At 64.2% G+C, this 56244-nt stretch carries 54 protein-coding genes, 1 tRNA gene and 1 riboswitch (2 of these 56 cut by a window edge); of the genes, 32 read left to right on the top strand and 23 right to left on the bottom strand.

Annotated elements, in window-relative coordinates; all coding sequences use genetic code 11:
• The 3 genes in view from sauS to ACQ3C8_RS03595 are tightly spaced (at most 57 nt apart) and all read right to left on the bottom strand, a layout consistent with a single transcriptional unit that may run on beyond the window.
• Positions 1-153 carry the 5' portion of an acylating sulfoacetaldehyde dehydrogenase gene (gene sauS / locus ACQ3C8_RS03605; protein ID WP_009521936.1) on the bottom strand. Its footprint begins 1302 nt before the window's first position, so the window shows 153 of its 1455 coding nt (coding positions 1-153); the start codon lies at positions 151-153; the stop codon falls past the left edge of the window.
• Positions 154-191: 38 nt separating this feature from the next.
• Entirely contained in the window at positions 192-1196 is a 1005-nt protein-coding gene (locus tag ACQ3C8_RS03600; RefSeq protein WP_428852494.1) for a Bug family tripartite tricarboxylate transporter substrate binding protein, read from the bottom strand.
• A 57-nt stretch (positions 1197-1253) separates the two neighbouring features.
• Positions 1254-2048, bottom strand: a complete 795-nt coding sequence (locus ACQ3C8_RS03595) for an IclR family transcriptional regulator (protein ID WP_428852493.1) — start codon at positions 2046-2048, stop codon at positions 1254-1256.
• 465 nt (positions 2049-2513) lie between these two features.
• Here ACQ3C8_RS03595 and ACQ3C8_RS03590 point away from each other — a divergent pair, with 465 nt between their 5' ends.
• Positions 2514-3299, top strand: coding sequence for an IclR family transcriptional regulator (locus ACQ3C8_RS03590; RefSeq protein ID WP_428853023.1), 786 nt, complete (start codon positions 2514-2516; stop codon positions 3297-3299).
• A 41-nt stretch (positions 3300-3340) separates the two neighbouring features.
• Positions 3341-4276 (top strand): bifunctional enoyl-CoA hydratase/phosphate acetyltransferase, encoded by a 936-nt coding sequence (locus ACQ3C8_RS03585; RefSeq protein ID WP_428852492.1) that lies wholly within the window; start codon positions 3341-3343, stop codon positions 4274-4276.
• Positions 4277-4327: 51 nt separating this feature from the next.
• Here the strand turns inward: ACQ3C8_RS03585 and ACQ3C8_RS03580 are convergent, their stop codons facing one another.
• The 6 genes from ACQ3C8_RS03580 to ACQ3C8_RS03555 all read right to left on the bottom strand — a co-directional run bounded on the left by ACQ3C8_RS03580 (position 4328) and on the right by ACQ3C8_RS03555 (position 10079).
• Positions 4328-5110, bottom strand: coding sequence for a sulfite exporter TauE/SafE family protein (locus tag ACQ3C8_RS03580; RefSeq protein ID WP_138750446.1), 783 nt, complete (start codon positions 5108-5110; stop codon positions 4328-4330).
• On the bottom strand, positions 5107-5973 hold the full coding sequence (locus ACQ3C8_RS03575) for an ABC transporter permease subunit (RefSeq protein ID WP_138750445.1): 867 nt from the start codon (positions 5971-5973) through the stop codon (positions 5107-5109). Before ACQ3C8_RS03575 ends, ACQ3C8_RS03580 begins: the two co-directional genes overlap by 4 nt.
• The gene (locus ACQ3C8_RS03570) at positions 5970-6755 is read right to left on the bottom strand and encodes an ATP-binding cassette domain-containing protein (RefSeq protein ID WP_009521929.1); all 786 of its coding nucleotides are present in this window, start codon (positions 6753-6755) and stop codon (positions 5970-5972) included. Before ACQ3C8_RS03570 ends, ACQ3C8_RS03575 begins: the two co-directional genes overlap by 4 nt.
• A gap of 124 nt (positions 6756-6879) precedes the next feature.
• Complete coding sequence (tauA, locus tag ACQ3C8_RS03565; RefSeq protein WP_009521928.1) at positions 6880-7872, bottom strand: taurine ABC transporter substrate-binding protein; 993 nt, start codon at positions 7870-7872, stop codon at positions 6880-6882.
• Between the two features lie 409 nt (positions 7873-8281).
• The gene (locus tag ACQ3C8_RS03560; protein ID WP_009521927.1) at positions 8282-9646 is read right to left on the bottom strand and encodes an NAD(P)/FAD-dependent oxidoreductase; all 1365 of its coding nucleotides are present in this window, start codon (positions 9644-9646) and stop codon (positions 8282-8284) included.
• 34 nt (positions 9647-9680) lie between these two features.
• Complete coding sequence (locus ACQ3C8_RS03555) at positions 9681-10079, bottom strand: nuclear transport factor 2 family protein (protein ID WP_009521926.1); 399 nt, start codon at positions 10077-10079, stop codon at positions 9681-9683.
• A 159-nt stretch (positions 10080-10238) separates the two neighbouring features.
• On the opposite strand from ACQ3C8_RS03555, the gene ACQ3C8_RS03550 reads away from it, so the two are divergent.
• Positions 10239-11771: a PLP-dependent aminotransferase family protein gene (locus tag ACQ3C8_RS03550; protein ID WP_428852491.1), complete on the top strand. Its 1533-nt coding sequence runs from the start codon at positions 10239-10241 to the stop codon at positions 11769-11771.
• A gap of 38 nt (positions 11772-11809) precedes the next feature.
• Here the strand turns inward: ACQ3C8_RS03550 and ACQ3C8_RS03545 are convergent, their stop codons facing one another.
• A complete protein-coding gene (locus ACQ3C8_RS03545; RefSeq protein WP_428852490.1) occupies positions 11810-12805 on the bottom strand; it encodes an NAD(P)-dependent oxidoreductase in 996 nt (331 codons plus the stop codon).
• Positions 12806-12875: 70 nt separating this feature from the next.
• Between ACQ3C8_RS03545 and ACQ3C8_RS03540 the strand changes: the two genes are divergently transcribed.
• Positions 12876-13388, top strand: coding sequence for a hypothetical protein (locus tag ACQ3C8_RS03540; RefSeq protein WP_009521923.1), 513 nt, complete (start codon positions 12876-12878; stop codon positions 13386-13388).
• A gap of 41 nt (positions 13389-13429) precedes the next feature.
• On the opposite strand, the gene ACQ3C8_RS03535 is transcribed toward ACQ3C8_RS03540, so the two are convergent.
• Together ACQ3C8_RS03535 and ACQ3C8_RS03530 are read right to left on the bottom strand one after the other, a co-directional pair.
• Positions 13430-14830, bottom strand: coding sequence for a sensor histidine kinase (locus tag ACQ3C8_RS03535; protein WP_428852489.1), 1401 nt, complete (start codon positions 14828-14830; stop codon positions 13430-13432).
• Complete coding sequence (locus ACQ3C8_RS03530) at positions 14823-15500, bottom strand: response regulator (protein ID WP_428852488.1); 678 nt, start codon at positions 15498-15500, stop codon at positions 14823-14825. The genes ACQ3C8_RS03535 and ACQ3C8_RS03530 overlap by 8 nt, the downstream gene beginning before the upstream one ends.
• A gap of 166 nt (positions 15501-15666) precedes the next feature.
• On the opposite strand from ACQ3C8_RS03530, the gene ACQ3C8_RS03525 reads away from it, so the two are divergent.
• From ACQ3C8_RS03525 to ACQ3C8_RS03515, 3 genes are read left to right on the top strand one after another with little or no spacing between them, the layout of a single operon-like run.
• Positions 15667-16833, top strand: coding sequence for an efflux RND transporter periplasmic adaptor subunit (locus ACQ3C8_RS03525; protein WP_428852487.1), 1167 nt, complete (start codon positions 15667-15669; stop codon positions 16831-16833).
• Between the two features lie 7 nt (positions 16834-16840).
• Positions 16841-20008 (top strand): efflux RND transporter permease subunit, encoded by a 3168-nt coding sequence (locus tag ACQ3C8_RS03520; protein WP_428852486.1) that lies wholly within the window; start codon positions 16841-16843, stop codon positions 20006-20008.
• Positions 20009-20054: 46 nt separating this feature from the next.
• The gene (locus ACQ3C8_RS03515; RefSeq protein WP_428852485.1) at positions 20055-21650 is read left to right on the top strand and encodes an efflux transporter outer membrane subunit; all 1596 of its coding nucleotides are present in this window, start codon (positions 20055-20057) and stop codon (positions 21648-21650) included.
• Between the two features lie 31 nt (positions 21651-21681).
• Here ACQ3C8_RS03515 and ACQ3C8_RS03510 read toward each other — a convergent pair whose 3' ends face one another.
• On the bottom strand, positions 21682-23358 hold the full coding sequence (locus ACQ3C8_RS03510; RefSeq protein WP_428852484.1) for a class I adenylate-forming enzyme family protein: 1677 nt from the start codon (positions 23356-23358) through the stop codon (positions 21682-21684).
• Positions 23359-23786: 428 nt separating this feature from the next.
• Between ACQ3C8_RS03510 and ACQ3C8_RS03505 the strand changes: the two genes are divergently transcribed.
• The 5 genes from ACQ3C8_RS03505 to ACQ3C8_RS03485 all read left to right on the top strand — a co-directional run bounded on the left by ACQ3C8_RS03505 (position 23787) and on the right by ACQ3C8_RS03485 (position 29185).
• Positions 23787-23954, top strand: a complete 168-nt coding sequence (locus tag ACQ3C8_RS03505; RefSeq protein WP_009521916.1) for a hypothetical protein — start codon at positions 23787-23789, stop codon at positions 23952-23954.
• Between the two features lie 138 nt (positions 23955-24092).
• Positions 24093-24959 carry a hypothetical protein gene (locus ACQ3C8_RS03500; RefSeq protein WP_428852483.1) on the top strand — a complete coding sequence of 289 codons (867 nt, stop codon included), beginning with the start codon at positions 24093-24095 and terminating at the stop codon, positions 24957-24959.
• Positions 24956-26833 carry an ATP-binding cassette domain-containing protein gene (locus ACQ3C8_RS03495; RefSeq protein WP_428852482.1) on the top strand — a complete coding sequence of 626 codons (1878 nt, stop codon included), beginning with the start codon at positions 24956-24958 and terminating at the stop codon, positions 26831-26833. Before ACQ3C8_RS03500 ends, ACQ3C8_RS03495 begins: the two co-directional genes overlap by 4 nt.
• Position 26834: 1 nt before the next feature.
• Positions 26835-27956 (top strand): radical SAM protein, encoded by a 1122-nt coding sequence (locus ACQ3C8_RS03490; RefSeq protein ID WP_428852481.1) that lies wholly within the window; start codon positions 26835-26837, stop codon positions 27954-27956.
• Positions 27953-29185: a radical SAM protein gene (locus tag ACQ3C8_RS03485; protein WP_428852480.1), complete on the top strand. Its 1233-nt coding sequence runs from the start codon at positions 27953-27955 to the stop codon at positions 29183-29185. The genes ACQ3C8_RS03490 and ACQ3C8_RS03485 overlap by 4 nt, the downstream gene beginning before the upstream one ends.
• 42 nt (positions 29186-29227) lie before the next feature.
• Here ACQ3C8_RS03485 and ACQ3C8_RS03480 read toward each other — a convergent pair.
• From ACQ3C8_RS03480 to ybgC, 10 genes are all read right to left on the bottom strand, one after another.
• A tRNA-Lys gene (locus ACQ3C8_RS03480) sits at positions 29228-29303 on the bottom strand.
• A gap of 63 nt (positions 29304-29366) precedes the next feature.
• Positions 29367-30482, bottom strand: a complete 1116-nt coding sequence (locus ACQ3C8_RS03475) for a YeeE/YedE family protein (RefSeq protein ID WP_428852479.1) — start codon at positions 30480-30482, stop codon at positions 29367-29369.
• Positions 30479-31189: a 7-cyano-7-deazaguanine synthase QueC gene (gene queC / locus ACQ3C8_RS03470; protein ID WP_428852478.1), complete on the bottom strand. Its 711-nt coding sequence runs from the start codon at positions 31187-31189 to the stop codon at positions 30479-30481. Before queC ends, ACQ3C8_RS03475 begins: the two co-directional genes overlap by 4 nt.
• A 201-nt stretch (positions 31190-31390) precedes the next feature.
• Entirely contained in the window at positions 31391-32149 is a 759-nt protein-coding gene (ybgF, locus tag ACQ3C8_RS03465) for a tol-pal system protein YbgF (RefSeq protein WP_428852477.1), read from the bottom strand.
• Between the two features lie 20 nt (positions 32150-32169).
• On the bottom strand, positions 32170-32688 hold the full coding sequence (pal, locus tag ACQ3C8_RS03460; RefSeq protein WP_009521908.1) for a peptidoglycan-associated lipoprotein Pal: 519 nt from the start codon (positions 32686-32688) through the stop codon (positions 32170-32172).
• Positions 32689-32716: 28 nt separating this feature from the next.
• On the bottom strand, positions 32717-34006 hold the full coding sequence (gene tolB, locus ACQ3C8_RS03455; protein ID WP_428853022.1) for a Tol-Pal system beta propeller repeat protein TolB: 1290 nt from the start codon (positions 34004-34006) through the stop codon (positions 32717-32719).
• Between the two features lie 45 nt (positions 34007-34051).
• Positions 34052-35059, bottom strand: coding sequence for a cell envelope integrity protein TolA (tolA, locus tag ACQ3C8_RS03450; protein ID WP_050981028.1), 1008 nt, complete (start codon positions 35057-35059; stop codon positions 34052-34054).
• A 158-nt stretch (positions 35060-35217) separates the two neighbouring features.
• The gene (tolR, locus tag ACQ3C8_RS03445; protein WP_009521905.1) at positions 35218-35646 is read right to left on the bottom strand and encodes a protein TolR; all 429 of its coding nucleotides are present in this window, start codon (positions 35644-35646) and stop codon (positions 35218-35220) included.
• Between the two features lie 11 nt (positions 35647-35657).
• Positions 35658-36347, bottom strand: a complete 690-nt coding sequence (tolQ, locus tag ACQ3C8_RS03440; RefSeq protein WP_428852476.1) for a protein TolQ — start codon at positions 36345-36347, stop codon at positions 35658-35660.
• Positions 36344-36748, bottom strand: a complete 405-nt coding sequence (gene ybgC / locus ACQ3C8_RS03435) for a tol-pal system-associated acyl-CoA thioesterase (RefSeq protein WP_428852475.1) — start codon at positions 36746-36748, stop codon at positions 36344-36346. The genes tolQ and ybgC overlap by 4 nt, the downstream gene beginning before the upstream one ends.
• Before the next feature lie 134 nt (positions 36749-36882).
• Positions 36883-36985, top strand: a riboswitch (ZMP/ZTP riboswitch).
• A 116-nt stretch (positions 36986-37101) separates the two neighbouring features.
• Here ybgC and glyA point away from each other — a divergent pair.
• The 20 genes from glyA to nusB all read left to right on the top strand — a co-directional run.
• Positions 37102-38349 carry a serine hydroxymethyltransferase gene (glyA, locus tag ACQ3C8_RS03430; protein WP_009521902.1) on the top strand — a complete coding sequence of 416 codons (1248 nt, stop codon included), beginning with the start codon at positions 37102-37104 and terminating at the stop codon, positions 38347-38349.
• 175 nt (positions 38350-38524) lie between these two features.
• On the top strand, positions 38525-38992 hold the full coding sequence (gene nrdR, locus ACQ3C8_RS03425) for a transcriptional regulator NrdR (protein WP_428852474.1): 468 nt from the start codon (positions 38525-38527) through the stop codon (positions 38990-38992).
• 147 nt (positions 38993-39139) lie between these two features.
• A complete protein-coding gene (gene pilV, locus ACQ3C8_RS03420) occupies positions 39140-39733 on the top strand; it encodes a type IV pilus modification protein PilV (protein ID WP_009521900.1) in 594 nt (197 codons plus the stop codon).
• Positions 39730-40686, top strand: coding sequence for a PilW family protein (locus tag ACQ3C8_RS03415; protein ID WP_428852473.1), 957 nt, complete (start codon positions 39730-39732; stop codon positions 40684-40686). The genes pilV and ACQ3C8_RS03415 overlap by 4 nt, the downstream gene beginning before the upstream one ends.
• Positions 40683-41264, top strand: coding sequence for a pilus assembly PilX family protein (locus tag ACQ3C8_RS03410; protein ID WP_428852472.1), 582 nt, complete (start codon positions 40683-40685; stop codon positions 41262-41264). Before ACQ3C8_RS03415 ends, ACQ3C8_RS03410 begins: the two co-directional genes overlap by 4 nt.
• Before the next feature lie 28 nt (positions 41265-41292).
• A complete protein-coding gene (locus ACQ3C8_RS03405; RefSeq protein ID WP_428852471.1) occupies positions 41293-45078 on the top strand; it encodes a pilus assembly protein in 3786 nt (1261 codons plus the stop codon).
• On the top strand, positions 45075-45506 hold the full coding sequence (locus tag ACQ3C8_RS03400) for a type IV pilin protein (protein ID WP_009521896.1): 432 nt from the start codon (positions 45075-45077) through the stop codon (positions 45504-45506). Before ACQ3C8_RS03405 ends, ACQ3C8_RS03400 begins: the two co-directional genes overlap by 4 nt.
• A 13-nt stretch (positions 45507-45519) precedes the next feature.
• Positions 45520-46056 (top strand): GspH/FimT family pseudopilin, encoded by a 537-nt coding sequence (locus tag ACQ3C8_RS03395; RefSeq protein ID WP_428852470.1) that lies wholly within the window; start codon positions 45520-45522, stop codon positions 46054-46056.
• A gap of 211 nt (positions 46057-46267) precedes the next feature.
• Entirely contained in the window at positions 46268-46582 is a 315-nt protein-coding gene (locus tag ACQ3C8_RS03390) for a hypothetical protein (protein WP_428852469.1), read from the top strand.
• 80 nt (positions 46583-46662) lie between these two features.
• Positions 46663-47547: a PilW family protein gene (locus tag ACQ3C8_RS03385; protein WP_428852468.1), complete on the top strand. Its 885-nt coding sequence runs from the start codon at positions 46663-46665 to the stop codon at positions 47545-47547.
• A 23-nt stretch (positions 47548-47570) separates the two neighbouring features.
• Complete coding sequence (locus ACQ3C8_RS03380; protein WP_428852467.1) at positions 47571-48140, top strand: pilus assembly PilX family protein; 570 nt, start codon at positions 47571-47573, stop codon at positions 48138-48140.
• Positions 48141-48259: 119 nt separating this feature from the next.
• The gene (locus ACQ3C8_RS03375; RefSeq protein WP_428852466.1) at positions 48260-50179 is read left to right on the top strand and encodes a pilus assembly protein; all 1920 of its coding nucleotides are present in this window, start codon (positions 48260-48262) and stop codon (positions 50177-50179) included.
• Positions 50180-50228: 49 nt separating this feature from the next.
• Positions 50229-50696 carry a type IV pilin protein gene (locus ACQ3C8_RS03370; RefSeq protein WP_428852465.1) on the top strand — a complete coding sequence of 156 codons (468 nt, stop codon included), beginning with the start codon at positions 50229-50231 and terminating at the stop codon, positions 50694-50696.
• Positions 50687-51214: a GspH/FimT family pseudopilin gene (locus tag ACQ3C8_RS03365; RefSeq protein ID WP_428852464.1), complete on the top strand. Its 528-nt coding sequence runs from the start codon at positions 50687-50689 to the stop codon at positions 51212-51214. Before ACQ3C8_RS03370 ends, ACQ3C8_RS03365 begins: the two co-directional genes overlap by 10 nt.
• Positions 51215-51255: 41 nt before the next feature.
• Positions 51256-52398: a bifunctional diaminohydroxyphosphoribosylaminopyrimidine deaminase/5-amino-6-(5-phosphoribosylamino)uracil reductase RibD gene (ribD, locus tag ACQ3C8_RS03360; protein ID WP_428852463.1), complete on the top strand. Its 1143-nt coding sequence runs from the start codon at positions 51256-51258 to the stop codon at positions 52396-52398.
• Between the two features lie 8 nt (positions 52399-52406).
• The gene (locus tag ACQ3C8_RS03355; RefSeq protein WP_428852462.1) at positions 52407-53024 is read left to right on the top strand and encodes a riboflavin synthase; all 618 of its coding nucleotides are present in this window, start codon (positions 52407-52409) and stop codon (positions 53022-53024) included.
• A gap of 232 nt (positions 53025-53256) precedes the next feature.
• The gene (locus ACQ3C8_RS03350) at positions 53257-54405 is read left to right on the top strand and encodes a diguanylate cyclase domain-containing protein (RefSeq protein WP_428852461.1); all 1149 of its coding nucleotides are present in this window, start codon (positions 53257-53259) and stop codon (positions 54403-54405) included.
• 125 nt (positions 54406-54530) lie between these two features.
• Complete coding sequence (ribBA, locus tag ACQ3C8_RS03345; protein ID WP_428852460.1) at positions 54531-55667, top strand: bifunctional 3,4-dihydroxy-2-butanone-4-phosphate synthase/GTP cyclohydrolase II; 1137 nt, start codon at positions 54531-54533, stop codon at positions 55665-55667.
• A 36-nt stretch (positions 55668-55703) separates the two neighbouring features.
• Complete coding sequence (gene ribH, locus ACQ3C8_RS03340) at positions 55704-56213, top strand: 6,7-dimethyl-8-ribityllumazine synthase (protein WP_009521884.1); 510 nt, start codon at positions 55704-55706, stop codon at positions 56211-56213.
• Positions 56200-56244, top strand: partial view of a transcription antitermination factor NusB gene (gene nusB / locus ACQ3C8_RS03335; RefSeq protein WP_428852459.1) — the 5' portion only. The gene runs 456 nt beyond the window's last position; 45 of the gene's 501 nt are visible here — the first part of the coding sequence; the start codon lies at positions 56200-56202; its stop codon lies beyond the right edge, outside the window. The genes ribH and nusB overlap by 14 nt, the downstream gene beginning before the upstream one ends.

Here is a 56244-nt window from a genome sequence, read left to right as displayed (position 1 = left end):
GGCCCAGCCGATGGCCAGCGTCAGTTCGTCGATGCGCTCCTGCGAGAAGCCCTCGATAGCTCGCTGCGCGCGGCGTGCGCGCTCGATCAGGCCTGCCACGGCCTCCATGGCGTCCGGATCGGTGGACAGCGGCAGATGGGGGGTCGATGCCATAGAATCTCCGTTAATGCTTGGTTACTGAATCAATCTTCTTATTCGGTCGTGATCTTCGCGTCGTTGACCAGCTTGGCCCACTTCGGCAGTTCGCGCTTCACCACCGCGCCAAGACCGGCGGAATCGCTACCCACGGCTTCCGCGCCCTGGGCCAGCAGCTTTTCCTTGATGTCAGGCTGCTTCACGACTTCGGCAATGGCTTTCTGCAGGCGCTCGACCACGGGCTTGGGCGTATTGGCCGGCACGAACATGGCATACCACGAGTCCACTTCGAAATCGGCAATGCCCGACTCCTGAACCGTCGGTACGTCCGGGAACAGCGCGCTGCGCTTCACGGTCGACACGGCCAACGCCTTCAGCTTGCCCTGCTTGACGAATTGTGCGGCAGCCGGAATCGACACCCACAGCAGCGGCACCTGGTTGCCCAGCACATCGCTCACAGCCGGGCCACCGCCCTTGTACGGCACATGCGTCATCTGCGTGCCGGTCTTGAGCTTGAACATCTCGCCCGCGATATGGCCAGGCGAACCGTTGCCCACGGAAGCATACGACAGGCTGTCCGGCTTGGCCTTGGCCATGGCGATCAGTTCCTTGACGTTATTGGCCGGCAGGCTCGGATGCGCCACCAGGATCTGCGGCAGCGAAGCCACCATCGACACCGGGTCGAAATCCTTCTCGGTGTTGAAACGCAGCTTCTTATAGATGGCCGGGTTGATCGTGTGGGACGACAGGGTAAACAGCACCGTGTAGCCATCCGGCTGCGCCTTGGCGGCCAGTTCGGTGCCGATGACACCAGCGGCGCCGCCGCGGTTTTCGATGATGATCGGTTGGCCCAGCTGCGCACGCAGCTTGTCTTGCACGATACGCGCGATCACGTCGGTACCGCCGCCGGGCGGATACGGCACGATCAGCGTGACCGGTTTGTCAGGATACTGCGCGAAGGCCGGCGTAGCCGCCCCCAGCGTCACTGCCAGCGTCAATGCGATGCCGCGGACCACTACCGAAAATCGGGACTTGCGTGATACTTGAACGTCGGGTTGCATGGCTTGTCTCCTTGGAGGTTTCCCCTCCTTATGGTTTCGTGCTACAGCGGGATCCGTTCACCGGGTGCCCGCAGCCACCTCTCCTGTTACCCCGGGCTCGTGGCCCAGGGCAGCGGAAGTCGCGGCCGCTGCACGACAGAGTGCCGCGGCCAGCGTCGGCACGCGGCGGCTGATAAAGCGAATACTCGGTACGCTCATGCCAAGCGCCGCGACAAGGCGGCCCTGGCTGTCGAAGATCGGTGCACCCAGACCGCACACGCCAAGGCGCCACTCTTCATGGTTAAAGGCGTAGCCACGGGTGCGCGTCTCGCGCAGGTCGGTCACCAGGCTCTCATAATCCTGATGGCTTTTCGGGGTGTAGGCCGTTAGCACAGGCAGCTCGCGACGCAACCACGTTTCGCCAGCCTCGCCCGCCGGACATTGCCAGGCCAGCAGCGCCTTGCCTGTGGCCACGCATTGCGCCGCGGCGCGGCCACCGACCTTGGAATAGGCCGCGACCGGCTGCGGGCTGTCGAACTTGTCGAGATAGATGACTTCCGCGCCTTCACGCACCACCAGGTGAATCGTTTCCTGCGATTCCTGCGCCAGTGCAGCCAGTACCGGCTGGGCGATGCGCTTCACATCGAGGCCGCCCACCACCTGCGCGCCCAGTCCGAACAACTTGAGCGTCGGGCCGTAGCTGGCATCCGGAAACTGCCGGGCATAACCCAGCGCCACCAGCGTCTGCAACGTGCGGTGCGCATTGCTGCGCGCCAGGCCCATGGCCCGCGCCACGTCGGAGACCCCGCAGGGCGTGCCCTGGGCCACCAGGTATTCCATGACCGCCATGCCTTTGGCGAGTGTTTTGTCCATTTGTTCTAAATAATAGAATGCATTTCTGATATTTAGAATACATGATCAGAACAGCGATGGATAGCGCTATTTGCAGAATGCCGTAAAAGTGAAATGAAGCGTTCCGCATTGCTCAGAGCAAAGCAATTTAAATGGATTTTGAGTCACTTTTTTATATGGCTTTTATCGAAACGGCGTGTCCCAAATCTGGATCCACCTTAGATGCTCAGGAACATATGTAATTTTTCGGTACATAACGTTTTATTTTTTGATATTCTTCTAGTCATTCCTCGTCATATGTCGGCCTTACGCCATCGCCTGCGACAACCAGGCGCTGATGGCAGCCCGCGAAAGAGCGGGGGCGAGGGTAGGCAACCCGGCAAGGCGTACAATCAGGGCGTCTCGTTTTCTGGAACGGAGGATCGATTGAAATCCACCACAGCGGCAGCGAAGTCCACGGCTGGACGCGGCACACCCGCCATCGTCGTGCCCGATATCACGCCCGCGTTCGACACATCTGCCGAGCGCGGCGATACGCCGACCCTGCGCGCGTTCGCGCTGCTCGAATTCCTGGTCCGCGCCGACCGGCCGCTGACCCTGGCGGAAATCATGCAGGGTTTCGACGCACCGAAGGCCTCCTTGCACCGCATGCTGGCCGCGCTGGAAAACGGCGGCCTCGTCATCCGCGAGCCTGGTCCGCGCAACGCCTACACGGTCGGGCCACGTCTCGCGCGCCTGGGTCTGGACATCGTGACCCACTCCGGCCCGCGCCAATTGCGGCGCGCCATCCTGGCGAGCCTGGTGGCCGATATCGGTGAAACCGTCAACCTGACCATGCTCAATGAAACCGAGGTTCTGTACCTCGACCGCATGGAAGCGCCGTGGCCGCTGCGCCTCGACCTCAAGCCAGGCTCGCGTGTGCCCTTGCACTGCTCGGCGAGCGGCAAGCTGCTGCTGTCGCAACTGCCGCCGGAGCGCCGCAGCCAGCTGGTGCGCCAGCTGAAGCTCGAGCGCTTCACGCCGAACACCATCACCAATGTCGAAATGCTGGAAGCCGAGCTGGATCGCTGCGCGGACAAGGAACTCGGCATCGACAACGAAGAATTCGTCGCCGGTATCGCCTGCGTGGCGGTGCCGGTGCGCGACACCAACGGCAAGATGGTTGCCGCCATCGCCATTCATGCGCCTACGGCACGTTCGCCGCTGTCGCGCTCTCTCGAATTCGTGCCGCGCGCCCTGCAGGCTGCGGCCGAGCTGACGCAAACGTTCTAGCCGAGGACGCCGCACGGGCGTGTACGGTATTTGGAGGAAACATGGCAGCAAGTCCCGCCGCTCACGGCACCCAGCATCCGGCGCTCGATGCGCTGATCCAGCGCGCCGCCGCGCGCGCCGACAAACCCGTCATCGCCGTGGTCTACCCGTGCGAAGCGCAGGCGCTGTCGGCCTGCCAGGACATCGTCAAGGCGAACATCGCCACGCTGGCACTGGTTGGCCCGGCGACGCGCATCCGTGAGCTGGGCGCGTCCCTCAAGCTCGATCTCGGTAGCATGACGCTGGTCGATACGCCAGACGACCCCAAGGCCGCAGCACAGCGCGCTGCCGAAATGGTGCGCGACGGTTCTGCCACGGTCCTGATGAAGGGCAGCCTGCACACCGATGAGCTGATGGCCGTGCTGGTGTCACGCGATGCCGGTCTGCGTACCTCGCGCCGCATCTCGCACGTGTTCTACTTCAGCCTGCCGCGCTACGACAAGCCGCTGATGCTGGCCGACTGCGTGGTGAACATCGCACCCGACCTGCCGACCAAGCGCGACATCGTGCAGAACGCCATCGATCTGGCGCATGCGCTGTCGATCAGCGCACCGAAGGTAGGCATCCTCTCCGCCACGGAATCGGTCAATCCGGCGATCCCCGGTACGCTCGACGCCGCCGCGCTGTGCAAGATGGCCGACCGCGGCCAGCTGACCGGCGGCATCATCGATGGCCCGCTGGCCTTCGACAACGCCATCTCGGCCGAAGCCGCGCGCATCAAGGGTATCGCCTCGCCCGTGGCCGGCCAGCCGGACATCCTGATTGCTCCCAACCTGGAAACCGGCAACACGCTCTACAAATCGTTCGTGTATCTCGGCGGCGCGGAATGCGCCGGCCTGGTGCTGGGTGCGCGCGTGCCGGTGGTGCTTACCAGCCGCGCGGATTCGGCCTATGCCCGCCTGGCCTCGGCCGCGCTCGGCGTGCTCGCGGCCCGCTGAACATTGGCAACCGCCCGGCAGCCGGGATGAACCGGGTGCCGGGGTGCCCGGTTAGTTCACCAGCCAGGTCCGCAACAGACCGGCCAATGCCAGCGTGAACAGCAGAATGGAAATACGCTGGCGGAATGCCTGCTGTCCCACGTCGCGCGACATGTCGCGATGGTACAGCCGGTGACCGAGGCGAATGCCCACCACCATGGCCGGCGCCAGCGCGCACGCCAGTGCAAACGTCTGCCAGTGCACGATACCACCGGCGTATGACAATCCCAGCGCCCAGATATCCATGACGAACAGCAGTGCGATCATCGTCGCGCGCAGTTGCGCGGCAGCCACGCCCGTCAGCAGGAACATCGCCGCGACGGCGAGACCGCCGACGGCGGCGATGCCGCTCATCACGCCGGAAACACCGCCCGTGGTCCAGCGCAAGGAGCCGCCCACCGGCCGACCCGAGTCGGGACGCGAGTAGCCTGTCAGCAGGATCGTGCTGAGTACCAGCAGCGACAGCGCCACCATCAACCGCAGCGTGTCCTCGTTGAACCGGGTGAGCATCCATACCCCGAGCGGGGTGGTGATGATGTTGGCAATCGCGAGCGGTGTAAGCCAGCTCCAGTCGATGTGCCGGCGAATGGCCGGCAGCAACGACAGGCTTGCCGCGATTTCCATCAGATACATGACTGGCACGATCTGCGCCGGGGATATCACGATGGCGAGCGTGCCGACCACCATCGCGGAAAACCCGAATCCTGCGTATCCCCGTACCACACCTGCAACAACCACTGCTGCTGCCGCCAGCGCCAGCATTGCTGGCGACAGCCCAAACCAACCTTCTATCACATCCTTCCTTTCCAAGGTACCAGCCAGGTTTCGGCGCGACGCATCAGCATGTCGAAACCATAGGCAATCAAGCCGATCAGGATGATACCCATGATCACCACGTCGGTCCGCAAGAAATTGGATGCGTTCAATACCATCTGTCCCAGGCCGGCGGTTGCCGCGACCATCTCGGCGGCCACCAGGGTGGTCCAGCCAAAACCGATGGCGATGCGCATGCCGGTGAGGATTTCCGGGAGCGCAGCCGGCAACACGACATGGCGGATCACCTGCCAGCGCGAGGCGCCCATCGAATACACGGCGTTGATCTGCTCGATGGCCACCGACTTCACGCCGGCCTGCGCCGACATGGCAAGCGGTGCGAAACAGGCCAGGAAAATCAGAATGATCTTGGAGGTCTCGTCGATGCCGAACCAGATCACGATCAGCGGCAGGTAGGCCAGCGGCGGCAGCGGACGATAGAACTCGATGGGCGGATCGAAGATGCCGCGCGCAATGCGCGACACGCCCATCAGCACGCCGATCGGTACCGCGGTGACCACGGCCAGCGCGAAGGCGCCGAACACGCGGACCATACTCTGGCGGAAATGCTCGAGCAGCGGCAAGCCGCCTTGCAGGTCACCGTTCCATGCGTCGATGAACGCCGTATAGATTGCCTTGGGACTCGGCAGGAACAACGGCGGCACCCACTGGAACGTGGTGGCGACCCACCACAGCACCAGCAGCGAGATAACGGTTACGGTCGCGATGGCAGTGCTCGAGCCTTCGCCCGGCAGCCGGTACCCGGATACAGCCTTCATCGGCTTGCTCTTGGCCTTAGCCGTCGGCAGCGCCGCGGATTTCACACTGGTAGCAGCCATTTTCATTCCTCTGCCGTGGTGTTGTGGATGAGATCGACGATTTCTTCGCGGTAGCGGATGAATTCGGGATCGGATTTCACCAGACGTGCGTCGCCGCATTCGAGAAACCGGCGCGCGAATGGCAGTTCATAGGTATGAGCGATGCGGCCCGGCGACGGACTCATGACGATCAGGCGGGTTGCCAGGAACAGCGCCTCTTCCACACTATGCGTGATGAAGAACGCGATCTTCTGCTCGCGCGCCCACAGCTTCAGGATCAGCGCCTGGATCGACTCGCGCGTCAGCGCGTCGAGCGCGCCGAGCGGTTCGTCCATCAGCATCACCGCCGGATCATTGGCCAGCGCGCGGGCGATGCCAACACGCTGCTGCATGCCGCCCGACAGCTGGTACACCGGCTTGGCGGCGACCTTCTCGAGCCCAACCTGGCCCAGTTTTTCACGGGCAATGTCGTAGCGCTCCTTCTTGCCCATGCCGCGCAGCTGCAAACCCAGCGCGACATTGTCGATAACGTTCAGCCACGGCATCAGCGCGTGCTTCTGGAACACCACGCCGCGTTCGGCACCGGGACCGATCACCGGCTTGCCATTGAGGCGGATCTCGCCCTCGGAGGCTTGCATGAAGCCCGCGATGCACGACAGCAGTGTCGTCTTGCCACAGCCGGAGGCGCCCAGGGCGACCACAAAGTCGCCGCTTCCCATATTCAGATTGACATTGGACAGCGCCAGCGTTTCCTCGCCGTCGCGTCCTGCGTACTTGACGCTGAGATTTTCAATTTCGAGAGTAGCCATCAAACGAGCTTCCAGACAACGGATGAGAAGAGGCGCCGCGCATGCGTCTGCACCAGTCACTGGCGCCTTTCTCCAGAATGGTGCGGTCCAGGCCTCACGGCCGCGCCGCACCGCCGTGACGCCCTCAGCGGGCGCGCTTGACCCACTCGTCGGTGACACCGCCGCTGTAGTCAGGCAGAACTTGCTGGATCGTGCCCTGCTCCTTCAGGAACTCTGCTGTGGATTTGAGCGACTTGGCCGCACCGCCGCCCAGCCACTTGGCCGACGCCTGCTCTTCCAGGGTCGGGAACTTGTACAGTGCCAGGCTGCTCGGCACGTCTTCCGGCTTGGCGCCGGCGATGCGCGCCACCGATTTCACCATCGGCGAATCGGCAGTCCAGGCGGCCTTGTTGCTGCGGTACTTCTCGTCCGCGGCGGCCAGAATCTTGACGAACTTGACCATGAAGTCCGGGTTTTCACGCGCGAACTTCTTGGTGACGACCATGCCGTCGAAGGTCGCCTTGCCGGTCTTGTCGGAGATCTCGCCGGAGGTCACCAGCACCTTGCCGTTCTTCTTGATCTGGTCGAGCGCCGGATTCCACACAAAGGCCGCGTCAATGTCGCCGCGCAACCAGGCGGCGGCAATTTCCGGCGGACGCATGTTCATGATGCGCACGTCCTTGGGATTGACCTTGGCCTGCTCGAGCGCTACCAGCGTGTGATAGTGCGTGGTGGAGACGAACGGCACGCCCAGGCGCTTGCCTTTCAGGTCGGCCACCGTATTGACGTTCGAACCGTTGCGCGCCACCAGCGCTTCGGCCGCGGCGATGTCATCCAGGATCCAGAACAGTTGCAGGTCAAGGCCTTGCGAGAGCGCAGCGGCGATGGGCGACGAGCCGGCTTCACCGATCGCGATCTGCCCGGAAGCCATGGCGCGAATCACGTCGCCACCGCCCGTGAACTGGCGAAACGACACCTTGTAGCCCGTCTGCTTCTCGACTTCCTTCAAATCGTGCGCAACGCGCCATGGCACCACCATGTCCTGGTAGGCGATGGTCACTTCCTTGGTCTGGGCCTGCGCCGCGACCGCGCCTGCCATCACTGCGAGTGCAACTACGGATTTGATCCAGATACGCATCTTTCTCTCCTTGTTGTCAGAACGGCAACGCACCACTGGGTACAGCAACGCGATACTGCCTTCGGGTAAAGCAACGGTTGATTTGCTGCAAGTCACACTACCGGCACCGGGATGCCGTGCACGGAATCAGTGCGCAGAAGAGAAGAGGAAAGTCAAAGCATGAGGCATGCCAGTGTCTCCTGTTTTTTTGAATGCACGGGCGCTCTTTGTCGCCTCGTTGCTACCGCCGGGTCCTGCGCGGACTGCCGGATACTGCTGCTGCCTGACGGGTGTGCCAGCCGTCAATCTGGTATCACACCGTCCAACATCATGGTTCAGCTTAGCCAACACTGGGCTACCCTGGGTAGGCCCACACAGCATAAATGCTGGGTCCAGCTGGACCAGGGCGGTCCAGCTGGTTGCAAGCGCCTTAGCGCTGCTCGTCGCGGTAGGCCCACCAGTGGTACAGCATGCGCTGGCCCAGTCGGCGGAACGGACGGAAGGGGTGGGTGGGGAGCTGCGACGTGAAGATCGGCAGCTTCTGGTTGGCCGCCCGCCCGGCGATCTGCTCGGCCATGCGCCGCCCGGCCTGCGCCGAGTAGCTCACGCCATTGCCGCCGTAGCCAAAGGCGTAGAACACCTGCTGGCGTGGATCGGGCTGGTGGATGCGCGGCATCATATCGTGGCTGACGTCGACCCAGCCCCACCACGAATACTCCAGCGGAATGCCGGCCAGCACGGGGAACTTGCGGGCAATACCGTCTTCCAGCAGCTTCTGGTGCACGGCGCGCGGCGCATCGGCGCCCGTAATGGCGCTGCGGCTGCCGAACTGCAAGCGGTTGCCGGGCAGCAGACGATAGTAGTAGCGCAGCATGCGGGTGTCGGTGAGCACCTCGCGCGTCTGGAAATTACAGGCGGCGATTTCCGCATCGGTCAGCACGCGCGTTACGCTGTTGTTCGACAGGATCGGCATGTAGCGGAACTTGACTGTCGGGTGCAGGTCCGGTGCGGTGTAGCCGCCCGTCGCGATCCCTACCGAGCGGGCACGCACAGTACCACCCGGCGTCTTCAGATAATGGAAGCCGTCGCGCGTCTCCCAGCCGATGACCGGGCTGGCCGTATGGATGCGTGCGCCCAGTTCCCGCGCCACGCGTTGGTAACCAAAGGCAAGCTTCATCGGGTGCACGCCGATGCCATCCGGTTCATGCATGGCGCCAGCACTTTCTGCGTCAGCCACGTATTTCGAGCGCAACGTCTGCGCGTCGATCATGGTGCTGTGGTAGTCGAAATGCTTTTCCATGACGCGCACTTCTGCCTCCATGCCGGCCAGCATCGCAGGCTTGTGGGCGATCAGGAAATGCCCGCCGGGCTGGGCATCGCATTCGATGTTGTAATCGCGCAGCAACGATTCGAAGGTCCGGAAGCCGTCGAGCACTTCGAGGTGCATCGCCTGGGCGGTCTCCATGCCCCAGCGCTGGATCCATTGCGAGCGCTTGAGGCGGCCCGTATTGTTCTGGGCCTGTCCGCCGTTACGGCCGCTACAGCCGAAGCCGGTGCGGTTGGCTTCGAGCACCACGGCACGGATGCCATGCTCGCGGGCGAGGAAGATCGCCGTGCACAGGCCGGTATAGCCGGCGCCGATGATGACGACATCGGCATCCATGTCGGCCGTGACCGGACCGTCGTCGGGTGGCGGCGTGCCCGCCGACGCGGCCCAGTAGGACGGGGGAAATTCCTGGCCGACGCCGGGACTGCGCGACACCAGCGGATCGTAAGTGGGATCGTACTTTGCCATGTTGGCGATTCCTTGGAAGATGGCGCGACTTGAATCAGGCGGCCGGGACCGGCGGACAATCCTTGCGGTAGGCTTCCTTGATGGCGATCTTGCCATCGCGCAAGGTGAAGACATCACAGCCATTGGCTTCGATACGCGAGCCATCCGGGCGGGCCGCGGAGAACGTCCACTCCGACAGGCCGCGGTCTCCGGCGGCAAAGTGCCGGCCGTTTTTCCACTGCACGTCCGGGAACGTGGCGATCACCTGGGCAAACGCCGCACGCACGGCAGCCTGGCCCTCGAAGCGGGTACCCGCCGGGCTCGGGCCGCCGGCAGCGGTAAACACGCAGTCGTCGGTCATCATCGACATGATGGCGTCGAGATCGTGGCGGTTGAAGGCGTCGCCAAAGGCTTGCAGCAGGTCGACGGCGGAAGTGTGCGGGGTAGTGCTCATGGGAACTCCTGAACTCGAACAAGTGAAGCCATTATGTGAAACTCGCACGGGAGGCCATAGTGCCAGACCGGGGTATTTGTGGATCCAGTGGAACCAGAAGCATGCATTTTTTTGATCCACCGCCATAATGCAAGCTGTACCCTATTCCCACATGCCGCCATGAGCCGCACGAATCTGTTCTGGAACCGCCTGTTCCAGCTGTCGCCCGAGTCTGGTATCAGCCTGCAGGGCCAGATCCGCCAGCAACTGGTCTCGGCCATTCTCGGCCGCCAGTTGCCGGAAGGCAGCGCCCTGCCGTCCAGCCGCGAGCTGTCGCGCGAACTGGGCGTGGCGCGCAACACCGTCATCCTGGCGTTCCAGCAACTGGTGGAAGAAGGCTTTATCATCACGCGGGCCCGACGCGGCTATTTCGTGGCCGACCGCCTGCCGGACGGCCGCAGCGAGCCGATCATCTCGCACCAGACGCGCGACCGCTCCGTTGGGCACGGCATCGCACGTACCCCGACGCATGGGGCCAGCGCGCCGGACTGGTCCGGCCGCATGCGCTACATGACCGGCCTGCGCGCTATCGCCAAGCCGCGCGAGTGGCAAAGCTACCCTTACCCGTTCATCTACGGCCAGTTCGATCCTGCCCTGTTTCCGACCGCCGACTGGCGCGAATGCACCCGCATGGCCCTCGCCGTGCTGGAAATCCGCGGCTGGGCCTCGGACCTGATCGACCGAGACGATCCGCTACTGATCGAACAACTGCAGAAACACATCCTGCCGCGGCGCGGCGTGTGGGCCAGTTCGGACGAGATCATGGTCACGCTTGGCGCGCAGAACGCGCTGTACCTGCTGGCCGACCTGCTGATGAAGCACGCGCGCGTGGGGCTCGAAGAACCCGGCTACAGCGACGCCCGCAATATCTTCAGCATGCGCGGTGCGGAACTGGTCCCCTTGCCCATCGACGAGTCAGGCCTGCGGCCGGACGGCGGCATCGAGCATTGCGACTACGTCTTCGTCACGCCAAGCTATCAGTGCCCGACCACCGTGACCATGCCCATGGAACGACGCGAGGCGCTGCTTGCCAAGGCCACCGAGCATGACGTCGTGCTGATCGAGGACGACTACGATACCGAGAACCCTGGTACTGACCAGCCGCTGCCAGCGCTAAAAAGCCTGGATCGCGATGGCCGCGTAATCTACATCGGCAGCCTTTCCAAGTCATTCGTACCGGGGCTGCGCATGGGCTACATCGTCGCCCCGCCAGAAGTCATCCGGCAGGCGCGTGCGCTGCGGCGCTTCATGCTGCGCCACCCACCGGCCAACAACCAGCGCGCCACGGCGCTGTTCATCTCGCTTGGCCATCATGATGCGCTGCTGCGGCGGGTCACGCCGGTGTACCAGCGGCGTGCGCAGGTCTTGCGCGAGGCGTTGCTGCGCCATCTGCCAGAATGCCGTTTCCAGAATTCGCGCGGGGCCTCGTCGTTCTGGGTGGAAGCACCGCCTGGCGTGGACAGCCGACTGCTCACCGAAGTGGCGCTGAAGCACGGGGTGATCATCGAGCCCGGTGACGACTTCTATGCCGCCAGCGGGCCCTGCCGTTACTTCAGGATGGGGTTCAGTTCGATTGCGGAGGATCGCATCGAGGAAGGGGTAAAGCTGCTCAGCCAGCTGCTCGATCATCCTGCGGTCCGCATCCCCGGCTAAGCGCGGGATGCGGTGCGGACAATGGTAGTCGAGGCGCCTTACTTGAGCCGACGGATCAGGCTCGACGTATCCCAGCGCCCGCCGCCCTGCTTCTGCACGTCTGCATAGAACTGGTCGACCAGGGCGGTCACCGGCAGCGGCGCCTGGTTGCGCTTGGCCTCGGCCAGGCACAGCCCCAGGTCCTTGCGCATCCAGTCCACGGCGAAACCGAAATCGAACTTGCCCTCGCACATGGTGAGACCACGATTCTGCATCTGCCATGACGAGGCCGCCCCCTTGCTGATCACGTCGAGCACCTGCGGCATATCAAGCCCTGCCTGCTGGCCGAAATTCAGCGCCTCGGACAGCGACTGCAGCAAGCCGGCGATGCAGATCTGGTTGACCATCTTGGTCAGCTGGCCGGCGCCGGATTCGCCCATGCGCGTCACCGCCTGGGCATAGGCGGTAATCACCGGCTGGGCCGTGGCGAACGGTTCGGCATCGCCGCCGCACATCACCGTCAGGACACCGTTCTTGGCGCCCGCCTCGCCGCCCGATACCGGCGCATCGACAAAATGCAGGCCGCGTTCGCGCGCAATCGCATGGAGCTGGCGCGCCACATCAGCGCTGGCCGTGGTGTGGTCGACGAAGATCGCGCCGGGCTTCATGCCAGCGAATGCGCCGGATTCGCCGAGCACCACCGCGCGCAGATCATCGTCGTTGCCGACACAGGCACACACGATATCCGCACCTTCCGCCGCCTCGCGCGGCGTCGCCGCAGCGCGACCGCCATTCGCCTGCACCCACTGCGCAGCCTTTGCCTGAGTCCGGTTGTATACCGCCACGGTATATCCAGCACGCGCCAGGTGTGCGGCCATGTGCACCCCCATGACACCAAGACCAATGAATGCGACGCGCGTGTTCGAATTTTCCATGACGAGTCCTTTCTCCGTTGTATTGGGGTGGCCCTCATTATAGGCATGCAACGGCACAAATGAATCGCCAACGGCACTGTGCCTTGCCGTGCACGGTGATCTGGCATACAACAAGTACATGCACTCCGGCTGCGTTCGAGACCATCCGGCAGCAGCCGGCTCATCCAGGGCACCCTTCAAGGAGACCCCCATGCGCAAACGCATCTACTGGCTGCTCCCCGACCTGGCGAGCGCCCGGCGGACGATGGACGATCTTCTGCTGGCACGCGTCAGCGAGCGGCATATTCACTTTCTCGCAGCCGAGGGAACCGACATGTCCGGACTGCACGAGGCCAATATCCTGCAGACCTCCGATATCGTGCGCGCCGCACAGATGGGCCTGATGATCGGCGGCGGCGTCGGCATCCTGGCCGGCCTTGCCGCCGCGATGTTTCCGATCATCGGCGACACGCCGCAATGGGGCATGGTCGGCGTGCTCGCCGTGCTTGGCGGCCTGTTCGGTGCCTGGTCGGCCAGCATGATCGGCAGTTCGGCGCGGAGTACGCGCATCAAGCGCTTCGAGGATGCCATCGCGCGCGGACAGATCCTGCTGATGGTCGATGCCGCGCCGGGCCAGATCGAGGAAATCGAAAACATGCTGCAGCGGCAGCATCCGGAAGCGCGCTTCGAGGGCATGGATCCAGCGATCCCGGCATTTCCCTGAAGTGTCCCTGCAGCCCGCCAGGGCTGCACCGCCTTCACAGGCTAGCCCGCAAACCGGATCTCGACGCAGGCGCCCATGCCCTGTGGGGGGTCGGTGATGACCAGCCTGGCGCCATGGCGCTGTGCGATCTCGCGCGCAATCGACAAGCCCAGACCGCACCCCTGCCCACCTGCACCACGCCGCCGGTAGAAGCGCTCGAGCACCAGCGTGCGTTCCGACGGTGGAATGCCTGGGCCGTCATCTTCAACGACGAGCATAATGGGCTGTACTTGCAGGCGCAGGGTCACCGCCCCACCACGTCGCCCGTCGTCACGTACGCTGCCGTAACGAATCGCGTTATCGACGAGGTTGCCGATCAACTCACGCAACAGTACCGGCTCACCATACACCTCCACACCGGATTCCGGTCCGTCGTAGCCGATGTCGACATGCTGCTGCAATGCGCTGTCGATCCAGCGCTCGAGTTCGTCTCGCGCCAGTACAGCCAGGTCGACCTCCTGCATCTGCAACGCCTTTTCACCGCTTTGTTCGGAGCGTGCCAGCATAAGCAACTGGTGCGCAAGGTGCCGCGACCGCGTGACCGCCTTCAGGACATGCGAAAGAGCCTGGCCATGGCGCGCCGCATCCGGCTCACGCAATGCGCGCTCGGTCTGGACCTGCAGCGTTGCCAATGGCGTACGCAACTGGTGTGCGGCATTGGCGATAAAGCGCCGCTGCGTATCCTGCAGGTCGGACAGACGCCGGATCAGTTGGTTGATGGCATTGAGCAATGGCCGCACCTCGGCCGGCGCGTGCGTGATCTCGCCGACCGGCAGCAGGCGGTCCGGGCCATAGCTGTCGAGCCGCTCCACCACCTGGTCCACCGCGCGCACCCCGGTGGCCACGGCGCGCCAGACGACGATGCCCACCAGCAAGGCGAGTACCACCAGTACCGGCACGACCAGTACCAGGATGTCGGTGGCCAGGGTATTGCGCTTGAGCATCGTTTCCGCGACCTGGATCACCAGCACATCGGCGGGATCCGCGGGATTCGGCACGGCGACCGCCACGACGCGCGCCGCATGGCCCTTGACCCAGTGCGGGAAAATGCGCGACTGGCCAGGTTGCAGTTCCTCGGGTGGCGGGGGCAGATCGCTGTTGCGAAAGATCAGGCCATAACGGCGGGAACGCACGTCGCTGAAGATGCGGTCCACTTGGTCCCACTCGAACATCTCGACGGCTTGCTTGGGCAGATCCAGCACGGCCTTGCCGTTCTCGACGCGAACCTGCTCGGCCAGCGTCATGGCCGAATCGTACAGCCAGCGGTCGTACACCGACGAACCGATATGACGCGCCAGGAAGAACACCGCCACGGCGCCCAGCAGCAGCAGGCAGAACAGCGGCTTCCAGAGATCGCCAAGCAGCCGGCTCCGCAGGCTATTGCGCGGCAGCAGCCTACGCATGTGCGCTCAGCTCGAGACGGTATCCCAGACCACGCAGCACGCGGATGCCGACGGTCGCACCGGCGTCATTGAGCTTGCGACGCAGGCGACTGATAAACACTTCGACCACCGAGGGACTGGCCTCCTGCTCCGAGTTGTACAGCGACTCGATGATCTGGTGCTTGCTCACCACCTTGCCTGGACGGTGCAGCAGCAGTTCCAGTACCGACAGTTCGCGGGCCGTCAGCTCCAGCTCGCGTCCGTGTACGGTGACCTGCCGGAATACTGTATCAAAGGTGATTGCACCGAAATTCAGCGTCACATCGACCGAACTGCTCCGCCGCAACAGCGCACGGACGCGTGCCTCCAGCTCATCTAGTTCGAACGGCTTTGTCAGATAGTCATCGGCGCCCGCATCCAGTCCGCGAACCCGGTCCTGCAGATCGTCGCGCGCCGTAAGGATGAGCACGGGCGCGCGCAATCCGGCGCGCCGCAGTTGGCGCAGATAGTCCATTCCTTCGCCATCTGGCAGGCCAAGGTCGAGCAGGACGAGCTGGTAAGGGGTCGTCGCACAGGCGCTTAACGCCGAGCTGCCGGAATGCACCGCATCCACGGCATATCCGGACTGTGCGAGGCTGCTGGCCAGACCATCCGCAAGTTCGGGGTCGTCTTCCACGATCAGTATTCGCACAGCACTCCAGGCAGCAAGGTTCGGGCAAGGTTGTCTCAGTAATCTTAGCGCCTACCCGATGGCCGAATGCTTACCAGTCGGCAAGGTTTCCTTGCACCCGCGCGGCGATTCGACTCGAAAGCCACGGGCGCGATGGCTTCGCCATCTTGCATATCCTGGAGAACGCATGAACAAGAAGTGGGTGCTGACAGCCACACTATCGCTTGCCATGGTCGCAACGGCAGCATGGCTGCTTTTGGGGCGCAGCACCACACACGATGCGATCGCCGCATCGGCGTCACCGCCGGAGGCCGGCGTGAGCGCCGAAGGTATCCGTTTTGCTGCAGACTCGCCCCAGCTGGCCATGATCCGCACTGCCCAGCTGCCATCGACACCGGTGCCTGTGACCGACGCACTCAACGCCCGGCTCGCGTACGACGAAGACCTGACCGCGCACGTCGGCACACCGGTCGCCGGCCGCATCACCAGCCTCAAGGCCGCGCCGGGGGACAAAGTCAAGGCTGGCCAGCTGCTGGCCGAGATTGACTCGCCGGACGCCGGCACCGCCATCGCGGAACTGGAAAAAGCGCGTGCCGAGGTGCAGCAGAAGCAGCTCGCGCTTACGCGCGCCGATGAACTGGGGCCGGGCGAAGCCATCTCGCGCAAGGACTACGAGGCTGCCCGCGCCGACCTGGAACAGGCGCGCGCCGAAGCTGCACGCGCCACGCTACGCCTGAAGCAGCTGGGTGGTGCCCATGCCGTGCAGGGCCAGAAGATCCGCATCGTCAGCCCGATCGACGGCGTGGTGATGGAGCGTGCCGCAGCGCTGGCGCTGGAAGTCAGCCCTGGCGCGCCGGCCTCGCTGTTCGTCATCAGCAATGCGAAACGGCTGTGGCTTTGGATCGATCTGCCCGAGAAACTGCTGCCCCGCATCCGTCAGGGCAGCCACGTCGTGCTGGAAACCGATACCTGGCCCGGCGAGCAGTTCCAGGGTACTGTGACGCAACTTGGACAGGTAATCGACACCAGCACGCGGCGTGCAGCGCTGCGTGCGCGCGTTGACAACCCGGCGGGCAAGCTCTTGCCGGAAATGTTCGTGCGTGCCGCGATCCTGCAGGAAAGCGGCTCGGGCGTGCGTGTCCCGAACACCGCGCTGGTCAACGAAGGTATCTATACCTACGCCTTCGTCCAGTCCGCGCCCGGGACCTTCCAGCGCCGCCCTGTCACCCTGCTGACGCGTGGCGAACACTATAGCTATGTCGGCGATGGCCTCGCGGGAGACGAGCATGTCGTCACCGCAGGCGCCATGCTGCTCGACGCCGAATACACGGCCCGCCTCCATACCCAGCAATGAGCCCGCAATGATCGACCGTCTCATCGCCTTTGCGCTGACGCAGCGCGTCTTCGTGCTGGTCCTGTCGGCCGCACTCGTCATCGTCGGCGGCTTCTCGCTCTCGTCGCTGCCCATCGAGGCGTTTCCCGATGTGCAGGACGTGCAGGTGCGGGTGATTTCCCAACTGCCGGGCCAGGCCCCGCAAGACATGGAGCGCACCGTCACGCTCCCCATCGAACGCGAGATGGCCGGCATCCCCAAGCTCACCAACGTGCGCTCGGTCACCATGTCCGGCCTGTCGATCGTCACGCTGACCTTTGCCGACGGTACGGATGATTATTTCGCACGCCAGCAGGTGATGGAAAAACTGGCCTCCGTCGATCTGCCGACTGGTGTACAGCCAGAACTGGCTCCGCTTTCGACGGCGGTCGGCGAAGTCTATCGCTACACCATCCAGGCGCCGGGGCTGTCCGATGTCGAGGTCCGGACCCTGCAGGACTGGACCGTGCGGCCCTTCCTCCGCATGACACCGGGCGTGGCGGACATCGTCAGCTTCGGCGGCGCCATCCGTGAATACCAGATCGAGGCCGACCCGCAGGCGCTGCGCAAGTACCAGGTGACCCTGCGGCAAGTCAACGAAGCCGTGTCCAATGGTAACGGCAGTACCGGGGGCGGCCTGCTGCAGCGCGGGGATACTTCTCTGGTCGTGCGCTCCGGCGGCTTGTACGGCAGCATCGACGATATTCGCAACACCGTGATCACCGCGCGCGAAGGGCGCGCCATCACTATCGGCGATGTTGCCGTGGTGCGCGCGGGCGAGCGTCCGCGGTTTGGCATCGTGGCGGTCGGCAAACAGGACAGCATCGTCGAAGGCATCGTCTCGATGACCAAGGGAGGCAATCCGGCCAAGATCAACGAAGAGCTCAAGGAGCGCATCGTCCAGCTGCAAGCGCGCCTGCCCGCCGGCGTGAAAATCACGCCGATCTATGACCGCACCGAACTGGTCCGCCATACCGTTTCGACCGTGGCGGAGAACCTGCTGATCGGCGCCCTGCTGGTGGTGACCGTTCTGGTGCTCTTCCTGTCGAGCTGGAAGGCCGCGCTGATTGTCGCCACCATGATTCCGCTGTCGCTGCTGTTCGCCTTCATCCTGATGCATGCGCGCGGCGTATCGGCCAACCTCATCTCGCTCGGCGCCGTGGACTTCGGCATCATCATCGACAGCGCGGTGGTCATCGTGGAGGCGCTGATGGTGCGCCTTGCGGTGAAGACCGCGCACGGCGACCCGACTGCACCGGAGAATCGCCTTCAGCGCATGAGCATCCTGCAGCGGACCATGTCGGAACTCTCGCGACCGGTGATCTTCTCCAAGGCGATCATCATCCTCGCCTTCGTGCCGATCTTTACCTTTCAGCGCGTGGAAGGAAAAATCTTCACCCCTGTGGCGCTGACCTTGAGCTTTGCACTGCTCGGCGCCCTGATCCTGACCTTTACCCTGCTGCCCACGCTGCTGTCATATGTCCTGCAGCGCCGGGCACTGGTGGAAAAGCACAAGCCGTGGCTCGACTGGCTGCAGTCACGCTACCAGCGGATCGTCGCCTACTCGATGCAGCATGCCGGCCGCATCCTGCTGCTCTCTGCAATTCCGGTCGTGCTGGCCCTTGTGCTTGCTCCCCGCCTGGGCAGCGAGTTCCTGCCCAAGCTGGACGAAGGCAATATCTGGCTGACGGTGACGCTGCCGACCTCGGCTGCGCTCGGCACGACCAAGGAAGTGGAGCGCGTGGTCCGCCACAAGCTGCTGGCCTATCCTGAAGTCACCAAGGTCATCAGCCAGGTTGGCCGCCCCGATGACGGATCGGACGCCAAGGGGCCGAACAACCTGGAGCTCCTGGTTGAACTCGCGCCGCGCAAGCAATGGCGTTTCCCCAGCAAGGAACGCCTGGTCGCGGACATGTCCAACCAGCTTGCGGTCATCCCGGGCGTCTCGACCAATTTCTCACAGGTGATCCAGGACAACGTCGAGGAATCTCTGTCCGGCTTCCGTGGCGAGATCGTCGCCAAGATCACGGGTGACAACCTCGACATTCTCGACGAGAAAGCTGCGCAGGTCGCCGCGGTCATCAGCCGGATCCGTGGCGCCACGGATGTCGATGCCACGCGCATCGGCGGCCAGACCGAGATCGTCATTACTCCTGACCGCCAGCGGCTGGCGCGTTACGGCATTTCGATCAACGATGTCGATACGCTGATACATCAGTCGATGTCGGGCGCCGCCGTCACGAGTTACTTCGATGGCGACCGCCGTTTCGATGTCGTGGTCCGGCTCGCAGAACGCCATCGCAACAACATCGATGCGATCGGCCGCCTGCAGTTGACGCTGCCGGACAGTGACGCGGCGCGCGGTCCCGCGACCATTGCCCTGGAAGATGTCGCGACCATCGAAGTACGTCAGGGCGCCTCACGCATCTTCCGCGAAGCCGGGTCGCGCCTGGTGATCGTGAAAGTGAATCTGCTGGGGCGCGACCAGGGTACCTTCGTCGCCGAAGCGCGCCAGACGGTTGCCGAGAAGATCAAGCTGCCGCCTGGCTACACCCTGACATGGGGCGGGCAGTTCGAGAACTCGCAACGCGCAGTGCAGCGCTTGATCGTGATCATCCCTATCACGGCCCTGCTGATCTTCTCGCTGCTGTTCTGGGCCTTCCGTTCGGTTCGCCTGGCGAGCCTGGTGCTGGCGATGGTGCCTTTCACGCTGGTCGGCGGCCTCGCCACGCTGGGTATCGCAGGATTGCATCTTTCCGTATCGGCTGCCGTGGGTTTCATTGCGGTGGCAGGGATTTCGGTGCAGAACGGCGTGATCATGGTCGAGGAAGTCATCCACCGCATCCAGGGCGGCGCGGCTGTGGCACAGGCCATTGTCGAGGGCGCCGCGATACGCCTGCGCCCCATCCTGATGACGGCGCTGATGGCCGGGCTCGGCCTGCTGCCCGCGGCCTTGTCCCAAGGTATCGGCAGCGAAACGCAGCGGCCATTCGCCTGCGTCATCGTCGGCGGCATCGTGACGGGGACGCTTTTTACTCTCCTCGTCCTGCCCATTGCCTTGCGCCGCTTTGGCAATTTTGATGATTCGCTTGCAGAGCCGCTCAAGCAACATGGGGGACCGGCACCTGCCACCACTGAAGGAAACCAGCATGCGTAGCCTTTTGCGTTCTGTGTCGCAGGCGCTTTCGAGCGGCCGGAAGCGGATGCGCGCAAGCACCCTTCCGTGCCACACCAGCCGCCTGGCCCCGGCGGCGCTGGCAGCGCTCTGGCTTGCGGGCTGCGCGGTCGGCCCGGACTACGCTCGGCCGGCCCTTCCCGTCTCGCACGGCTATGCGCCGACGCCCCAGCCACTCGAGCTTGCACCCGCGGCCACTGTCCCCGCACAGCGGCTGGCAGTGGCCGCCGACATCCGCGCTGACTGGTGGAAAGTATTCGAATCGCCGGCACTCGATACACTGATCGTCCGCGCCTTCGACGCCAACCCGTCGATCGAGGCAGCCCAGGCAGCCCTGCGTGCTGCGCAGGCAAACGTGTATGCGCAGCGGGGTTTCTTCTTTCCGACCATACAGGCCAGTTACTCGCCCTCGCGCACCAAGATCGCCGGCAATCTCGGCGGAAACTCCCCCGGCATCCAGGGCAATGGCACCGTCATCGCCACGCGGGAAGGTACGCCGGCGAGCGAAGGCGGTACGGCGCCGTTCAACGGACCGGTAATCTACAACTTCCATACCGCGCAACTGACAGTCGGCTACGTACCCGATGTGTTTGGCGGCAACCGCCGGCAGGCGGAGGCGCTGGAGGCCCAGCAGCGTTACCAGCGCCTGCAGCTGGAAGCCGCGTACCTCACGCTGGCGTCAAACGTGGTGGCCGCCGCGATCCAGGATGCGCTGCTGCGCCAGCAGCTTGCCCTGACCGAACAGATGATCGAAGCGCAGATGCAGTCGGTCGCACTGGTACAACGCCAGTTCAAGGCGGGCCATGTCTCCCGTGTCGAGGTGGCGATGGAAGAATCGGCACTGGCGCAAACGCGCCAGCTGTTGGCGCCGCTACGCCAGCAGTTCGAACATACGCGCTCGCTGCTGCGTGCGCTCGCGGGCAACGTGCAGGATCAGGATGTACCGGAAGTGTTCTCGCTCGACACCTTGCACCTGCCGGCGGAATTGCCGCTCAGCTTGCCGGCCCAGGTAATCGAGCAACGCCCGGATATCCGCGCGGCAGAGGCACAGTTGCAGGCTGCCAGTGCAATGGTCGGCGTAGCGATCGCCAACCGCTTGCCCCAGTTGTCGATCACGGCCGCGCTGGGCGGCGCGGCGAGCAATATCGGCCAGATGTTCTGGAACTCCGGCAGGTTCTTCGACCTGATCGGGGGCCTCACCCAGCCGTTATTCGACGGCGGCACATTGAAGCAGCGCCAGCGCGCGGCAGAGGCAGAGTTTGAGCAAGCCCGGGCACAGTACAAGTCCACTGTCATCCAGGCATTCCAGAATGTCGCCGACACCCTGCATACGCTCCGCTCGGATGCCGAAACCCATGCGGCGGCCGATGAATCCGCGCGCGCAGCGCACCAGGCCATGACGCTGACCCAGCGCCAGTTCCGTGGCGGGCAGATCGATCGCCTCGCGTTGATCACTGCCGAGCAGGCAAACCGACAGGCCCAGCTCAATCTCGCGCAGGCCCGGGCGGCGCGCCTCGGCTCGGCCGCGGCGTTGTTCCAGGCGCTGGGCGGCGGCTGGTGGCACCGCACGGAGGAGGATGCAACAGCTGCCGCACCGGCTACGTCAGTGCCCGCGACCCTGTGAAGCCGCTTGCGGTCAAACAGGGAAGGAGCGCCTAGCGTCTGGTCTGGCCGCCGAAGCGGATCGGCATCGGCTGGAGGTTGCCGGCGCGTGTCTGCTCGACCAGGTCGCGCTTGAGGATCTTGCCGCTCGCGGTCAGCGGGAAATGCTCAAGGCTCAGGAAGTATTCGGGCATGTCGTATTTGGACAGCCCATGTTCCGCGAGATGCATCAACAGATCGTCGGGATCGATACAGGCCTGCGCGCGCGGAATGACAGACAGGCACACCTTTTCGCCAAGACGCGCATCGTCGACCGGGAACGCCGCAGCGCGTTCGACATCGGGGTGGCGCATGGCGAGATCCTCGATGCGCGCCGGATGGATATTGTGGCCGCCCCGAATGATGAGGTCCTTCTTGCGGCCGACCACCTGCAGGCAACCATGCGCGTCAAAGACACCGAGGTCGCCGCTCATGAACCAGCCGTCGCGATTGAACGTTCCTTCGGTGGCGGCCTGATCGCCAAAGTAGCCGAGCATGAGAATGCCCCCTCGTCCGCCGACTTCCCCGACCTCGCCCGGGCCTGCCTCTTCGTCGGGATTGTCCTGTTTCCACAGGCGGATTTCGTAGCCGGTGCAGGCACGCCCGCAGCTGCCGACGAGCGCCTCCTGCGGATCGGTCGGCACGGTATAACAATGCGAGCCGTTCTCCGTCATGCCGTATACGTTCTGCGGCGTCACGCCCAGTGCAGCGTAGCGGGCAGCCACTTCGCGCGGAATCACCGCGCCCGACAGATAGAAGGTCTGCACCTCGCCGAGCCGTGAGAGGCCACGCTCCCGCACGGCCTCGAGAATATCCATCGCGTGCGTCGGTACGCCCATCAGGTAAGTGGCGCCGGTTTCGATGATCCAGTCGAGATACTGTGCGCCACGCCGGTTGTCGGTGACGATCAGCTCGAGGCCAACCGCAAGCATCTGCTCGAGCGCAACCGTGGCGATATGGTGGCTGAGCGGACTGAGCGTCAGCAGCCGGGTGGCGGTGGTCTGCCCCCAGTCGGCGGCAAGCGCGCGACCGTTTGCGAGCAGCGTGTTGTCGCTGTGCATCACGCCCTTGGGCAGACCCGTGGTGCCGGAGGTAAAGGCCAGATAGACGATCTTGTCGGGATTGAGATCCGGGCCAGCCTGTCCTGCGGGTGGCAACCGGCCGGGAAATGCTTCAGCACCGGCCGGCAGCGGCACGGCCCGTCCTTGGTATTCGGTCAGCGAAAACACCACGTCGAGCGAACGGATGTCGGCTGCGCGCTCGAAAATGGATACCTGCCGGCCATCGGCGCCATGGCCTTCCATGGCGAACAACGCTCGGCACTGTACGCGGTTCAGCAGCGTGCAGATTTCGTCAACGGTGTAGTTCTGGTGCAGCGAGGGACAACAGACGTAACCGTTGCGCGAACAGGCGAGGAAGACGATGATGGCGTGCGCCACGTTGGGCAGCCAAACACCCACGCGGTCGCCCGGCCGCAGGCCGCGCTGTTGCAATGCGGCGGCCACGCTGTCGGTCCATTCGACGACTTCGCGCCAGGTGAGGCGCATGGTGGCATCGCGCAGTGCGAATGCATCCGGCCGCTCCTGCGCATGGCGTTGCGCGAGCGTATAGAAAGTATCGTCCTGCCAGATGCCCGACTGGTAGTAGGCCCGGCTGGACTGCGAATCGTGGAGGGTCAGGATTTTCTGCATGACAAGGCCTTCGGGGACCGCTAGGCGCCCCCAGCGCCCGCTCGTTTGTATCCGCCAACACGGCACGCGCGCTCTTGGCACGCCAGACCGCATGGATGCTACCACGGATCACATGTGCATTGCCCTGGAAGAGACGGTACGTCGGCGACGAAAACCGGGCATCCGCCAAAAATAATCCTGGTTTAACCCGGTTGACGGACGGCACGCGTTTAAGAATTCAGAGTATCCGGGTAGATTTCCCCCAAACAGGTGGTGACTTTGGTCAAACCTGATTTGATAATATGGATTATTGAGCTCTCTCGAGCGTGTTGCCGTAGTGCGCATACGGCGCGCCCTACGCAAACCGCCTCGATCCCCATGCATTCGCTGTCCCGTTTCACCGTAGTGCCTGCCCGTGTTCCCGGGCTTTTTCTCGAAGGGAGTGTCTGATGAAGAAAGCAAGCGAAGCGACTCAGCCCCTGGAAAGCGACGTCATCCGTCCGCTCAGCCAGGAACAGCTGGATGCCATTTTCCAACCGCAGGTGTCGTCCGACAGCGAGGCCGTGAATGTTGGCCGCAGCTATTACGGTGGCGAATGGGATAAGAAAAAGAAGTAAATCACGACCAGTGATTATCCCCGGCCTGCGCCGGGGATATTTTTATTCTCGGAATATTCCGACATGCCTGAGCCGGTTTCCGTGCTGCCCCATCGAACTGCCTGCCCGCTCGGCGCGGCGGACGTTTCCGTTTCCGCATTGCCGCCCGACCGCTTGCGAAATACCGTGGGCACACTTGCTAGCCATCCGGACGTCCGCGGGTCGGCCGCCCTGCAGACGTTCCTCCGACTCGGATTCTGGTCCATCTTGCCGAACTGGTTTTGCGACCAGAGCCACCAACTGATCGAATGCGCGAACGCCAGCGGCGACGTAGCGTGCGCGATCGCGCTCGCCCGCCACCTGGTCCTGCGCAGAACGGCTCTGCAGTCAATCGAAGAACAGGTCGCCTGCCTGCACGAACTGCATGAATTGCACTATGCTGCGACCGTACAGGGGGCCGCCCAACCGATCGCACCGTCGGTTTCGACATACGAAAACGCATGTATCGCGGTCTGTCTCCGGTTTCTGTCGCAGACATATGATCCGTTCCGCTGGCGTCACCGTGCACCGGCCAGCCTGGGTGCGCAGGAAAAAGCGTTCGATGCCGCGGTCTTCCGCTTCTGCCAGGCGACACCCGTGCCGCGTGTGGCCTCGCCGGATAGCCTACCCGACAACAGACCTGCATCCACTTTGCGTCGCGGTGTTGGATTGGCGCCTGCCCGCATCCTGATCCTGGCGGCGCTCCAACAGTATTTCGGCGGGCCCTTCGAACCGCAGCCGATCAACCAGCGCGCATCGCTGACCGCGACGTTGGCCGCAGGCCTGCCCCTTGTCGTCATCGGCAGCACCGGTCCCATCGATGGAGACGACACGAGGCACGCCTGGGTATGCGAGGCATGGCAGGAAAAAGACGGCTGTGCCGACATTCTTGATCCCGCGTCGGCATCCATCGGGCGGCAGCCCTTGGGACGCTTCCTCGACCGCCTGAGTGCCGATAGCGTCGGATTTGCCTGGATGCCGGCATGAGGACACCCAAGGCTCCGCTCTCGCCGCTGAAGTTTCTGTCCATGACGCTCCGTCAATTGCCGCGCGGCATGCATGCCTCGCTGGCGCTGGCGGCCGGCCTGGTCCTGCTCAGTACGGCCGCGATGATGGCATCCCTCGAGTTCAGCCGCATGACGCTCCAGGCCGTCCGCGTCGACCTGTACCAGGGCGAACTGGATGCCGCCATCCGCTGGATACTGACGTACCTCGGCACACCGTTGGCACGCGCCAGCCTCGTGTTGGGCGCCGCAACCATCGCCGTGGCCATCCTCGCCTATGTCATCGGCTTCCTCCGTGACTGCCTGTTCGACCGTATCGCCCTCGGCGTCGTGCTGCACGTACGGGAACAAGCGATGCGGCAGGTACTCGGCTATCGCTATGCGGACCTGATCGCCAGCGATGCGGGCACGATCAACAAGCGGATTTTCCAGGATGCCGGCATGCTGCAGCGGCTGCTGGTCGATTGCCTGCTGCTGCGGGTGGTCGATGCCGTCTTGCTGCTCTCCTGCCTCGGATATCTTTTCGTCCTGCAGCCGGTGGTGGCGTTCCTCGCCGGCCTGCTCGTAGCGGTGCACGCGGCTGCCGCCGTACTCTCGGCCCTGCTCGTGCAAACCCATATGCGCCAGGCGGATCACGCTTCCGAGCGGCTGTGGTCCCGTCTGGCCCAACTGCTGGGAAGGCTGCGCATGGTGCGCGCAACAGGCACCGAGACACAGGAAATGACGCGACTGTCCGGCGAGCTGCACGACGAGACCCGGGCACGCCGCCGGGTGGGGATCTACCTGTTCCTCGACAAGGCGCTGACGGGCCTGCTCCATTTCTCCGGCCCGGTGCTGATCTTGCTGGCCCTGGTGCTGACCAGTGGCCAGTCCACCATGCAGATCGAGACCTTCGTGGTACTGGTGATGGTGCTCGGCATGATGTTCTCCGCTGCAGATAACCTGACCGCCGTGTTCATGGACCTGTCGCGCATCGAAGTGGCAACCGACAATATCCAGGCCTTGCTTGGCATCCGCGCCGAGCAGCCGGGCCACATCGCCGCGTCCCGCTCTGCCGGCCCACTGCTGGCGATCGAGAACCTGCGATTCAGGTACCCAGGGGCCGCCAGGGGCCTCGATATCCGTGCGCTCGCCGTCCACCCTGGTGAAAAAATTGCCATCCTCGGTGGCAGCGGTCTCGGCAAAAGCACCCTGCTCGAACTGATCGTCGGCCTGCACGATGATTACACGGGGCAACTCAGCCTGGGTCCATGGACCTTGCAGCATGGCAGCTCCAACCGCACCTGGCGCGCACAGATCAGCTACCTGCCGGCGGCTATCGAGCTGGTGGAAGGCGATGTGTACGACAACCTGTTCTACGGGCTGACGAAGCCTGCGCATCCCGACTCGGACGTCGATCTCCAGGCCGTCCTGCGCCGTTTCGGACTGGATGCGCTGCTACGCACCGCTGGCTCCGCCCCCTCTTCCGCCTCGGCATTCGAGGCGGCCATCGGCAAGCATCAGCTATCCACCGGACAGATCCGGCGTATCCAGCTCGTCCGCACATTACTGCGGGGCGCCGGCGCCCGACTGGCGTTGCTGGACGAGCCGGTTGCACCGCTGGCGGCAGGCGACCGCGTCCACGCCATGCGCGATTTCTTCGATCTGCTGGAGCCCGGCACCGCCGCACTCGTCGTCACGCATCAGACCGACATCCTGCCCTTGTTCGACCGCGTCATCATGCTCGGCGAATTGGCCTCGGGAGAGATTGGCATCGTCCAGACATGGGCGCCGCAGACCGCGATGGACGCCCAAACGCATACTGAAACGGACACCGCAATGGACACCGCAGCCCACATGGTGAGTCATGGACGCTAGGGTGAAAACATGGCCGCTGGCATTACTGGGCGCGCGGCGCCTGCGGGTGATATCGGTCACGCATGCGCAGACGACCCTCGATCCGGATGCGCCCGATGCAGGGGCAGGCTTTCAGCCGCGACTGACCCACTTGCCGATCTCGCTGGAGGAGGTCACCGCCTCACCCGAGGAGCGTGGCGGCATCTGGTTCCGTTTCTTCAACAGCTGCAACCTGCGCTGCAGCTATTGCGACGAACCGACACTGCCGGCCCACCCGGTGAACGCGGAACTGGCGCTCGCGACACTGGCGCAGCTGCGGCGGCAGGGTTTCGACCACATCACCTTGTCCGGCGGCGAGCCAACGTTGTTGCGGCAGTTGCCGCGTTTCGTCGAGCAGTTGCGCGCCGCCGGATTCTCGTGGATCTCGGTGGCGACAAATGGCCATGCCCTGCGCGATCCCGCGTTTGTGCAAGCGCTCGTCGATACCGGTGTAAAGGAACTGTATATGTCCGTGCACGGCGCGGATGCCGATGCAGCGACCGGCACGACCGGCAAACAGGGCTACTGGGAAGCGCTGGAGACCGCGCTGGCCAATGTGCAGGCCATCGCTGGCGCCGGTGTCCATCTTGGACTCAATCATGTCATCACAACGCTGTCAGTCGGCAAGCTGGCCACGCTTGCGCAACTGGCGTGCCGGTATGGCGCACGCTCCCTGCAGTTGTCGCTGATGGAGCAATATGTGCCTGATCACCCTTCGACGGTACTGATGCCACGGCTCGCGGATTTTTCCGGCGAGCTTCCGCAGGTTCGCGACCGGCTGCAAGAAGCGGGTATTGCATTTTCGCTGGAAGGCATTCCGCCCTGCCATCTACTGGGGCTGGAAATGCACTACCTGGATTTTCGCCGCAGCCGGACATCCCACGCCCGCGTGGTTTACCAGTCGGACGGCGACACCGATGTGGTGCAGCTGACACGCGGCGCCTCCAGAGACATGGAGAAAGTATTCAGCCCCCGCTGCGACACCTGCCTGTACCGCTCGCATTGCTGCGGCGTTCACCATTCCTACATGTCCACGCATGGCGCCGACGACCTCATACCGGTCGGGCATGCACAGATCGCCATGCGACAGGAGCAACGCTCATGACCTCGATCGCCACCCCCGTTGCGCCTTCCGCTGCGCCCTCGGTTGCGTCCTCTATTGCGTCCTCCGTTACGATCCCCGTATCGATTCCGGTCCGCAGCAGCGCTTTTGTGCCGCCAGCGGCGGAACTGAAGCCGGTACGCACTGCAGGAGCACTGTCCCTGTGCCTCACCCGCAGTTGCAATCTCAGTTGCACGCACTGCAGCGTCGAGGCGCTCAACGGCCGCAAGCCGAGCATCATGGATATCGGGATTGCCCGGCAAGCCCTCGAAACCTTCGTGCGGCCCGCGCAGCGCGAGCATTTCCGCATCGTGTTCTTCGGTGGTGAGCCCATGCTCGCGCCGCTTGCCTGGTTCGAGGAATTTCACGGCATGCTGGCGGACTATCCGGCAACGCGCTTTGCACTGGGCATGCAGACCAATGGCACCATCATGGGCGAACGGCATATCGAATTCGCCCGCCGCACGGGCATGCAACTCAGCATCAGCCTCGATGGCCAACCCGAGATCAACGACGTGCTGCGCGAGCGCGGCAACAAGGTCGTCACCAATATCCGCAAGCTCGTGGATGCCGGACTGCCGCCCAAGATCGTCGTGGTCATTGCGCCGCACAACCATGACAAGGTGCGCGATACGCTCGACTTCCTGCAAGGCCTTGGCGTGAGCGGCGTACGTTTCAACACCCTGTTCGAGGTGGGCCGCGCCACGGAAGGCGACTCCCTGACAGACCAGCAACTGCTGGCGGCCAAGCAGGAACTCATTCGCCATGAGCTGGCGAACGATGGCAGCCAGCTGAGCGACGTGATGACGCTGCGCATGCTGACCGACTATGCGCGTCATCAATTGCGCGCGCAACCGGGACAGCGCAATGACTGCACCGGCTACACGTGCCACGCCGGCTTCACCTACTTTTCGATCGACCCACAGGGCGATGTGTTTCCGTGCTCGGACATGACCTTCACCATGCACGAATTCCGGCTGGGCAATGTCCTCGACCAGGGGTTCGATCCGCAGCACGTCACCCGCACGCTAGGCCGTTTCCATGCCAAGGGCGAGTGGTGGGATCGCTGCCAGGGGTGCGCGGCCAGCACGATCTGCGACTTCGGCTGCCCCGCGCTCACGCCCACCGCCGCACATACCGGCAACCCGCATTGTGAGGTGACGAAGATGCTGTGGACCTTCCTGGAAGCCAACCGGGATGCTGTCATGCAGTGGCATGAGCGGCAGGGCTAAATAAAAAAGGCCTCGCAGTTGCCTGCGAAGCCTTTTCGTATCTGGTAGGCCGTGCGTGACTCGAACACGCGACCAACGGATTAAAAGTCCGCTGCTCTACCAACTGAGCTAACGACCCAAAAACGAAGCTGCGATTATAGTGAAACGGCAGTGCCCATGTCAACCCGCGGCGGCCAAATCGTCACACCATGCGTTCCATGCGCCACAGCTGGTAGCGGAAGGCCAGCACAGCGCCAACGATGATGCCGGCCAGGGCGATGAAGGAGCCGATGGCGAGCGTGGAGACGCCCGACAGGCCCTGCCCGACGGTACAGCCGAGTGCCGTCACGCCACCGATACCCATCAGGATGCCGCCGACGATATGGTTGGCGGTATCCTCGGCATTCGCAAAGCCTTCCCAGCGGAAAGTACGCGACACCAGTGCCCAGGCAGCCGAACCGGCAATCATGCCGAACACGCTGACGATGCCGACGGTCAGGACCTTGCTGGTATCGCTGAACAGCATGAGCCAGTCCATGGCATAGGCAACCGGCGAGACAAAGCTGAAACTTTCCATGCGGCCGCTGTTGGTGGCGAGGTATACCTCCTCCAGCGTCTCGGGATGCTCGGCGATGAAACCGAGATGGCCGGACACGTACCACATGCCGGCAATCACCGCGCCGACACCGAGGCCGCCGAGCAGGTTGTCGAATGTCCAGAACTCCCGGCGCAGCAATGCCCAGGCGATGATCACGCCGCCCACCAGCACGGACAGCCACAGCTGCAGACTGGCCTTGGCCATGCCTGTCGTGTTGGCCAGAACGGCTGGCAAATCCTGCGTGGTGGCGAGATCCACAGCCACTGTATCGACTGTGGAGACACGCACCACGCCAAATATACCGCGCAGCGTCATGTAAGCCGAGAAGCCGAGGAACAGGAGCACCACGAGCGACTTGAGGTTGCCCGCGCCGACCCGCACCAGGGTCTTGCTGCCGCAGCCCGAGGCCAGCACCATGCCAAAGCCGAACATGAAGCCTCCAACCAGCGACGAGAGCCACAGTACGCGGTTGGCAGTGTAGATCGTCCGGCCGGTATCGATCAGGCCCAGCGAAGCCATCACGCCCGTCCCGACCATGGCGGTACCGATCGCCAGCGCCCACATGCGCATGCGGTTCCAGTCGCCCATGTTGATGATGTCGGAGAGGGCGCCCATGGTGCAGAAGTGGGTGCGCTGCAGGATGGCGCCAAACACGAAGGCCAGCCCGAAGGTGCTCCAGAGAACGGTCTGCGTGAGTGCGGACACGTTGATGTCAGTCATTGCTTGGCTCCTGCTGCAGGGTCAGTCTGATCAGTCTGATAACGGGTAGGATCGGCCACGCCGGCCGCCTCAAAACCGGCACGACGCAGCCGGCATGAGTCGCAGACGCCGCAGGCGCGGCCTTCGGCGTCCGCCAGGTAGCACGATACTGTCATGCCGTAGTCCACGCCGAGCCCGATGCCCGTACGGATGATCTCTGCCTTGGACATGGCGATGATCGGCGCCTGCACCCGGATACGCTGGCCTTCCACACCAGCCTTGGTGGCAATATTGGCGAGGGTTTCGTAGGCGGACACAAACTCGGGACGACAATCGGGATAGCCCGAATAATCGACGGCGTTGGCACCGAAGAACAGGTCGTACGCGCCTACGGCTTCCGCCCAGCCAAGCGCAACGGACAGCATGATGGTATTGCGCGCCGGCACATAGGTGATCGGGATGCCGGTACTGTTGCCGTCAACGGGCACGTCAAGCGTATCGTCCGTCAGCGCGGATCCGCCAAACGGCCGCAGATCCAGGTCGATGATCTCGTGACGCTGCGCACCAAGGGCTCGCGCCACACGGCGCGCCGCATCGAGTTCGGAAGAATGCCGCTGGCCATAGCGCATTGACAGCGCATAGGTTTCAAAACCCTGCGCGCGAGCCATGGCAAGAACAGTGGCGGAATCGAGCCCGCCCGATAGCAGGACGATAGCGCGTGATGTCATTGAATAAGGCCGGGGGCGCCGGCAAGAAATCGTTCGGGTCGGACGGATCGGCCCGGCGCACATTCTACCGCGAGCGGGCCACTGCCGCGCGATGACGCGATAGCAGCCACACGGGGCCCGCGGGCATGGGGGCCGCGAACCAATGAAAACGGCCTGCACAGGGCAGGCCGCTGGTCACGCCAAGGCGTACGCCAGGATCATCTACTTCAGGGTCTTGAGGCGCTCCGTCGCAGCCTTGGCCGAGGGCGTGCCCGCGTACCTGGACACGACCTGCTCCAGCGTGCGCCGTGCGGCGGCCTTCTGCCCGCTTTCGGCCTGGTTGTTGGCGATCGCGATCATGGCATCCGGCACCTTGGCATGGGTCGGATAGGCCTGCACCATGTTCTGCAACACGGTGGTCGACCCTTTGTAGTCGCGCTGCGCATAGAGCGCGTTGCCAAGCCAGAACTGCGCAAGCGGCGTGTACGGACTCTGCGGATACTTCTGGATGAATCCCGAGAATGCGCTACCTGCTCCCTTGAAGTCACCGTCGCGGAACTGCTTGAGGGCCGCATCATAGGTATCCTTCTCGGCTGGCTGGGCCATGCCTTCCTGCCCTTCCACCGAGACCTTCTGCGGCTCGAAGCGTGCCACACGGTCGTTCAGGTCCTTGTAGTAGTCCTTGACCTGTTTCTGCAGCGTCTGCACGTCATTCTGCAGCACTTCGTTGTCGCCCCGCAGGCGGGCGACCTCGGAGCGGAGCTGCTCCACCTGGTTCTGCAGATCCTGCACCGCCCGTGAATTCTGGTCGATGCGCTGGGCCGCCGTGGCCTGGAAGGCCGTCGACTTGTCCCGCAGGTCGATGATGGCGCGACGCGCCTCTTCGTCGTCGAACATGCCAGCCCGGGCTGGTAGCGCAATACTCATTGCACTACATGCCAGGGCCGCCACGAGCCATCCTTGAGAAAGGCGCATTTTCATCGGCACGCTCGTCCTGGAAATTAATAGACGATGTCAGCGCGACGGTTTTCCGCCCACGACGCTTCGTCATGCCCCAGCGCCTTGGGTTTTTCCTTACCCAGGCTTACAGCCTCGATCTGGCCTTCCGAAACGCCTTGCAGCGTCAGCGCGCGGCGCACGGCCTCGGCACGCTTCTGACCCAGGGCCAGGTTGTACTCGCTGGTGCCGCGCTCGTCGGTATTACCCTGCACCAGTACGCGGCGGCCCTTGTTGGCGTTCAGGTACTTGGCATGCTCATTGACCACGCTCTGGAATTCCGGCTTGACCGAGTAGCTGTCAAGGTCAAAGTAGATGCTGCGGCGAGCCAGCGGGCTGTTGGGATCGTTCAGCGGATCACCGCCGACGTTCACCTGCTGGACCGCGCGCGGATCGGTGCCCTGGCCGGCGCCGCCAGCGCCGTTCGCGCCCGTGGCGGCATCGTCAAGTTTCACACCCGAGCTACAGGCGCCCAGCGTAACCAGTGCGGCGGCGATCAACAGCTTGTTCATCAGTGCAGACATGGTAAGACTCCCTTTTTATTGCATCAACTTATTGCATGAACGGACCCCATGCCGGCTCACGGACATCACCGGACTGGAGCGAAAGAATCTGGCGGTTGCGGCCGTCCACCGAGACGGCCGCCAATACGGCGCGGCCACCCGCGCGCGTGGCATAAAGAATGTACTTGCCGTTGGCGGCGAAGCTCGGCGCTTCGTCGTTGCTGGTATCGGTCAAGGCCGTCACATCGCCGTTCGTGAGATCCTGCACGTGCAGCTTGAAGCCACCGCCGCGCGAGATGTAGGCCAGCAGCTTGCCGTCCGGCGAAATGCGCGGACTGACGTTGTAGTTGCCCTTGAAGGTCACGCGCTGGGCGCGGGCCGCCTGCTCGCCCTCCACCGGCATGCGGTAGATCTGCGGTGCGCCGCCACGGTCGCTGGTGAAGTAGATGGTCTTGCCGTCCGGCGAGAACTGCGGCTCGGTATCGATCGCGCTGCCCTGGGTAAGACGGCGCAGGCCGGTGCCATCGATGTTGATCAGGTAGATCTGGGTATTGCCGTCACGCGACAGCGAGACGGCCAGTTTGCGTCCGTCCGGCGACCACGACGGCGCGCTGTTGTTGCCCTTCTGGTTCGATACGAGCGTACGCTTGCCCGAAGCCAGGTCGTGGACATACACCACCGGCTTCTTGCTTTCGAACGACACGTAGGCAACCTTGGTCCCGTCAGGCGACCAGGTCGGGGAGATGATCGGTTCCGGGCTGCTCAGTGCGGCCACCGAGTTGGCGCCATCAGAATCGGAGATCAACAGCTGGTAACGGCCGCCGACGCGCGACACGTACGACAGGCGCGTGGCAAATACGCCGCGCTCGCCAAGCAGCTTCTGGTAGATGTAGTCGGCAATCTTGTGCGCGGTCACGCGCAGCTGGCTGGCCGGCACGTTGAAGGCCAAGCCGCCGAGGCTTTCGCCCTTGACGGTGTCGTACAGACGGAAACGGACATCGAAATTGCCGTTGGCCTGCTTTGTGACGCTACCGGCCACGAAGGCATCGGCACCGCGCCCTTTCCAGCCACCCAGGTCGACCTTGGCCGACTCAGCGACCGTCGCGCCAGCGACATCGACATTGCGGAAACGGCCGCTGCGCGTGAGATCGCTGCGAATCACCGCCGTCAGGTTCTGCGGCGACCCCGCCTCATTCTCGAAATTCGCCACCGCAATCGGAAACTGGCTCGAGCCCACGCCGGAAATTTCCACGTTGAGCTGGGCACGGGCCACGCCGACCGCCAGCATCATCATTGTCCAGGCCACCAGGCACTGACGCAGGAATGGTGCCACTCGCATCTGCATGCTGCTCCTCATCTTCAGTCTTCGATCTGTACGACCCGCCTAGTCCTTCGGGCGGAACGTAATATTAAAGTTGCCGGGCGCCTTGCCATTGGTGTCGCGCGGCAACGGGTCCGAACGATCCACGGCGCGCAGTACCGCATTATCCCACGCGCTATCGCCGCTCGAGCGCGCCAGCCGCTTGGACAGGATCGACCCGTCCGGCGCCAGCCGCACTGCCACGACCGCAGCCGGGTTGCCACTCACCGCATCCGGATCGAACACGATATTCGGCTTGACCCGTGCCCGTACGCGGTCCGCATAGCCTGGGGAAGCTTTGGTATCGGAACCGGTGCCTTCACCCTGGCCACCGCCCGAACCGCCGACGCTGGTACCACCGCCCGCCAGGGCACGCAAACGCGCCAGTTCCGACTGCCGTGCCTGGGCCGCGGCTTCCTTGGCCTTGGCGTCGCGCGCGGCTTTTTCCTTGGCGAGCTTGTCTTTTTCAGCCTTCTCCGCCTTCTCCTTGGCGAGGCGTTCCGCTTTTTCCTTTGCCGCCTTCTCAGCTTTCTCGGCCTTCTCGGCTTTCAGGCGCTCCTCGCGCTGTTTCGCTTGCTGTTCGGCCGCTTTCTGCTTGCGAAGTTCCGCTTCGCGTTGCTCCGCCTCACGTTCCCGCTGCTTGCGAGCGGCCTCGAGCTTGTCCTGTTTTTCCTGTTCGGCCCGCCGTGCATCTTCACGGCGGCGCTGTTCAGCCTGCCGCTCGGCCTCTTCCTGCTTGCGCTTCTGCTCGCGCAGGGCGATGTCGGCCTTGTCCTCCACCTTGGGCTCGACCTTCGGTGGTTGCGGCTGGGGCTGCTCCACCGGCCGCGGCGGAGGCGGCGTCGGCGTCGGCGTCACATCGGGGATTTCCACCCAGATCTCGGCTTCCGCGCCGGCCGGACTGCGGATCTGCCACTGCACACCGAAATACAGCACCACTCCCAGCAGCAAATGCATGACCAGCGCGAGCAGGAACGCGCGCATCGAACCGCGTTCCTGGACTGGTGCATACGGATGGTAGGTGCTTGACATGCTGTACAGGTGAGAGCGCTTGGGAGGCGATTTCAAAATGATTCTGGCGTTGCTGCGTCACCAGAATCGCTTCACTTCATTTTGAAACCGCCTCCAGATTGAGTGTTTAACGTATCCAACACGCCGGCATGGTTAAACGCCCTGCCGGGCGGCGATATTTACTGCGATTTCACCAGCAGGCCCACCCGCTTGATGCCGTCGGCCTTCAGGGTGGACATGACATTCATCACAGCGTCGTACTGGACGGTTTTCTCGGCGGCGATCACCACCGGCTGATCCGGATTCTCGGCCACGCGCTGGCGTACGAAGTCGAGCAGTTCGCCACGCGTCACCGTGCGCTCGGCGCCATTGCTACCGGTGCTCACGCGCATCGACTTGTCGGCGCGGATCGACACCATGATCGGCGGCGTGGTCTGCTGCGGCGCGGCCTCGGCCACGGTCGGCAGGTCCACCACGCCGGGATTCACCATAGGCGCCGCGACCATGAAAATAACGAGCAGCACCAGCATCACATCGATATAAGGCACGACGTTGATTTCTGCCGAGGCGCGGCGGCTGCGGCCACCGCGGCGCTGGATTGCGGCCATGGCGTCCTCCCTCAGTGCGTCTGGCGTTGCAGGATGTTCGAGAACTCTTCCATGAAGCTCTCGAAGCGATTGGCCAGGCGGTCGATCTCCGTGGCATATCGGTTATAGGCCACCACGGCCGGAATCGCCGCAAAGAGGCCGATGGCCGTGGCCACCAGCGCCTCGGCGATACCGGGCGCAACGGCAGCCAGCGTAGCCTGCTGCACATTCGAGAGCCCGCGGAAGGCATTCATGATGCCCCACACCGTGCCGAACAGGCCGATGTACGGGCTGACCGACCCCACGGAGGCGAGGAACGGCAGGTGCGATTCGAGGCTGTCCATCTCGCGCTGGTACGAGGCACGCATGGCGCGGCGTGCCGCATCGAGCAGCGCGCCGCGATCATGCACACTCTTGTCGCGGGCCTTCAGGTACTCGCGCATGCCCGACTCGAAGATGCGCTCGAGCGCACCGGTCTGGTGGCGGTTGTTGGCGGCGCTCTGGTACAGCGCCGCGAGGTCGCCACCGGCCCAGAAATCGCGCTCGAACTTCTCGGTCTGGGTCTGTGCGCTGCGCAGCGCAAACGACTTGCGGAAAATATAGGTCCACGAGAACAGCGACAGCATCAGCAACAGGGCCATCACGGCCTGCACCAGCAGACTGGCATTGAGGACCAGCGACAGGATCGACATGTCGTGCGCGACGTGCGGAATTGGGTTCATGCGGCAGCTTTGATGAGAGTCAGGACGGGAGCGGGAATCGGCATCGGCCGGAAAGTCGCCCGGTCGACGCAACCCACGCGGATGGTACCGGAAACGAGCAGCTGTTCGCCACGCCAGGCTTCCTGGAGGAAATGGACCGAGGCGCCGCCCACGCGTTCCATGCGCGAACGGACATCGAGCACATCGTCCAGCCGGGCCGGCGCGGCGTAGTCGAGGGCGGTGCTGCGGACCACGAAGACAGCGCCCGCCTCGTCGGCGAGGGCCTGCTGGTCGACGCCAAGCGCGCGCAGCCACTCGGTGCGCGCGCGTTCAAAAAACTTGAGGTAGTTGGCATAGAACACGACGCCACCAGCGTCGGTGTCTTCCCAATACACCCGGACAGGCCATTGAAATACGGACATCCGGCTATTGTAAGGGATGCTCCTTGCCATTCATGGACCACCCCGCGAATTTTATGTTACAGGCGGTTACGCACCGGCCGCCGGCCGCGCGACTTGCAGGGGGCGAAGTCCTGTCGTACACTCGCGGCAACCATTCCACCCTGCGTGACTGGCGAGTTCAGTGGGTTCACCACGAGGAAACGCGGGGTATATCTGGCGCAATGCACAGTGCGCCTGCCGATCGCCTGGGCAGCGAATGGGAAGCAGGGTGTGTCCCGATTGATCAGCCGGACGAAAGCCGGTGATGGGACCTCAGTCTTCCCCGGCCTGTCCCTGATCCCCGTATCTTTCTCCAAAAATACAGGTGTATTCACATGTTTGACCGTAGCCGCTCAACGATCGAGCAGATCGACCCGGAGCTCTGGAGTGCCATCCAGAAGGAAAACCAGCGTCAGGAAGATCATATCGAGCTGATCGCCTCCGAAAACTATACGTCGCCAGCCGTGATGGAAGCCCAGGGCTCGCAGCTGACCAACAAGTATGCCGAGGGCTACCCTGGCAAGCGTTACTACGGCGGCTGCGAGTATGTCGATATTGCCGAGCAGCTGGCGATCGACCGCGTCAAGCAGCTGTTCGGCGCGGAAGCTGCCAACGTGCAGCCGAATTCGGGCTCGCAGGCCAACCAGGGCGTGTTCTTTGCCATGCTGCAGCCGGGCGACACGATCATGGGCATGAGCCTGGCCGAAGGCGGCCACCTCACGCACGGCATGGCCCTGAACATGAGCGGCAAGTGGTTCAACGTGGTGAGCTACGGCCTCGACGCCAATGAGGCCATCGACTACGAAGCGCTCGAGCGCAAGGCCCGTGAAACCAAGCCCAAGCTGATCATCGCCGGTGCCTCGGCCTATGCCCTGCGCATCGATTTCGAGCGCATCGGCAAGGTTGCCAAGGACATTGGCGCGTACTTCATGGTGGACATGGCACACTACGCTGGCCTGATCGCCGCGGGCGTGTATCCGAACCCGGTGCCGTTCGCCGACTTCGTCACCACCACCACGCACAAGAGCCTGCGCGGCCCGCGCGGCGGCGTGATCCTGATGAAGTCCGAGTTCGAGAAGCAGATCAACTCGGCCATCTTCCCGGGTCTGCAAGGCGGTCCGCTGATGCACGTCATCGCCGGCAAGGCGGTGGCCTTCAAGGAAGCGCTGTCGCCGGAATTCAAGGCCTATCAGGAACAGGTCGTGAAGAACGCCAAGGTGCTGGCCGAGACGCTGATCGAGCGCGGCCTGCGCATCGTCTCCGGCCGCACGGAAAGCCACGTGATGCTGGTGGACCTGCGCGCGAAGTCGATCACCGGCAAGGAAGCCGAGCGCATCCTCGGCGAGGCCCATATCACGGTCAACAAGAACGCTATCCCGAACGATCCGGAAAAGCCGTTTGTGACCTCGGGCATCCGCGTCGGCTCGCCCGCCATGACGACCCGTGGCTTTACGGAAGCCGAAGCGAAGATCGTGGGCAACCTGATGGCGGACGTGCTCGACAACCCGCACGATGCCGCCAACATCGCCCGCGTGCGCGAGCAGGTCAGCGCGCTGACCAAGCGTTTTCCGGTCTACGGCTGACGCGGTGTGGGCCGGCATGCCGGCTCATGCAGAAACGGCAGGCGCACCTCGCCTGCCGTTTTTTTTGATCTTGCCTTGCCGCAGGCGTGCGCTGACAATATATGCAGCGTTTGCCACCCAAGAATCCAACGACCCATCCAGGCTTACGGCCTGTTGATCCCCGCGGCGACCCAGCATGAAATGTCCTTTTTGCGGCCATACAAGTACCCAGGTTCTCGACACGCGCGTGTCGGACGATGCTGATGCCGTGCGCCGCCGCCGCCGCTGCGAATCCTGCGACAAGCGCTTCACCACCTACGAACGCACCGAACTGGCATTTCCGGCCATCGTCAAGAAAAACGGCAGCCGTGTGGACTACACGCGCGCCAAGCTGAAGGATTCGATGCGGCTCGCCCTGCGCAAGCGGCCGGTTTCGGCCGAGGCTGTCGATGAGGCCATCCTGCGCATTGAAGAAAAGCTGCTGGCCAGCGGCGAAAAGGAAATCGTGACCAGTCACCTCGGTGAACTGGTCATGCGGGAACTGAAAAAACTCGACAAGATCGCCTATATCCGCTTTGCCTCGGTGTACCGTAGTTTCGAGGATGTGTCGGAATTCCGCGACATGCTCGATGAATTCCAGGGAAACACCCCTCCAAAGGCGTAATTTTTTTGCGGACAGGCGAAATTCTGATACAACTACGCGAATGTAACAAATTGTATAGTTGACTTCAGATCACATTCCTGGCACTCCGGTTCACAACAACACATCCGGGCACGACCAGCGCAATGTGCGGACGGGTGGAGGGGAGCAATGCACCGGTGTCGCGTGTCGCATGCGCATGGCTTTGCCATGCTAGAGGCGCTGGTTTCCGTGCTGGTGCTGACCATCGGCGTACTGGGCATTGCCGGGCTGCTGCTCACTTCATATCGCTTCTCGCAGCAATCTTCCTACGACACGGTTGCCATGCATCTCGCCACCGAACTGGCGGACAAGATGCGCGCCAACCTGCCGGCGAGCCAGACGCCCAATCCGGCCAACAACCCCTACCTGTTCGATACTGCGTCGATGGGCGCCAATCCCACGCCGGTACAGAATTTCTATACGACGCCCTGCTCCGATGTGACAACGGTCTGCGCACCGCTGCTGGCACGCTTCGATGTGGATGAATGGGTGCGCCGTGCACGCCTCTCGCTGCCGGGTGCGCGTGCGGTGGTCTGCCGTGACGATGTCAGCTGGCAAGCGGCGGGCTACAGCCCATGGGGCTGCAATCCCGCTGCAGGAGCCGGCACGGCACCCATCGTCATCAAGCTCGGGTGGGTGGAGCGGCCGCTGCTCGGCCAGACGCGTGCCGATGTCACCGACTTGGCCACGCGCCCGCAACTCGTCATCGTCGCCCTGCCATGACTGCCTCCGCCCGGCACCGCGCGCCTGCCTCCGGTTTTACGCTGATCGAACTGATGGTCTCGATCACGCTCGCCATGCTGCTGCTGATCGCGGCCCTGACCTTCTTCCTCACCAGCCGGCAAAGCTACGCGTCGATCGGTGATACCACGCAAATCGAGGACAAGGGACAGTTTGCGCTCGATGTCGTGGTGCGACTGATCCGGCAGTCAGCGTGGGAAAACTGGGCGCCACGCAATGGCGGCGCGCGGGTTGGCATCACCGGCGACATGAATGCCGCACCCAATATCTTTGGGCTCGATAACTGCGCCGCCCCGACGGCTTCGCTACAGCCGGCCTGCGAACAGGTCGGTGTGGCCGGCAGCGATATGCTCCAGGTCCGTTTTGTCGGCTCCGGACGCAGCGACGATCCCACGTTGCCCGACAACACCATGGTGGACTGCTCCGGCATGGGCGTGGGTGAGCCGGCGCCCGAGAATGTCGATGACGGCAGGGGCGTCGCACAGTTCTTTGTCGCCACCGGCAGCAACAACGTGCCAGAACTGTTCTGTCAGTTCCGCGTGCGCGATGCGCAAGGCAGGGAAACCGGTGCATGGCGTCGCATCAGCCTGGTCAAGGGGGTGGAAAGCCTGCATTTCCTGTATGGCATCGACGGCAACAACGACCGCGTGCCAGATCAGTTCGTGCCGGCCAATGCCATCGGCGCCATGACCGAGGCAAACTGGAAACGTGTGGTTGCAGTCAAGGTCAGCATGGTAATCCGCGGTGACAATGCCAGCACAGAACCCGCCAGCGACACGGCGTTCAGCCTGTTCGGCCCGAGCTACAGCAACGCCCAGGATCCCGGCAGCGGCACCTATACCCCGACCACGAACCTGCAATCGCAGCGCCGGCAGTTCTCCGCCTCGATCCAGCTGCGCAATGCGCCCGTCTGCTCACCGATGCCCTGCCCATGAATACATCTTCCCGCGGCTTTGCGCTCGCGACCTCGCTGATCATGCTTGTCATCGTCACGCTGCTGGCGCTGGCGGGGGCGCGCATGGCCATCGATTCGCGCAAGGTGGCGGACAACCAGCGCGACCGCGACATTGCCTTCCAGGCCGCCGAAGCAGCCTTGCGCGATGCGGAGTTCGATATCGAAGGTGGGAGCCGCATGACGGTCTTCGATGCCAATGAGCAGACGGGATTCATCAAGGGCCGTTGCGGAACCGGCGGCAATGCGCGCGGCCTGTGCGAGACCGCCGACGGCGAGGCCGCACCGATCTGGCAACGCGTGAATTTCGATGATGTCTCGGCCAACGCACCGACCGTCGCCTACGGGACATTCACCGGCAACCGCTTTGCCTCGGGCGCAGGCCTGCTGCCATCGCGTCCGCCACGCTACATCATCGAGCCTATGCAGTTGACCATCGAAGGCGCCAGCGCCAATGCACAGGGCAAGGTGCCGTTCTACCGGATCACGGCGGTCGGCTTCGGCCCCAACCCTGCGGTACGCGTCATGCTGCAGACCTTCTATTACAAGATCACGCCATGATGAACCGCATGGGACGAGGAGTGTCGCAATGATCCGCTATCGTGCATGGCTCATGCACGGCATGGCGCTGCTCGCGGCCGTGGCCGCTACCGTGGTCGCGGCCGCGCCTACCGTCGACATTGCCCGCGTACCGCTGTATGGGCGCAACCAGAATATTCATCCCAACCTGCTGTTGAGCCTGTCGGTCGAGTTTCCCACGGTCGGCGCGGCGTACCGGGGCGACTACGACGGCGACACCGAGTATGTCGGCTACTTCAACCCGGGCAAGTGCTACACCTACAACAGCACCGAGAACTACTTCGAGATCAGCGGCAACGCCACCGCCGCGCGCACTTGCAGCAGCGCCTTCAGCGGCAACTTCATGAACTGGGCAACGTCCTCGGCTATCGACATGCTGCGCCTGGCCCTGACCGGCGGTGACCGGGTCGTGGATGAAACGACGCGTACCGTGCTGCAGCGCGCAGTGCTGCCCGATGACTTCTTCAATAGCGGCTCATATTTCCCGCGCCGCCAGCTCTCCGGCTCGACCCTGATACGCGGCGTGACGCCGTTCACCAGTAGTACGGTGTATGTCACCTCATGCGGCAACAAGCTGTTCTTCGGCAACAACACCAGCAACAATGCCAGTTGCTCGAACCCGGGCAACTATCAGAACCTGAACCCCGGCTCGAACAACAATCGCCGTCCCTACCTGGTACGGGTCAAGGTCTGCGACGCCAACGAGAGTGCCACGCGCACCGATCTCTGCCAGAACTACAACGGCAATTTCAAGCCCGTCGGGGAAATGCAGCGCAACGCCGCGCGCGTGCGCTTCGGTGCCTTTGGCTATCTGAACGACAGCGCCAGCTCGCGCAACGGCGGTGTGCTGCGGGCGCCGTTGAAATACGTTGGGGCCACCAGTGTCGACGCCAACTTTGACCTGATCGCCAATACCGCACGGCAGGAATGGGACCCGGCCACCGGCGTGTTCCGCACCAATCCCGAGAACGCCGCGGAAGGCGTCTCCGGCGTGGTGAACTACCTGAACCAGTTCGGCCGCTCCGGCCAATACAAGGAACTCGATCCGGTCAGCGAGCTGTATTACGAATCGATCCGTTACCTGCAGGGCCGCCAGCCCACGCCGTCGGCAGTGTCAGGCATCACGACGGCATTCAAGGATGGTTTTCCGGCCTATACGACATGGACGGACCCTGTCCTGGCAAGCTGCCAGCGCAACTACGTACTGGCAATCGCCGACATCAACACCCACTGGGACCGCTTCGTCCCGGGCAATACCCGCACCTATACCGACTCGGCACGCGCGGTCGAGAGTTTTGACAACTTCGATGTCATGGAGTGGACCAGGAAAGTTGGTGACCTCGAAAGCCAGACTGCCGGCGGCAACCCCAACCGCGATACCGCGCTCGCCAACCTGCAGACGCTGGATACCGGTTCGGGCGACCATGGCACCTACTATATGGCCGGAACCGCCTACTGGGCGGCCACCTCGGCATTTCGGCCGAACATGCCGAACCTGCGCGTGACCACATTCTCCATCGACGTCGACGAAGGCGGCGATGGCACGGTGACCACCGCGAAACGCCGCAGCCAGCTGTACCTGGCAGCCAAGTACGGCGGCTTCAGCGATCGCAACAACGATGGCAATCCGTTCCGCACCTACGCAGCGGATGGCCGCACGGTCGTCACCAACAACAGTGAGTGGGAGGATGCCCCCGGCTCGCGCGTGCCTTCCAACTGGTTCCTCGCCGGACAGCCGGCCAAGATGATCGCGGCGATCCGCAACATCTTCAATCGCATTGTCAGCTTCGGCGGCACGATCTCGGGCGTCGCTGTCACGTCCACCAAGGTCGGTATCGGCGGCGCATTCCAGTATTCGCCCGGTTTCGACGCACTGCGCTGGTCCGGCCGGCTCGCCGCGTACCGCATCAGCAAGGACGCCAACGACAACCTGACCCTGAACGATACGCCCACATGGGAAGCCGGCAACCTTCTCAGCCAGCGTACACCGGCGAGCCGCCGGATCTTTTCGTATCGGCGTGGCACGGGCGGCGGCAATGGCATTACCTTCGACTGGACGAGCCTGTCGGCCACCCAGCAGGGCTGGCTCAACCGCAATCCGGACAGCCCGACACAGGCTACCGACGGACAGGGACAGAACCGCCTCGCCTATCTGCGCGGCGATACCGCGCGTGAACAGAAGAACAACGGCGCCTTCCGCAACCGCGACACATTGCTGGGTGATATCGTGAACTCCGGTCCCGTCTATGTCGGCGCACCGAAGCGGATTTCCTTCGAAAGCACGTTCAACACCTTCTACGCAGATAACCTGAACCGCACCAAGGCCGTCTACGTGGGTGCCAACGATGGCATGCTGCACGCCTTCCATGGCGATACCGGCGCCGAGCTGTTCGCCTACGTGCCAAACGCCGTCATGCAGAACCTGCCCGACCTGACAAGTCCGAGCTATGCGCACCGCGCCTTCGTAGATGCCACGCCGGTGGTCGGCGAGGCCGTCATCGGCTCGGCCTGGACCACGGTGCTCGCCTCCGGCATGGGCGGTGGCGCACAAGGCGTGTTCGCCCTCAATGTCACGAACCCATCCACGTTTGGCACCGGCAACGTACTGTGGGAGTTCACGGACGAGGACGACCCCGACATGGGTAACGTCATGGGCGTGCCGCAGATCGTCAAGCTCAAGACCGGAGTGGTCAATGGCGTTCCGCAGTACCGCTGGTTCGTGATGACTGGCAATGGCCTGAACAGCAACCTGAATGACGGCACTGGCCGGTTCAACGCCAATGCACCTGCGGTGCTGTTCCTGCTAGCGCTCGACAAGCCCGCCGCCCAGCGCTGGACACTGAACACGAACTACTACAAGTTCGTGATGCCGGCATCCGACGCGGCGCTCGCCAATGGCCTGGGCTCGCCCGCCGTGGCGCTGAACAATGATGGGCAGGTACTGACGGCCTATGCCGGTGACCTGCAGGGCAACCTGTGGAAGTTCATGCTGTCCGACGGGCCCGCCGCAGCAAACGTGCTGCCCACCTACAAGGACGACACCACCTTGCAGCCGCTGTTCACGGCGACCGACGGCACAGGCCGGCGCCAGCCGATCACCATGCAACCGCAAGTCGTGTTCGCACGCGGCGGCTACATGGTGCTGTTCGGTACCGGCAAGTACTATGAAGCGGGCGACAGCCGTCCGGCTGCACAGGTCAACTCCTTCTATGGCATCTACGATGCCAATATCACGCCGCGCGTGCGCGTGACCGGCCGCAACCGGCTCAATGCCATCACTCTCACCGCCGACGGCAGCAGCTATCGCTTCTCGCGCACACCGTTTGCACTAGGCACGGGAAGCACGCAGAAGATGGGTTGGTACTTCGACTTCCCGGACAGCAGCGAGCGGCAGGTGACCGATGCACTGCTGTCGAATGGCACGATCTACTTCAACTCGCTGCTCACCGGCACCGACCTGTGCGGTACCGGTAGCGGTAGCCGCAACTATGCAGTGAATGCGCTGACCGGCGTGCCGGTGCTGTCGAACACTGGCTATCTGTCGCCGACCGGCATGCTCGGCGCGCCGGTCATCATTGAACTGCGCGTTGACAAAGGCGTACGTGATTCGGTCGGCCTGATCGACGTCACGCGCACCGTGGAAATCTGGGCCTTCGGCGCGACCGGCGGCGGTAAGCAGGCCTTCGTCGGCGAAGGCGGCAATGCTGCGCCAGGGACGCCAGGCGAGAAACCGCCTGCTGGCCGCTTCAGTTGGCGCGAGATCCGCAATATGAACTTCATCACCAACACGCCATGAGACGCTCCCTCCGAACATGCGGTTTTACGCTGATCGAACTTGCCGTGGCGATGATCGTCATTGGCATTCTCGCGGCGATCGCCTATCCGAGCTACACCGACTATGTCACGCGCACGCGCCGGACGGAAGCTATATCGGGGCTGATGCGCGCCATGCAGCTGGCCGAGCGCCAGTACTCGCGTACCAACTCATACGCCGCAGCCAGCTATCCACTGTTTTCGGGAGAGAACGACAACAGCTCCGCCCACACGCTGACTGCACCCGCCCAGTGTGGCGCACTGGCGCTCAACGAATGCGTGCAGATCAGCGCCGTACCGCGCCGCGCCGATGCGCGCTGCGGCACCCTCACGCTGCGCAGCACCGGCGAGCGACTGAGCCAGACCACTGGCGACGCAAGTCCGGTGGTACGGGACGAATGCTGGCGCTAAGCAAGGAATGTCCATGATGCGCGTCCGCGGTTTCACTCTGATCGAAATCATGATCACGATCGTCGTGCTGGTCATCATTCTGGCGGTCGCAGTACCCAACCTGAGCGACCTGCTGCGCCGCCACCGGCTGTGGACACAGGCGGACAGCTTTGCCTCTGCACTCTCGCTGGCACGCAGCGCCGCTATTTCGCGCAATACCTGCGGCGCGGTCATCGCCACCGACGGCGACGCAAACTGGCGCCAGGGCTGGATGGCCTTCGTCGACGCCAACTGCAACCGCGCGTTCGATGCGGGCGAGATCCGCCTGACACAAAGCGGCGCGCTGCCAGATGCGATGACGGCCACGTTCCTCTCCTCCGATCCCGGCGCCCCTTACGTGTTGTACTCGCCAGTCGGCTACACGCGCACTGCCGCCGCCGGCCCCATGCAGGCCGTGATGACCTTCGCGGATGGCGATCATCTGCGACGCGTGCGCATCAATGCACTGGGGCGGGCCCGGACCTGCGAGCAGGCCAGCGACGCGAGCTGTACCGGCGTCAACGATGAGTAAAACATTCGCCACGCCTGGAGACTTCTCGCTGCCCTTAGCGTAACGAACATTCACAGTCATTCCGGAGAGCGTGCCATAGACTCGGTATCAATCGATACACGAGGAGTGCGCCATGCCCTGTCGATGTTTTCGTTCGCCATACGGTCGCGCCTCGCGTTGCCATGCGAGGCCCTGTCGGCCGGCCCGGCATGCCGCCCCGCGACAGCGCGGAATGATCCTGCTCGATGGCTTGCTGGCGCTATTGATCCTCACGGCCGGACTCGCGGCGCTCACGACCGTGGTCCTGCATGGCCTGCGCGATAGCCGTGCCACCGCGAGAATGACGCAGGCCGTACGCCTGCTGCAAGACGGCGCGGAACAACTGCGGCTCGATCCGACTGGAGCGTGGCTCGCGCACTGGCAACAGGACATTGCAACCGCACTCCCGGACAGTAGCGGCCAGCGCACGGCACGCAGCCTGATTATCGAATGGCGCGAAACGCAGGATGCCATGTCGCGCCACCTCGAACTACCGCTTGCACCATGAGCGCCATCGGTTCGGTGCGCCTCATGCCTGTGATCGCGTGCGCACACGCCGCGCACATCCCCTCTTGCGCAGCGAGACGCATGATGCGCGGGGTCTCCCTGCCCGCCATCCTGATCGGCCTGGTACTCGCGCTGGCAGCCACCGTCATGGCTTCGCGGCTCCTGCTCACGGCACGCGCCGCCTATGCTGCCGTCGCAGAAGACACCCTGATCGGTGAAAAAGGCCAGCAGGCACTGGAAGTCATCACGACGCAGCTCAGGCAGAGCGGCTGGTCGCCGCAAGGGTGGCCACCCGGTGAACCGGCGCTCGCCGCGCTGGCGAACTGCGGGCAGGCAACACCAGGACCGTTGCCGACGTGCACAAGCACCGCTTCGACCCCGGGCGCTGCAAGCGCTTCCTCAAGCAGCGATCTCCTCCAGGTCCGTTTCGCCGGCAGCAGCGCGCCCATCGATGCCGGCCTCGCCGACGAAACCGTGGTCGACTGCGCCGGCCAGGGCGTACCCGAGACGCGCACGCCAGCCAGTGGCGCACCGGCTGGCTTGAGTCTCTTCTATATCGGGCGCGCCGACGATGGCGAACCGCAGCTGTTATGTCGGTATCCGTCGCGTCAGGCCGGTCGCATGATGGACGACCACTGGACTTCGCGCTCGCTGATCCGTGGCGTCGAGCATCTACGCTTCCGTTTTGGCGTCGACGACAACGGCGACGGCACACCGGACCGTATCCTGAGCGCTACCGATATTGGCGCGAGCACTGCAACCTGGCAACGCGTCATCAGCGCGCAGGTTGCCCTGGTCGTGCGCGCCGAGCGGCGCAGTGCATCGGGACCGTCCCCGGCGCTGACACTGTTCCGCAATCCGGACATCCGGTACACGCCGCAGGATGCACCGCAGCGGCTACGCAAAGTATTCACGGCGGCGGTGCAGTTGCGCAATCCGCCGCCCTGCGGAGCCGCCACATGCTAAGGCATGCCATGGGGTGTGCCGCCATGCGCGCGCCCCGACCTGTCGCCGCACGCACAGGTTATCGCGGCATGGCTCTGGCGACCGTGGCGATCATCCTGTTGCTGCTCGGTGCCCTGGCCTTCGCGGGAGTGCGCATGCTCGCCGACCATCGCCTGATCGCCAGTGCATATGCCCAGCGCGAACACGCGTTGCGCGCGGCCGAATACGCCCTCGAACAGGCGGAGCACGAACTTCGCACGTCACTAGCGCAGCCCCTGCACGACATGGCTGTCGCTGCCGGCAGTTGCGGCACCGGCAACCAGGCTGGCTACTGCACTGCCGATACGCACGGTCGTCCGGGCTGGTCATTCGCGCGCTTTCATGCGTCAGGAACGGCGGCCAATACGCGGGCAGCCGGCAATGATGCCCACGCCCCGCGCTATGTGGTCGAACTGCTGCCGGACCGCCATCCCGGTACGCCACTCGCGCTGTCCGGGACGTATGGCCCTGCACCGGCGGTTATCTATCGCGTGACAGCCGCCGGCTTCAGCATGGATGGCGACATGCCGCGTATGCTGCAAACCCTCGTGCGTCCCGCACCGTTCACGCCGTGACATCCGCCCGCCCCGACCTCATCATGTGGCCGGCATCCGCGTCGTGCGCACATAGGCCAGTACGATCGTCGCAGGCACCCCGCTCTTCACGATCATCAAGAATGTGCCGCGCATCGCTGATGCTGGCATTGCTTCTCTCGCTCGGTACGCTCGGCACAGTTTCCGGTCTCTCCGGCGCGGGCCAGTATCCCCAGCATGTGGTGCCGGCTGCCGGCGATGATCCGTGGCATGGCCGACTGCGTGCGATCACATTCGCCCCGGTGTCCGCCGAGACTGGCCATCCCGCGCCTGCCGATGCCTGGGAAGCGGATGCGCTGCTCAGCGGCACGGTATCGCAACCGCCACGGCTGCCGAGCTCCCGTCAGTTATGGACCGCACGCGAAACAACGGCGGCAGGGTCAACCGGACTGGCACACATTCCCTTGCGCAGCGACGCGCTGTCGCCCCAGCAACTGCAGTATTTTGCGACCGCTCCGGATGGCACGGCCGACGGCATGCAGGATGTCCGCCTCGCTTATCTGCGTGGCGACCGCCGTCTCGAAGGATCCACGGGCTGGCGCGAACGCAGCGGATTGCTCGGCGCCCTGCGCGGGGCAACGCCACGCGTCGTGGGCGCGCCCCAGATGCTGTTCGCCAGCGGCAGCCAGCTGGCATTCGCGCGTACGCATCAGTTACGCACGCCGCTGGTGTTCGTCGGCGCCAACGATGGTCTGCTGCATGCCTTCGAGCTCGCCAGCGGGCAGGAGCGCTTTGCCTACGCACCGGCCGCCGTGTTGCCGTGGCTAGCCACCTTTCCACATACCGACGCCATCCGGCGGCCACCGGTCTGCCCGCGCCCAGCCGCAGCCGACGCTGAACTGGCAGGACAATGGCGCACCGTGCTGGCCTGCAGTACCGGCGCGGATACGGCCGGGCTGTTTGTCCTCGACGTCACCGATCCCGATGTCGCGCGCGACCACGGTCTGTTGTGGGAGGTCGATGCGAACGCCCTGCCCGCACTCGGACACACGCCGGGCCCTGCGGCCATCGTCGGCCTGCCGGTACGCCCGCAGGCCGGACCGGCAAACACAGATGGCCGTCGCTGGTTCGTGGTATCGGGCAACGGCACGGCAGCGCCGGCGGGCAGCCGTGCGGCGGACCCCGATGCCGCGCCCCGGCAGCCTTCGCTGCTTCTGCTGGCGCTCGATCATCGTCATGGGCAACCATGGCAGGCCGGCCGGGACTACTGGCAACTCCCCACACCGCCTGGCACGCGCGGTGCGCTCGGCGCGCCGTCGATTGCCACCGATGTCCTCGGCCAGCCGGTCGCCGCCTATGCCGGCGACAGCACTGGCACGCTGTGGCGTTTCGATCTGCGCGGTCCGCTGCCGTGGGATGACATGGACCGGCGTGCCACCGCTTTGCTACAGGGCCGGACGCACAGCGGCAAGCCGCTCGACCTGACAGCGCCGCCGCTCTTGCTGCACGGTACCGGTGGCACGCTGGTACTGGCGAGCGGCGCGCCATCCGCCGAGACAAACGGCGATGGCGGCACCCTGTTCGCGGCGCTCGACGATGGCAGCAGGGCGCTGACGCGCGACATGCTGGCGATGGCCAGCGTAACCGCCACTGCCTCGGGCAGCACCGTGGTGCCGGGCGCTGCCCAGGCCAGAGGCTGGCTGCTCGACCTGCCGCATGCTGGCGAACGTCCGGCCACGCTGGAAGCCATCGGACACGGTCTAGTACGCCTCATCACCGAAGCCGCCGACGGCATGTCTCGCCAGTACCTGCTGCATGGTACGAATGGCAGTCCGCCCAGCGCCGGCGGCATGACGGGCGCTGCATTCGATGCGCGGGTGCTGGCTGCGCCCCTATTGAACTTCATGCCGGACGGCCCGGCGCGCACGAGTATGCAAGGCGCGGCCAGCCTGCCGCTGCAGTTGCAATCGTGGATGCCCGATGCCACGGCAGCCGGCGGGTGGAGCAGTGTTGTCGCAGGCGCCTTGTCAATCCGCACGGGCCGGTTGGCCTGGCGTGAGCTGCCGATGGAGCCGCCGTAAGGAGGCCTTGCGAGCATCACGCCCGGAATCCATCGACAGGAAAATCGCAATGCCTCCTTCCACTGCCGCGACTCGTGGCTTCACACTGATAGAAACGCTGATAGCCCTGGCCATTCTGCTATTGCTGGCGCAGATGGCGCTGCCAGCGTGGCATGAACACATCCGCCGCATGCATCGCGCCGAGGCGCGCACGGCCATGCTCGAAGCCCTGCTGACCCTCGAGCGGCACCATCTGGCCGCCAACACCTACGGCGACGCGGAAACACCAGGCCAGGTCGCCGGCAACTGGCCTGTCTCGATCCAGCATGCACAGCAGCCGATCTACCGTATCGAGGCCGGCCCATGCACCGCCCTGACGCTCGCCCAGTGCGCCGAATTGCGCGCCGTTCCGGTACGCGACGATCCGCAATGCGGCACGCTGATCCTGCGGACGACCGGGGAAGCGCTGGCGCAGTTGCCGGGTCAGGCAGAAAGCGCTGCCGGTACGGCCACGGCAGGAAATGCCGGATGCTGGTGAAGCCGCCGCAGGGTGTCACGCTGATCGAACTGTTGGTGGCCATTGCGCTGCTCGGCCTGATTGCGGCCCTCGGCATCCCGAACCTGGCCGGCATACTGGAGCGGCAACGGGCACTGCTGCTGGCGGATCGCTTCGCTGCCACGCTGGCCACGGCCCGCGCGATTGCCCTGGCCGAACGCCGGCCGGTGATGATCGCACCGCATGGACAAGGCTGGCGCGATGGCTGGCAACTGTGCGTCGACCATGACGACGACGAGCGCTGCGGCCGTGCCGACAGGACGGTGCAGCAGACGCCTCCGGCACCGTCGGGCGCGCTACTGCAATGGACCAGCAGCACCACCAACGATGACATCCGCTTTGCGCCTGTGGGATACTCTAGGCGTAAGACCGGCGGCTTCGTCGCCGGCACCATGCGAATCATCGTCGGAAACACCATCCGGCTGGTCACGCTGAGCGCACAGGGTCGCGTGCGCATCTGCGCACCGTCGGACGATCCGGCATGTGGCCCAACGCCCTGAGTTCATCGCCCTGAGTTCATTGGCCGCTGTGCGGCTGACCTATGTTTTCTGAAATCGACCACACCTTCATGCTGCAGGCCTTGGCCCTGGCCGAACGCGGCATGTACCTGACGACACCGAATCCGCGCGTGGGCTGCGTCATCGTCCGCGATGGCGATGTGCTCGGCGCGGGATTCACCCAGCCGGCCGGCGGCAATCACGCCGAGATCCAGGCGCTTGAGGATGCCGCCGCGCGCGGCCATGGCGTAGCTGGCGCTACCGCGTATGTGACGCTCGAGCCATGCAGCCACTTCGGCCGCACGCCCCCGTGCGCCGATGCCCTGGTCAAGGCCGGCATCGTCCGCGTGATCGCGGCGATGGAAGATCCGAACCCGAAGGTTTCTGGTCGCGGCCTGCAACGCCTGCGCGAAGCCGGTATCGAGGTCCGCTGCGGGTTGCTGGAGAGAGAAGCACGCGAACTGAACATCGGCTTCGTCGCCCGCATGGCGCGCGGCACGCCTTGGGTACGCCTCAAGATCGCAGCGTCGCTGGATGGCACCACGGCACTGGAGAATGGCGTGAGCCAGTGGATCACCGGTGAAGCGGCGCGTGCCGACGGCCATCGCTGGCGCGCCCGTGCTTGCGCCATCCTGACCGGCATCGGCACGGTCAGGGAAGACGATCCGCAATTGACGGTGCGCGCCATCGACACACCGCGCCAGCCGCAGCGTGTGCTGATCGACTCCCGGCTGGACGTTTCGCCGCGGGCGCGCATGCTGGCGACCGGCGATGGCCCTGCCCCGCTGGTGTTCTGCGCCAGCGACAGCGGCGAGACAGCGACGCGTGCTGAGATCCTGCGCCAGCAGGGCGTGGAGGTGATTCCGGTCGCCAACGCGCGTGGCAAGGTCGATCTGCAAGCCATGCTGAAGGCGCTCGGACAACGCGGCATCAACGAACTGCATGTCGAATCCGGTTTCAAGCTGAACGGCTCGCTGCTGCGCGAAGGCTGCGTCGATGAGCTGCTGATCTACCTCGCGCCGACGCTGCTCGGGCCAGGGCGGGCCATGTTCGATTTGCCACAGCTCGAAACACTCGATAAGCGCATGCAGCTGACACTGCATGATATCCACCAGACAGGCGAGGACATCCGCATTCTCGCGCGGCTGGCCCCCGCCTCTTCTCTGTCTTCCACCACCAAACTGTAGTCTTACCCATGTTTACTGGCATTGTCGCGGCCGTGGGCCGCATCTCCCGTATCGAGCCGCTGGCCGCAGGCAGCGATGCCGGCGTCCGCCTGCGCATCGAAGCCGGAGACCTCGATCTGTCCGACGTCATCCTCGGCGACAGTATTGCCGTACAAGGCGCCTGCATGACCGTGGTCGCTTTTGGCGAGCACCATTTCGATATCGACGTGTCGCGCGAATCGCTCAGCAAGACAGCCGGCCTCGATCAGCCGCGCGCAGTCAATCTGGAAAAAGCGATGCGCCTTGGCGACCGTCTCGGCGGCCACCTGGTGACGGGGCACGTGGACGGCATCGGCACGGTGCGACACTTTGCGCCGGTCGGCGAATCCCATGAACTGCGCGTGCTGGCGCCGCGCGAACTGGCAAAGTTCCTGGCTTACAAGGGCTCGATCGTGGTCAATGGCGTGTCGTTGACCGTCAATGCGGTGCGCGACGTAGCCGAGGGCTGCGAATTCTCGATCAACGTGATTCCTCACACGCTGACAGTCACCACACTGGGCAGCCTGGCGGTCGGCGATGCCGTCAACCTGGAAATCGACCTGATCGCGCGCTACGTCGAGCGCATGCTGGCCCCGCAGCCATCTTGAAGTATTGGCCGAGCCCGGCTTCCCATCCGGGCTCGGCAGCAGCTACTATAGGAGAAACGCGTCGGCGACCGCACATGCCTGACGCAACGATGTCCTGCGCCACACCGCCGTGGCCAGACATCCCGGATGCAGTATTTGCCAACGGGTAGTGGTTCGCCGGGGGCCTGGTTGGCCCCTGGAGCATGTTCTGGCCTGCAGGGGCTTTGCAAGACAACTCGACCGCCTTCCGCCTATGGCAAATTCAACCGAGGTGTTCTCCCTTCCACGCTGGCGCTTGACCCAGTGGCTGGTCGATCCCGGCCGACCGGTCACACCGGAGATCCGGCAGGCGCTCGTCAGCAATCTGTTCGGCTCCCTGTCTGTATTCGTGGGCGGCGTCATCAATACCGTGCTGGTGGCCGTCCTGATTGCCAGCTACCTGCAGCGCCCGCCCTTCTATATGTGGGCAGCGCTGGAAATCCTGATCTGTACCTCCCGTATCATGCTGCTCGTGGCTTCGCGCCGCATGGCGCGTGCCGGCCGCCGCACGCCGACGGACTGGCATCTGGTGCTGGGCCTGGCGTGGGCCGGCAGCATCGGCACCGGCACCTACCTCAGCATCACCAGCGGCAGCTGGCTGGCCGCCGCGTTGGCCTGCCTGTCGGCTGCAGCTATGGTGGGCGGGCTGTGCTTCCGCAACTTTGCCGCCCCGCGCATGACCGGCGTGATGATCCTGCTGGTTCTCGGCCCTTGCGTGGCGGGAGCGATCGCAGCGGGCGAGCCCCTGTTCATGTTGACCCTGATCCAATTGCCGGTCTATGTCATCAGCATGACCTCGGCCGCGTTCCGGATGAACGCGATGCTGATCGCGACCATGGAATCGGAACGCGAGAGCGACCACCGCGCCCGCCACGACCCGCTCACCGGCCTGCCGAACCGAGCCAGCCTGCTGCATGAGATCCAGCGCATGACAGCCCGGCTGCGCGAGACGCATCAGCGGCTTGCGGTGTTCTATCTCGACCTGGATGGGTTCAAGCATATCAACGACATGCACGGCCACGGCAGCGGCGACGAGGTGCTTAAACTGGTGGCCGAGCGCATCCGCGGGGTGCTGCGCGCTCCAACGCAGGCGTTCCGCATCGGAGGAGACGAATTTGTCCTGCTGGTCGGCGAGGCGGAGCGCAATGACCTGCAACTGCTGGCGCAGCGCCTGCTGCGCGTCATCCAGATGCCCTACACCCTGCCGAACGGTCTCCAGGTCAGGATCGGCAGCAGTATCGGCATCGCCCACATCGAGCCGCAGGGACAAACCCCGGACACGATCCTCGAAGCGGCCGACCAGGCCCTGTACATCGCCAAAAGCCGTGGCAAAGGACGTTTTCATTTCGCCGAGGCCAGCTGAGCGCCCCCCGGGGCGCCGGAAACCGCATTTCGCCGCCCCGGACACCGGTCTGGCAGGCCCCGCTTGGCGTACAATAGCGTTCCTCAGCACGATTCACTGACCGGCATTCCGCCCCCCGCATCATCATGACCATAGCCACCATCGAAGAGATCATTGCCGACATGCGCGCCGGGCGCATGGTTATCCTGGTTGACGAAGAAGACCGTGAAAACGAGGGCGACCTGGTCCTTGCGGCGGATGCCGTTACTCCCGAAGCGATCAACTTCATGGCCAAGTACGGCCGCGGCCTGATCTGCCTGACGCTGTCGAGCGAGCGCTGCGCGCAGCTCGACCTGCCGCTGATGGTCAGCCGCAATGGCGCGCCCCATGGCACCGCATTTACTGTGTCCATCGAAGCAGCGGAGGGCGTGACGACAGGCATTTCCGCGGCCGACCGCGCACGGACCGTGCTGGCTGCCGTGGCCGCCGACGCCAAGCCGAGCGATATCGTCATGCCGGGCCACATCTTCCCCCTGATGGCCCAGCCGGGCGGCGTCCTGATGCGCGCAGGCCACACCGAGGCCGGCTGCGACCTGGCCGGCATGGCGGGCTTCGAGCCTGCGGCGGTGATCTGCGAGGTGATGAAGGACGACGGCGAGATGGCCCGCCTGCCAGACCTGATCGAATTCGGCCGCGAACACAATATCAAGATCGGCACGATTGCCGACCTCATCCACTACCGCAGCCGGACCGAGAGCATGGTCGAGCGCATTGGCTCGCGCCTCATGCACACCCCGTTCGGTACGTTCGACAGCCACCTGTACCGCGACGGACCAAGCGGCAAGGTGCACCTGGCGCTGGTGCGCGGCACCCCCGGGCCTGATACCGAAACGCTGGTACGCGTGCATGAGCCGCTGACGGTGCTCGATATGCTCGACCACGCACAGGGTGGACATTCATGGACCGTGCCGGCTGCACTGGCAGCCATCGGCGAGGCGCAAGGGCCGGGCGTGATGGTCATGCTGAACTGCAGCGGCGACTCTCCGGAAGCCCTGCAGGCCCAGTTCTGCCCCCCGCCCCAGGAACGGCCGCGCCGCAAGCACGACCTGCGGACCTACGGTATCGGCGCACAGATCCTGCGCGATCTCAACGTCGGCAAGATGCGCATCCTGGCGTCGCCGCAGCGCATGCCAAGCATGGCAGGCTTCAACCTGGAAATCACCGGCTACGAGGCGATGCCGGGCGGCCCTTCCGTTGCCGGCGCCACCGCCGCTCACGAATAACCGGCTTCTCGCGGAGCCACCAACGAGGTCAAGATCATGGACTACGGATTCTATTCACCCAACTTCGACGGCGAAGGCCTGCGCATCGGTATCGTGCAAGCGCGCTTCAACGAACCCGTGTGCGAAGCGCTGCGCGACGCCTGCATCCAGGAACTGGAACGCCTCGGCATCGAGAGCGAAGACACCCTGCTGGTCACCGTGCCGGGCGCGCTGGAAGCGCCACTGGCCCTGCAGAAGCTCGCCGAAAGCGGCCAGTTCGATGCCTTGATCGCGCTGGGCGCCGTCATTCGCGGCGAAACCTACCATTTCGAGCTGGTCTCGAATGAGTCGGCCGCTGGCATCACCCGCGTGGGCCTGGATTTCAACTTGCCCATCGCCAACGGCATCCTGACCACCGACACGGATGAACAGGCCGAAGTGCGCGCCGCCGAGAAGGGCCGCGACTGCGCCCGTGCCGCCGTGGAAATGGCCAACCTGGTGTCGGCCATGGACGGCCTGCGCAGCGCCGACGATGAAGATGATGAGGACGAGGATGGCGACGACTGATCAGACGCCGGCCGCTCCGGCTGACAAACCC

Origin of the sequence: Imbroritus primus (assembly GCF_964332355.1) — a bacterium.
GTDB lineage: Bacteria > Pseudomonadota > Gammaproteobacteria > Burkholderiales > Burkholderiaceae > Imbroritus > Imbroritus primus.
The sequence above is the reverse complement of the archived record's forward strand: the minus strand, read 5'-3'. Positions and strand labels throughout refer to the sequence as shown.

What these genes read in the sequence shown, in the direction of transcription:
- ACQ3C8_RS03600 (WP_428852494.1), bottom strand. Translation starts at nt 1,196, where the DNA reads ATGCAACCCGACGTTCAAGTATCACGCAAGTCCCGATTTTCGGTAGTG.
- ACQ3C8_RS03595 (WP_428852493.1), bottom strand. Translation starts at nt 2,048, where the DNA reads ATGGACAAAACACTCGCCAAAGGCATGGCGGTCATGGAATACCTGGTG.
- ACQ3C8_RS03585 (WP_428852492.1), top strand. Translation starts at nt 3,341, where the DNA reads ATGGCAGCAAGTCCCGCCGCTCACGGCACCCAGCATCCGGCGCTCGAT.
- ACQ3C8_RS03575 (WP_138750445.1), bottom strand. Translation starts at nt 5,973, where the DNA reads ATGAAAATGGCTGCTACCAGTGTGAAATCCGCGGCGCTGCCGACGGCT.
- ACQ3C8_RS03570 (WP_009521929.1), bottom strand. Translation starts at nt 6,755, where the DNA reads ATGGCTACTCTCGAAATTGAAAATCTCAGCGTCAAGTACGCAGGACGC.
- tauA (WP_009521928.1), bottom strand. Translation starts at nt 7,872, where the DNA reads ATGCGTATCTGGATCAAATCCGTAGTTGCACTCGCAGTGATGGCAGGC.
- ACQ3C8_RS03560 (WP_009521927.1), bottom strand. Translation starts at nt 9,646, where the DNA reads ATGGCAAAGTACGATCCCACTTACGATCCGCTGGTGTCGCGCAGTCCC.
- ACQ3C8_RS03555 (WP_009521926.1), bottom strand. Translation starts at nt 10,079, where the DNA reads ATGAGCACTACCCCGCACACTTCCGCCGTCGACCTGCTGCAAGCCTTT.
- ACQ3C8_RS03550 (WP_428852491.1), top strand. Translation starts at nt 10,239, where the DNA reads ATGAGCCGCACGAATCTGTTCTGGAACCGCCTGTTCCAGCTGTCGCCC.
- ACQ3C8_RS03545 (WP_428852490.1), bottom strand. Translation starts at nt 12,805, where the DNA reads ATGTACTTGTTGTATGCCAGATCACCGTGCACGGCAAGGCACAGTGCC.
- ACQ3C8_RS03540 (WP_009521923.1), top strand. Translation starts at nt 12,876, where the DNA reads ATGCGCAAACGCATCTACTGGCTGCTCCCCGACCTGGCGAGCGCCCGG.
- ACQ3C8_RS03535 (WP_428852489.1), bottom strand. Translation starts at nt 14,830, where the DNA reads ATGCGTAGGCTGCTGCCGCGCAATAGCCTGCGGAGCCGGCTGCTTGGC.
- ACQ3C8_RS03525 (WP_428852487.1), top strand. Translation starts at nt 15,667, where the DNA reads ATGAACAAGAAGTGGGTGCTGACAGCCACACTATCGCTTGCCATGGTC.
- ACQ3C8_RS03520 (WP_428852486.1), top strand. Translation starts at nt 16,841, where the DNA reads ATGATCGACCGTCTCATCGCCTTTGCGCTGACGCAGCGCGTCTTCGTG.
- ACQ3C8_RS03515 (WP_428852485.1), top strand. Translation starts at nt 20,055, where the DNA reads ATGCGCGCAAGCACCCTTCCGTGCCACACCAGCCGCCTGGCCCCGGCG.
- ACQ3C8_RS03510 (WP_428852484.1), bottom strand. Translation starts at nt 23,358, where the DNA reads ATGCAGAAAATCCTGACCCTCCACGATTCGCAGTCCAGCCGGGCCTAC.
- ACQ3C8_RS03505 (WP_009521916.1), top strand. Translation starts at nt 23,787, where the DNA reads ATGAAGAAAGCAAGCGAAGCGACTCAGCCCCTGGAAAGCGACGTCATC.
- ACQ3C8_RS03495 (WP_428852482.1), top strand. Translation starts at nt 24,956, where the DNA reads ATGAGGACACCCAAGGCTCCGCTCTCGCCGCTGAAGTTTCTGTCCATG.
- ACQ3C8_RS03485 (WP_428852480.1), top strand. Translation starts at nt 27,953, where the DNA reads ATGACCTCGATCGCCACCCCCGTTGCGCCTTCCGCTGCGCCCTCGGTT.
- ACQ3C8_RS03475 (WP_428852479.1), bottom strand. Translation starts at nt 30,482, where the DNA reads ATGACTGACATCAACGTGTCCGCACTCACGCAGACCGTTCTCTGGAGC.
- queC (WP_428852478.1), bottom strand. Translation starts at nt 31,189, where the DNA reads ATGACATCACGCGCTATCGTCCTGCTATCGGGCGGGCTCGATTCCGCC.
- ybgF (WP_428852477.1), bottom strand. Translation starts at nt 32,149, where the DNA reads ATGAAAATGCGCCTTTCTCAAGGATGGCTCGTGGCGGCCCTGGCATGT.
- pal (WP_009521908.1), bottom strand. Translation starts at nt 32,688, where the DNA reads ATGTCTGCACTGATGAACAAGCTGTTGATCGCCGCCGCACTGGTTACG.
- tolB (WP_428853022.1), bottom strand. Translation starts at nt 34,006, where the DNA reads ATGCGAGTGGCACCATTCCTGCGTCAGTGCCTGGTGGCCTGGACAATG.
- tolA (WP_050981028.1), bottom strand. Translation starts at nt 35,059, where the DNA reads ATGTCAAGCACCTACCATCCGTATGCACCAGTCCAGGAACGCGGTTCG.
- tolR (WP_009521905.1), bottom strand. Translation starts at nt 35,646, where the DNA reads ATGGCCGCAATCCAGCGCCGCGGTGGCCGCAGCCGCCGCGCCTCGGCA.
- tolQ (WP_428852476.1), bottom strand. Translation starts at nt 36,347, where the DNA reads ATGAACCCAATTCCGCACGTCGCGCACGACATGTCGATCCTGTCGCTG.
- ybgC (WP_428852475.1), bottom strand. Translation starts at nt 36,748, where the DNA reads ATGTCCGTATTTCAATGGCCTGTCCGGGTGTATTGGGAAGACACCGAC.
- glyA (WP_009521902.1), top strand. Translation starts at nt 37,102, where the DNA reads ATGTTTGACCGTAGCCGCTCAACGATCGAGCAGATCGACCCGGAGCTC.
- nrdR (WP_428852474.1), top strand. Translation starts at nt 38,525, where the DNA reads ATGAAATGTCCTTTTTGCGGCCATACAAGTACCCAGGTTCTCGACACG.
- pilV (WP_009521900.1), top strand. Translation starts at nt 39,140, where the DNA reads ATGCACCGGTGTCGCGTGTCGCATGCGCATGGCTTTGCCATGCTAGAG.
- ACQ3C8_RS03415 (WP_428852473.1), top strand. Translation starts at nt 39,730, where the DNA reads ATGACTGCCTCCGCCCGGCACCGCGCGCCTGCCTCCGGTTTTACGCTG.
- ACQ3C8_RS03410 (WP_428852472.1), top strand. Translation starts at nt 40,683, where the DNA reads ATGAATACATCTTCCCGCGGCTTTGCGCTCGCGACCTCGCTGATCATG.
- ACQ3C8_RS03405 (WP_428852471.1), top strand. Translation starts at nt 41,293, where the DNA reads ATGATCCGCTATCGTGCATGGCTCATGCACGGCATGGCGCTGCTCGCG.
- ACQ3C8_RS03400 (WP_009521896.1), top strand. Translation starts at nt 45,075, where the DNA reads ATGAGACGCTCCCTCCGAACATGCGGTTTTACGCTGATCGAACTTGCC.
- ACQ3C8_RS03395 (WP_428852470.1), top strand. Translation starts at nt 45,520, where the DNA reads ATGATGCGCGTCCGCGGTTTCACTCTGATCGAAATCATGATCACGATC.
- ACQ3C8_RS03390 (WP_428852469.1), top strand. Translation starts at nt 46,268, where the DNA reads ATGATCCTGCTCGATGGCTTGCTGGCGCTATTGATCCTCACGGCCGGA.
- ACQ3C8_RS03385 (WP_428852468.1), top strand. Translation starts at nt 46,663, where the DNA reads ATGATGCGCGGGGTCTCCCTGCCCGCCATCCTGATCGGCCTGGTACTC.
- ACQ3C8_RS03380 (WP_428852467.1), top strand. Translation starts at nt 47,571, where the DNA reads ATGCGCGCGCCCCGACCTGTCGCCGCACGCACAGGTTATCGCGGCATG.
- ACQ3C8_RS03375 (WP_428852466.1), top strand. Translation starts at nt 48,260, where the DNA reads ATGCTGGCATTGCTTCTCTCGCTCGGTACGCTCGGCACAGTTTCCGGT.
- ACQ3C8_RS03370 (WP_428852465.1), top strand. Translation starts at nt 50,229, where the DNA reads ATGCCTCCTTCCACTGCCGCGACTCGTGGCTTCACACTGATAGAAACG.
- ACQ3C8_RS03365 (WP_428852464.1), top strand. Translation starts at nt 50,687, where the DNA reads ATGCTGGTGAAGCCGCCGCAGGGTGTCACGCTGATCGAACTGTTGGTG.
- ribD (WP_428852463.1), top strand. Translation starts at nt 51,256, where the DNA reads ATGTTTTCTGAAATCGACCACACCTTCATGCTGCAGGCCTTGGCCCTG.
- ACQ3C8_RS03355 (WP_428852462.1), top strand. Translation starts at nt 52,407, where the DNA reads ATGTTTACTGGCATTGTCGCGGCCGTGGGCCGCATCTCCCGTATCGAG.
- ACQ3C8_RS03350 (WP_428852461.1), top strand. Translation starts at nt 53,257, where the DNA reads ATGGCAAATTCAACCGAGGTGTTCTCCCTTCCACGCTGGCGCTTGACC.
- ribBA (WP_428852460.1), top strand. Translation starts at nt 54,531, where the DNA reads ATGACCATAGCCACCATCGAAGAGATCATTGCCGACATGCGCGCCGGG.
- ribH (WP_009521884.1), top strand. Translation starts at nt 55,704, where the DNA reads ATGGACTACGGATTCTATTCACCCAACTTCGACGGCGAAGGCCTGCGC.